At 61.0% G+C, this 56,349-nt stretch carries 56 protein-coding genes (2 of these 56 running past the window's edge); 33 read left to right on the plus strand and 23 right to left on the minus strand.

Going from position 1 to position 56,349, the window contains the following annotated elements:
• The 3 genes from BM062_RS02710 to BM062_RS02720 all read left to right on the plus strand — a co-directional run.
• On the plus strand, positions 1-765 hold the 3' portion of the coding sequence (locus BM062_RS02710) for an aliphatic amidase (RefSeq protein WP_092392833.1). The gene continues 258 nt to the left of window position 1, outside the view; the window shows 765 of its 1,023 coding nt (coding positions 259-1,023); its start codon lies off the left edge, out of view; the stop codon is at positions 763-765.
• Positions 766-800: 35 nt separating this feature from the next.
• A complete protein-coding gene (fmdA, locus tag BM062_RS02715; RefSeq protein WP_041742133.1) occupies positions 801-1,979 on the plus strand; it encodes a formamidase in 1,179 nt (392 codons plus the stop codon).
• Between the two features lie 62 nt (positions 1,980-2,041).
• Positions 2,042-2,338 carry an FmdB family zinc ribbon protein gene (locus BM062_RS02720; RefSeq protein WP_092393536.1) on the plus strand — a complete coding sequence of 99 codons (297 nt, stop codon included), beginning with the start codon at positions 2,042-2,044 and terminating at the stop codon, positions 2,336-2,338.
• Positions 2,339-2,349: 11 nt separating this feature from the next.
• Here the strand turns inward: BM062_RS02720 and BM062_RS02725 are convergent, their stop codons facing one another.
• The 5 genes from BM062_RS02725 to wrbA all read right to left on the minus strand — a co-directional run bounded on the left by BM062_RS02725 (position 2,350) and on the right by wrbA (position 8,006).
• Positions 2,350-3,702, minus strand: a complete 1,353-nt coding sequence (locus BM062_RS02725) for a DUF1501 domain-containing protein (protein WP_092392835.1) — start codon at positions 3,700-3,702, stop codon at positions 2,350-2,352.
• 17 nt (positions 3,703-3,719) lie between these two features.
• Entirely contained in the window at positions 3,720-5,273 is a 1,554-nt protein-coding gene (locus BM062_RS02730; RefSeq protein ID WP_092392837.1) for a DUF1800 domain-containing protein, read from the minus strand.
• A 123-nt stretch (positions 5,274-5,396) separates the two neighbouring features.
• On the minus strand, positions 5,397-6,809 hold the full coding sequence (locus BM062_RS02735; RefSeq protein ID WP_092392839.1) for an FAD-binding oxidoreductase: 1,413 nt from the start codon (positions 6,807-6,809) through the stop codon (positions 5,397-5,399).
• 118 nt (positions 6,810-6,927) lie between these two features.
• Positions 6,928-7,371 carry a DUF2069 domain-containing protein gene (locus BM062_RS02740; protein ID WP_254784880.1) on the minus strand — a complete coding sequence of 148 codons (444 nt, stop codon included), beginning with the start codon at positions 7,369-7,371 and terminating at the stop codon, positions 6,928-6,930.
• Positions 7,368-8,006, minus strand: coding sequence for an NAD(P)H:quinone oxidoreductase (gene wrbA, locus BM062_RS02745; RefSeq protein ID WP_092392841.1), 639 nt, complete (start codon positions 8,004-8,006; stop codon positions 7,368-7,370). The genes BM062_RS02740 and wrbA overlap by 4 nt, the downstream gene beginning before the upstream one ends.
• A gap of 87 nt (positions 8,007-8,093) precedes the next feature.
• Between wrbA and BM062_RS02750 the strand changes: the two genes are divergently transcribed.
• The gene (locus tag BM062_RS02750; RefSeq protein ID WP_092392843.1) at positions 8,094-9,398 is read left to right on the plus strand and encodes a YihY family inner membrane protein; all 1,305 of its coding nucleotides are present in this window, start codon (positions 8,094-8,096) and stop codon (positions 9,396-9,398) included.
• Here BM062_RS02750 and BM062_RS02755 read toward each other — a convergent pair.
• From BM062_RS02755 to BM062_RS02770, 4 genes are all read right to left on the minus strand, one after another.
• Positions 9,360-9,557, minus strand: a complete 198-nt coding sequence (locus tag BM062_RS02755) for a hypothetical protein (protein ID WP_092392845.1) — start codon at positions 9,555-9,557, stop codon at positions 9,360-9,362. The genes BM062_RS02750 and BM062_RS02755 overlap by 39 nt on opposite strands.
• A gap of 110 nt (positions 9,558-9,667) precedes the next feature.
• Positions 9,668-9,985: an Mpo1-like protein gene (locus BM062_RS02760; protein WP_092392847.1), complete on the minus strand. Its 318-nt coding sequence runs from the start codon at positions 9,983-9,985 to the stop codon at positions 9,668-9,670.
• A 31-nt stretch (positions 9,986-10,016) separates the two neighbouring features.
• Positions 10,017-10,883, minus strand: a complete 867-nt coding sequence (locus tag BM062_RS02765) for an alpha/beta fold hydrolase (protein WP_092392849.1) — start codon at positions 10,881-10,883, stop codon at positions 10,017-10,019.
• 1 nt (position 10,884) lies between these two features.
• The gene (locus BM062_RS02770; RefSeq protein ID WP_092392851.1) at positions 10,885-12,207 is read right to left on the minus strand and encodes an O-acetylhomoserine aminocarboxypropyltransferase; all 1,323 of its coding nucleotides are present in this window, start codon (positions 12,205-12,207) and stop codon (positions 10,885-10,887) included.
• Positions 12,208-12,369: 162 nt separating this feature from the next.
• Here BM062_RS02770 and BM062_RS02775 point away from each other — a divergent pair, with 162 nt between their 5' ends.
• The 8 genes from BM062_RS02775 (at position 12,370) to rmuC (ending at position 22,701) form a co-directional block, all read left to right on the plus strand.
• Positions 12,370-12,816, plus strand: a complete 447-nt coding sequence (locus BM062_RS02775; protein ID WP_092392853.1) for a CBS domain-containing protein — start codon at positions 12,370-12,372, stop codon at positions 12,814-12,816.
• Between the two features lie 133 nt (positions 12,817-12,949).
• Positions 12,950-14,836 carry an MFS transporter gene (locus tag BM062_RS02780; RefSeq protein WP_092392855.1) on the plus strand — a complete coding sequence of 629 codons (1,887 nt, stop codon included), beginning with the start codon at positions 12,950-12,952 and terminating at the stop codon, positions 14,834-14,836.
• 56 nt (positions 14,837-14,892) lie between these two features.
• On the plus strand, positions 14,893-15,963 hold the full coding sequence (locus BM062_RS02785; protein WP_092392857.1) for a nucleoside hydrolase: 1,071 nt from the start codon (positions 14,893-14,895) through the stop codon (positions 15,961-15,963).
• Between the two features lie 101 nt (positions 15,964-16,064).
• The gene (aroC, locus tag BM062_RS02790; protein ID WP_092392859.1) at positions 16,065-17,156 is read left to right on the plus strand and encodes a chorismate synthase; all 1,092 of its coding nucleotides are present in this window, start codon (positions 16,065-16,067) and stop codon (positions 17,154-17,156) included.
• A 194-nt stretch (positions 17,157-17,350) separates the two neighbouring features.
• A complete protein-coding gene (locus BM062_RS02795) occupies positions 17,351-17,935 on the plus strand; it encodes a DUF4126 domain-containing protein (RefSeq protein ID WP_092392861.1) in 585 nt (194 codons plus the stop codon).
• Between the two features lie 237 nt (positions 17,936-18,172).
• Positions 18,173-20,674, plus strand: a complete 2,502-nt coding sequence (locus BM062_RS02800) for an ABC transporter permease (protein ID WP_092393542.1) — start codon at positions 18,173-18,175, stop codon at positions 20,672-20,674.
• A gap of 139 nt (positions 20,675-20,813) precedes the next feature.
• Positions 20,814-21,197: a group II truncated hemoglobin gene (locus BM062_RS02805; RefSeq protein WP_371326543.1), complete on the plus strand. Its 384-nt coding sequence runs from the start codon at positions 20,814-20,816 to the stop codon at positions 21,195-21,197.
• Between the two features lie 37 nt (positions 21,198-21,234).
• Positions 21,235-22,701 (plus strand): DNA recombination protein RmuC, encoded by a 1,467-nt coding sequence (gene rmuC, locus BM062_RS02810; RefSeq protein ID WP_092392865.1) that lies wholly within the window; start codon positions 21,235-21,237, stop codon positions 22,699-22,701.
• 48 nt (positions 22,702-22,749) lie between these two features.
• Here rmuC and BM062_RS02815 read toward each other — a convergent pair whose 3' ends face one another.
• From BM062_RS02815 to BM062_RS02835, 5 genes are read right to left on the minus strand one after another with little or no spacing between them, the layout of a single operon-like run.
• Entirely contained in the window at positions 22,750-23,565 is an 816-nt protein-coding gene (locus BM062_RS02815) for a heme ABC transporter ATP-binding protein (protein ID WP_092392867.1), read from the minus strand.
• A 25-nt stretch (positions 23,566-23,590) separates the two neighbouring features.
• Positions 23,591-24,703: a FecCD family ABC transporter permease gene (locus BM062_RS02820; RefSeq protein ID WP_092393544.1), complete on the minus strand. Its 1,113-nt coding sequence runs from the start codon at positions 24,701-24,703 to the stop codon at positions 23,591-23,593.
• Between the two features lie 18 nt (positions 24,704-24,721).
• Positions 24,722-25,600 (minus strand): heme/hemin ABC transporter substrate-binding protein, encoded by an 879-nt coding sequence (locus BM062_RS02825; protein WP_092393547.1) that lies wholly within the window; start codon positions 25,598-25,600, stop codon positions 24,722-24,724.
• Between the two features lie 14 nt (positions 25,601-25,614).
• Entirely contained in the window at positions 25,615-26,721 is a 1,107-nt protein-coding gene (locus BM062_RS02830; RefSeq protein ID WP_092393550.1) for a hemin-degrading factor, read from the minus strand.
• 39 nt (positions 26,722-26,760) lie between these two features.
• Positions 26,761-29,010, minus strand: a complete 2,250-nt coding sequence (locus tag BM062_RS02835; RefSeq protein WP_371326535.1) for a TonB-dependent hemoglobin/transferrin/lactoferrin family receptor — start codon at positions 29,008-29,010, stop codon at positions 26,761-26,763.
• A gap of 364 nt (positions 29,011-29,374) precedes the next feature.
• Here BM062_RS02835 and BM062_RS02840 point away from each other — a divergent pair, with 364 nt between their 5' ends.
• Positions 29,375-29,638, plus strand: coding sequence for a hypothetical protein (locus BM062_RS02840; RefSeq protein ID WP_092392869.1), 264 nt, complete (start codon positions 29,375-29,377; stop codon positions 29,636-29,638).
• Positions 29,639-29,737: 99 nt separating this feature from the next.
• Here the strand turns inward: BM062_RS02840 and BM062_RS02845 are convergent, their stop codons facing one another.
• On the minus strand, positions 29,738-30,133 hold the full coding sequence (locus BM062_RS02845) for a VOC family protein (RefSeq protein WP_092392871.1): 396 nt from the start codon (positions 30,131-30,133) through the stop codon (positions 29,738-29,740).
• Positions 30,134-30,159: 26 nt separating this feature from the next.
• Between BM062_RS02845 and BM062_RS02850 the strand changes: the two genes are divergently transcribed.
• Complete coding sequence (locus BM062_RS02850) at positions 30,160-30,579, plus strand: DUF1810 domain-containing protein (RefSeq protein WP_092393556.1); 420 nt, start codon at positions 30,160-30,162, stop codon at positions 30,577-30,579.
• Here the strand turns inward: BM062_RS02850 and BM062_RS02855 are convergent.
• The 6 genes from BM062_RS02855 to BM062_RS02880 all read right to left on the minus strand — a co-directional run bounded on the left by BM062_RS02855 (position 30,555) and on the right by BM062_RS02880 (position 37,981).
• Positions 30,555-31,136, minus strand: a complete 582-nt coding sequence (locus BM062_RS02855) for a nucleotidyltransferase family protein (protein WP_092392873.1) — start codon at positions 31,134-31,136, stop codon at positions 30,555-30,557. The genes BM062_RS02850 and BM062_RS02855 overlap by 25 nt on opposite strands.
• Positions 31,133-31,600, minus strand: a complete 468-nt coding sequence (locus tag BM062_RS02860) for a GNAT family N-acetyltransferase (RefSeq protein ID WP_092392875.1) — start codon at positions 31,598-31,600, stop codon at positions 31,133-31,135. Before BM062_RS02860 ends, BM062_RS02855 begins: the two co-directional genes overlap by 4 nt.
• Before the next feature lie 11 nt (positions 31,601-31,611).
• The gene (gene glp, locus BM062_RS02865) at positions 31,612-32,919 is read right to left on the minus strand and encodes a molybdopterin molybdotransferase MoeA (protein WP_092392876.1); all 1,308 of its coding nucleotides are present in this window, start codon (positions 32,917-32,919) and stop codon (positions 31,612-31,614) included.
• Positions 32,920-32,929: 10 nt separating this feature from the next.
• Complete coding sequence (mobA, locus tag BM062_RS02870) at positions 32,930-33,538, minus strand: molybdenum cofactor guanylyltransferase MobA (RefSeq protein WP_092392878.1); 609 nt, start codon at positions 33,536-33,538, stop codon at positions 32,930-32,932.
• 12 nt (positions 33,539-33,550) lie between these two features.
• Positions 33,551-34,663 (minus strand): GTP 3',8-cyclase MoaA, encoded by a 1,113-nt coding sequence (gene moaA, locus BM062_RS02875; RefSeq protein WP_092392880.1) that lies wholly within the window; start codon positions 34,661-34,663, stop codon positions 33,551-33,553.
• Positions 34,664-34,891: 228 nt separating this feature from the next.
• Positions 34,892-37,981, minus strand: a complete 3,090-nt coding sequence (locus tag BM062_RS02880) for an Rne/Rng family ribonuclease (RefSeq protein WP_092392882.1) — start codon at positions 37,979-37,981, stop codon at positions 34,892-34,894.
• A gap of 713 nt (positions 37,982-38,694) precedes the next feature.
• Between BM062_RS02880 and rluC the strand changes: the two genes are divergently transcribed.
• The 4 genes from rluC to BM062_RS02900 all read left to right on the plus strand — a co-directional run bounded on the left by rluC (position 38,695) and on the right by BM062_RS02900 (position 41,986).
• Positions 38,695-39,798 carry a 23S rRNA pseudouridine(955/2504/2580) synthase RluC gene (gene rluC / locus BM062_RS02885; RefSeq protein WP_092393559.1) on the plus strand — a complete coding sequence of 368 codons (1,104 nt, stop codon included), beginning with the start codon at positions 38,695-38,697 and terminating at the stop codon, positions 39,796-39,798.
• Between the two features lie 96 nt (positions 39,799-39,894).
• Positions 39,895-40,554, plus strand: a complete 660-nt coding sequence (locus BM062_RS02890; protein WP_092392884.1) for an HAD-IIIA family hydrolase — start codon at positions 39,895-39,897, stop codon at positions 40,552-40,554.
• Between the two features lie 25 nt (positions 40,555-40,579).
• Positions 40,580-40,951, plus strand: a complete 372-nt coding sequence (locus BM062_RS02895; RefSeq protein WP_092392886.1) for a Rieske (2Fe-2S) protein — start codon at positions 40,580-40,582, stop codon at positions 40,949-40,951.
• A 51-nt stretch (positions 40,952-41,002) separates the two neighbouring features.
• A complete protein-coding gene (locus BM062_RS02900) occupies positions 41,003-41,986 on the plus strand; it encodes a S49 family peptidase (RefSeq protein ID WP_092392888.1) in 984 nt (327 codons plus the stop codon).
• Between the two features lie 373 nt (positions 41,987-42,359).
• Here BM062_RS02900 and BM062_RS02905 read toward each other — a convergent pair whose 3' ends face one another.
• Both BM062_RS02905 and BM062_RS02910 read right to left on the minus strand, forming a co-directional pair.
• Entirely contained in the window at positions 42,360-43,115 is a 756-nt protein-coding gene (locus tag BM062_RS02905) for an SAM-dependent methyltransferase (protein WP_092392890.1), read from the minus strand.
• An 18-nt stretch (positions 43,116-43,133) separates the two neighbouring features.
• Positions 43,134-43,769, minus strand: a complete 636-nt coding sequence (locus tag BM062_RS02910) for a Maf-like protein (RefSeq protein WP_092392892.1) — start codon at positions 43,767-43,769, stop codon at positions 43,134-43,136.
• A 137-nt stretch (positions 43,770-43,906) separates the two neighbouring features.
• Between BM062_RS02910 and BM062_RS02915 the strand changes: the two genes are divergently transcribed.
• The 15 genes from BM062_RS02915 to lepA form a co-directional block, all read left to right on the plus strand.
• The gene (locus BM062_RS02915; RefSeq protein WP_092392894.1) at positions 43,907-44,407 is read left to right on the plus strand and encodes a YceD family protein; all 501 of its coding nucleotides are present in this window, start codon (positions 43,907-43,909) and stop codon (positions 44,405-44,407) included.
• Between the two features lie 192 nt (positions 44,408-44,599).
• Positions 44,600-44,782: a 50S ribosomal protein L32 gene (rpmF, locus tag BM062_RS02920; RefSeq protein WP_014006864.1), complete on the plus strand. Its 183-nt coding sequence runs from the start codon at positions 44,600-44,602 to the stop codon at positions 44,780-44,782.
• Positions 44,783-44,943: 161 nt separating this feature from the next.
• On the plus strand, positions 44,944-46,047 hold the full coding sequence (plsX, locus tag BM062_RS02925) for a phosphate acyltransferase PlsX (protein WP_092392896.1): 1,104 nt from the start codon (positions 44,944-44,946) through the stop codon (positions 46,045-46,047).
• Positions 46,044-47,030 (plus strand): beta-ketoacyl-ACP synthase III, encoded by a 987-nt coding sequence (locus BM062_RS02930; RefSeq protein ID WP_092392899.1) that lies wholly within the window; start codon positions 46,044-46,046, stop codon positions 47,028-47,030. The genes plsX and BM062_RS02930 overlap by 4 nt, the downstream gene beginning before the upstream one ends.
• An 89-nt stretch (positions 47,031-47,119) precedes the next feature.
• Positions 47,120-48,052 carry an ACP S-malonyltransferase gene (fabD, locus tag BM062_RS02935; protein ID WP_092392902.1) on the plus strand — a complete coding sequence of 311 codons (933 nt, stop codon included), beginning with the start codon at positions 47,120-47,122 and terminating at the stop codon, positions 48,050-48,052.
• Positions 48,049-48,819, plus strand: coding sequence for a 3-oxoacyl-ACP reductase FabG (fabG, locus tag BM062_RS02940; RefSeq protein WP_092392905.1), 771 nt, complete (start codon positions 48,049-48,051; stop codon positions 48,817-48,819). Before fabD ends, fabG begins: the two co-directional genes overlap by 4 nt.
• A 168-nt stretch (positions 48,820-48,987) precedes the next feature.
• Entirely contained in the window at positions 48,988-49,227 is a 240-nt protein-coding gene (gene acpP / locus BM062_RS02945) for an acyl carrier protein (RefSeq protein WP_014006859.1), read from the plus strand.
• Between the two features lie 30 nt (positions 49,228-49,257).
• Entirely contained in the window at positions 49,258-50,499 is a 1,242-nt protein-coding gene (gene fabF / locus BM062_RS02950) for a beta-ketoacyl-ACP synthase II (protein WP_092392908.1), read from the plus strand.
• A 65-nt stretch (positions 50,500-50,564) separates the two neighbouring features.
• Complete coding sequence (locus BM062_RS24920; RefSeq protein ID WP_139219976.1) at positions 50,565-51,059, plus strand: protein YgfX; 495 nt, start codon at positions 50,565-50,567, stop codon at positions 51,057-51,059.
• 81 nt (positions 51,060-51,140) lie between these two features.
• The gene (gene rpoE, locus BM062_RS02955; protein WP_014006857.1) at positions 51,141-51,743 is read left to right on the plus strand and encodes an RNA polymerase sigma factor RpoE; all 603 of its coding nucleotides are present in this window, start codon (positions 51,141-51,143) and stop codon (positions 51,741-51,743) included.
• Positions 51,744-51,797: 54 nt separating this feature from the next.
• Positions 51,798-52,412 (plus strand): sigma-E factor negative regulatory protein, encoded by a 615-nt coding sequence (locus tag BM062_RS02960; protein WP_092392911.1) that lies wholly within the window; start codon positions 51,798-51,800, stop codon positions 52,410-52,412.
• A complete protein-coding gene (locus tag BM062_RS02965; protein ID WP_254784881.1) occupies positions 52,399-53,430 on the plus strand; it encodes a MucB/RseB C-terminal domain-containing protein in 1,032 nt (343 codons plus the stop codon). Before BM062_RS02960 ends, BM062_RS02965 begins: the two co-directional genes overlap by 14 nt.
• Before the next feature lie 18 nt (positions 53,431-53,448).
• Entirely contained in the window at positions 53,449-54,936 is a 1,488-nt protein-coding gene (locus tag BM062_RS02970) for a DegQ family serine endoprotease (RefSeq protein ID WP_254784882.1), read from the plus strand.
• Positions 54,937-55,037: 101 nt separating this feature from the next.
• A complete protein-coding gene (locus BM062_RS02975; RefSeq protein WP_092392920.1) occupies positions 55,038-55,316 on the plus strand; it encodes a glutaredoxin family protein in 279 nt (92 codons plus the stop codon).
• Positions 55,317-55,676: 360 nt separating this feature from the next.
• Positions 55,677-56,349, plus strand: the 5' portion of a protein-coding gene (lepA, locus tag BM062_RS02980; protein ID WP_092392923.1) for a translation elongation factor 4. The gene runs 1,121 nt beyond the window's last position; only the first 673 of its 1,794 coding nucleotides appear in the window; it begins with the start codon at positions 55,677-55,679; its stop codon lies beyond the right edge, outside the window.

The following is a 56,349-nucleotide window of genomic DNA, read 5'->3' on the forward strand; positions in this document are numbered from 1 at the left end:
TTCGCCGAGGCCTGCCGCCAGGCCAATGTCTGGGGCGTGTTCTCGTTGACCGGCGAGCGGCATGAAGAGCATCCGCACAAGGTGCCTTACAACACGCTGATCCTGATGGACAACCAAGGCGAGATCGTCCAGAAATACCGCAAGATCATGCCGTGGACGCCGATCGAAGGCTGGTATCCGGGCGACGCCACCTATGTCTCGGACGGCCCGAAAGGCTTGAAGATCAGCCTGATCATCTGCGACGACGGCAACTACCCGGAAATCTGGCGCGACTGCGCGATGAAAGGCGCCGAGCTGATCGTGCGCTGCCAGGGTTACATGTACCCGGCCAAGGAGCAGCAGGTGCTGGTATCGAAGGCGATGGCGTGGATGAACAATGTCTACGTGGCGGTGGCCAACGCCAGCGGCTTCGACGGCGTGTATTCCTATTTCGGCCACTCGGCCATCGTCGGCTTCGACGGCCGCACCCTGGGCGAATGCGGAACCGAGGAAATGGGTATCCAGTATGCCGAGCTGTCGCTTGGCATGATCCGCGACGCGCGCCGCAACTGGCAATCGCAGAACCATCTCTACAAGCTGCTGCACCGCGGGTATACCGGCAAGATCAATTCCGGCGAGAGTGCCGCCGGCGTCGCCGACTGCCCCTTCGATTTTTACAAGACCTGGGTCAACGATCCGCAGCAGGCGCGGCGCCAGGTCGAGGCGCTGACGCGCAGCACGGCCGGCGCCCCGGAATGTCCGATGCCCGGTATTCCTTCTGAATGAACCACCCTGATTGAGCCACCCAAGAGGAGAGTCGCATGCAACATTTCAAGATCAAGCCCGGCGTGCCGCTGGCGCAGCAAGCCGAGCTGGGACATAACCGCTGGCATCCGGACCTGCCGTTCCTGTCGTCGGTCAAGCCGGGCGAGGCGATCCTGATCGAATCGCTGGATTTCCTGGATGCGCAGATCCAGGACAACGATGACGTTTCCGATGTCAGGAACGTCGACCTGACCCGCGCCCATCCGCTGACCGGGCCGTTCCATGTGGAAGGCGCGGAGCCGGGCGACCTGCTGGTGATCGACCTGCTTGATATCAAGCCGGTGACGCCGGTCGGTTTTTCCGGCGTGTTTTCGAAGGAGAACGGCGGCGGTTTCCTGGCCGATACGTTTCCCGACGCCGACAAGGCGATCTGGGACTTGAAAGGCTTGTACGCTACCTCGCGCCATATTCCCGGCGTGCGCATCGCCGGCCTGACCCATCCGGGCCTGATGGGCTGCCTGCCGTCGCACGATTTGCTGGCGGAATGGAACCGGCGCGAGGCGCCGCTGGCGGCCAAAGGGCTGGCCAAGCCGCCCGACCCGAGCACGGCAGTGCTGCGCGGCCTGAGCGGCGCCAAGTTCGACAGCATGGCGAAGGAAGCGGCGCGCACCGTGCCGCCGCGCGAACACGGCGGCAACACTGATATCAAGGATTTGTCTGCCGGCACCCGGATTTTTTTCCCGGTGTATGTGAAGGGCGCCGGTTTCTCCATGGGCGACCTGCATTTTTCCCAGGGCGACGGCGAAATCGGCTTTTGCGGCGCCATCGAAATGGACGGCGTCAGCCACGTCGGTTTCGACCTGATCAAGGGCGGCATGGCGAAATACAACATCAGTTCGCCGATCTTCATGCCCAGCATCGTCAAGCCGCATTACGAGCAGTGGCTGACCTTTGAAGGCATCAGCGTCGAGAACGGCGTCAACTATTACCTGGACGCTACCGTGGCCTATCGCCAGGCCTGCCTGAAAGCCATCGATTACCTGACCCATTTCGGGTATACCGGCAGCCAGGCCTACATGCTGCTGACCGCGGCGCCGGTGGAAGGGCGCATCGGCGGCATTGTCGATATTCCGAACTGCGCGTGCACGGTGTCCTTGCCGACCTCGATTTTCGACCAGGACATCACGCCCAAGGGGATGCTGAACGATAACGCGTACTGGGGCAGGAAACCTTAGTTCCGGCGGCGGCAGGGCTTGGCCCTGCCTGTTCCCCGTCCAATTCAACCAAAGGATAAATGATGCCGCTGTACGACATCCGCTGCAGCCATTGCGATGGCATTTTCGAAAAGCTGTTGCCGCTGCAAGCACTGGAAAAGCCGCTTGCCTGTCCCTACTGCGCCGAGGCGACCCTTGCCGTTCCTTTATTTACCGGCGGCCACGTCAAGCTGCGCGTGGCGGAACGCTGGCGGGCGCGCAATGGCGCCGAACAGCTGGCCGGCCGCGGCGCCGCCGGGCCGGGCACGCAAGCGCGCGCCGGCAGGAGCAGCGTGCTGCACAATTGCAAAGGGCATAGCTGCAGTATCTGCGATACCTGAGCCTGGTCCGGTTATACCAGCAGATTCAGGGCGCCCGGGTGGCCGGCGCCATATTGCGGAAACAGCTTCTGCATGGCCGGATCGCCGATCCGCATGTGTTTTTCCGCCAGCGTCGCCAGCACCGAGCGGAAATCGGTGGTGATGGCCAGGTCGCGCCCTTCGTTGAGCGACTTGTCGTCGATGCCCGGCCATGAACCGTGGATGGTGCGGCCGCGGACGTTGCCGCCCATCAGCCACATGACGTTGCCGTGGCCGTGGTCGGTGCCGCCGTTGCCGTTTTCGCGGAAGGTGCGGCCGAATTCCGACATCACCACAATCACCGTATCGTTGAACGCCGGTCCCAGCTCGCGCGCCAGCGTGGTCAAGCCGTCGGCCAGCGGCCGCAGGCGGTTGGCCAGCTGGCCGTTGCCGTTACCCTGGTTGGTATGGGTGTCCCAGCCGCCGACGGCGACGAAACCGAGCCGGATGTCGGGATTGCTGCGCATCAGCCGTCCCAGGCGGGCGGTGTCGATCGACAGGCCGTTCGGCAGCGGCGCGCCGTTGTTCGCCATCTTTTGTTCGGAGCTGCTGGCGTCGGCCATCAGTTCCTTGCGCGCCGAAATGCCGTCGCGGTAGCTTTTGCCAAGCACGGCGTCTTGCGCATAAAGCTCGGCGTAAGCCTGGCTGACATCGGCGCGGTCGATCAGGGTCGGCCTGGTTGCGTCGCGCCCGGTCGGCATGTTGGCGACTACCGCCCGTCCGGTCAGGATGCGCGGCACCGATTCGCCCAAGGTCAGGGCTTGCATCGGCGACGGCGATGCGGGCATGAAGCCAGGCATAAGCGCCAGCATGCGGTTCATCCAGCCGTCGCGGGTGTTGTGCTGGCCCGGCGTGCCGGTCTCCATGTAATCCTGCGCTTCGAAGTGCGAACGCGACATGTCCGGCGAGCCTGAGGCGTGCACGAAGGCCAGCCGGCCGTCGTCCCAGTACGGCTGCAGCGCTTGCAGCGCCGGATGCAGGCCGAAGTAGCCGGTCAGGTCGATCGCGCCGTTCTGGGTGCCGGGGCGCGATACCGCTATGCCTGGCCGCGCCTTGTAGTAATTGTGGTCGCCATGCGGCACCACGACATTCAAGCCGTCCACCGCGCCGCGCAGGAATACCACGATCATGCGCGGCGTGCCGTCGCCTGCGGCATGCGGACGCTGCAAGGGATTGCCGTACGACAGCGGGCTGTCGACCATGGCGACAGGGGCGGCCGGGACAGGTTTTGCCTTGGCCTGCGGCTTGCTGGCGGGCGCCACCACGCAGCCGGACAGGCCGACCGGGATCAGGATGGCGCCGCCGGCGGTCAGGCCCAGCTGGCGGATGAAATCACGACGCTTCATGACATGGCTCCCGTGGATTATCTTTTCATGAAATCAGGACTGCCGAGTATCAGGCCGACCTGCAGGTTGGCAGGCGCGGCGCCGATCGTGCCGAGGCTGTGCGGCGTCAGCGCCGGCGCCAGGGTTTGCAGCAGTTGTTGCGGATCAATGGGGACGGCGGTATTCGGTGCTGCGGCTACCGGCGGCGATCCGGGCGCTGATCCTGGCACAAGCGGCGGCGGATCGCTGCGGGCGATCGGCGATTTGCCGTTGCTGAGGCCGTTGACGAAATTGATGCGGCGGAGCAGGGCGTCAGGGTTGAGCCAGGCTTCTTCCGAAAACTTGTAGCCCTCCGGCGTCAGCCAGCCATACAGCGGCTGGCCCAGCTGGTTAAGCACGCCGTCGATCGGCCTGACATTGAGCACCGGCGTCGCGGTTGCGCGCAACGACGACACCACGTATTGATAGGGTGTCTTGAACTGGGCCTGGTAATTGCCGCGGTCCCAGAATTCGGGGCTCTCGAACAAGGTGTGGAGCACCGCCTTGATGTCGCCGTTGCTGCTCAGGAAGCGGCGCGCCAGCTTTTCCGTCAGTGCCGGTTCAGGTTTGTCGGAAACGAAATACTGGACCAGCTTGGCGGCCACGAAGTGGGCGGTGGCCGGATGGCGCGCCAGGATATCGAGCGCCTGTTCGCCTTCCTGGTAGCCGCTGCCCTTGATGGCCTGGCCGAGGAAAACCTTGTCGCCGGCATCGTGGCGGCGCGGGTTGAAGCTGAAAGCCGGCTGGCCATCCTTCATGCCTTTTTCATCGATGGTCCAGCCGCTGAGGATGCGCGCCAGGGAAATCACGTCGGCCTGGGTGTAGCCGCTGTCGACGCCCATGGTGTGCAGCTCCAGCAGCTCGCGGCCGTAATTTTCGTTGAGTCCCTTGAAGCGGCCTTTGGCCTCCGGCGTGCCGGCGCCGCTGCTAAGCCAGTTGTCGAGGTAATACAGCATTGCCGGATGATGGGCCACCGCGCCCAGCAGCTGGCGGAAATTGCCGAGCGCGTTGGGCCGCAGCACGTCTTTTTCATATTCGCCGTTCCAGTAGCGCACCCATTCCTTGCCCTCGAAGACGTTGAAATGGTTGAACCAGAATTCGGTCATCACTTCCTGCAGCTGGCGCGGGCTTTCGGTGGCCAGCCACAGCCGGGAAAAATGGGTCTGCGGCGTGATGTCCTTGTTGGCGCGCTGGCGCGCCATGTTCTTTTCTTCGGGAGTGGCGGTATTGGGAGGGAAGGAGGGCGGGCCGTACTGCTGGTAGAGCTGGGTTGCGCTTAGTTGATAAGTCGTCAAGGAGGACAGCTTACCTGCCAGCTCGGGCGGCAGCGGCAGGCTGTCGGGATTGAGCTGCTGCTCGATGTAGCGCTTGACGCCGAGGCGCCTGACGGCGTCGACGTCGCCTGGGCGCGGACCGTAGGCCAGCCGGTTCAGCACATGCAGCGCTTTTTCCGAATCGTTCAGGGGCGGCTGGGCGGTCTGGGCATTGGCATCGAGCGCGGCCAGCGAACCCAGCAGCAATGCGGTCGACAGGTAACGAGGAAGGGTCGGCATGTTCCACCTTATGCAGTTTTTCGGCTTACACCCCCGATTAACGCGCCGCCAGCGGCATGCGCATACAAGGCCGGTGTAACAGATTGTAAGGCGGCAACATTGGCCGGGAATCCGCTTCCGGCGTTAGACGACTTTGCCTGGATTCATCAGGTTCAGGGGATCCAGCGCCTGTTTGATGGTTTTCATCAGCGCAATTTCCACCGGGGATTTATAGCGCAGGATTTCCTCGCGCTTGAGGGTGCCCAGCCCGTGCTCGGCCGAGATCGAGCCCTGCATGCGGTCGACGCTGTCGTGCACGACGCGGTTGATGTCGGCCTGCCGTTCTATGAACTGTTCGGCAGAGGAGCCGGCCGGCGGCGAGACGTTGTAGTGCAGGTTGCCGTCGCCCAGGTGGCCGAAGGTGACATTGCGGCAACCGGGAAAATGCTGTTGCAGCAAGGCGTCGGTGACGGTGATGAATTCGGCGATGCGGGAAATCGGCAGCGAGATGTCGTGCTTGATGTTCTTGCCTTCCATGGCTTGCGCCGAGGAGATGCTTTCGCGCAGCTGCCACAGGGCGCGCGACTGGGCGCTTGAGCTGGCCAGCACCGCATCCTGGCAGATGTCCTGTTCCAGCGCATCGCCGATGACGGCTTCCAGCAAAACGCTGGCATGGTCCGCGGATTCGCTGTCGGACAGTTCCAGCAGCACATAGTGGGGATGGCGCTGGCTGAAAGGGAACTGCAGTTGCGGGAAGTGCTTGGCGACCAGCTGCAGGCACAGGTCGGACATCAGTTCGAAGCCGGTCAGGGTGGCGCCGCAGCGGCCTTGCGCCATGCTCAGCAGGCGCAGCGCGGCGGCCGGCGTCTGCACTGCCGCCAGCGCGGTGAGCTGGGCTTTGGGTTGCGGGAATAGCTTCAGCACGGCGGCGGTAATGATGCCCAGCGTACCTTCAGCGCCGATGAACAGGTCGCGCAAATCGTAGCCGGTATTGTCTTTGCGCAGGCCGCGTAGCCCGTGCAGGATGTCGCCCTGGGCGGTCACGACTTCCAGCCCGAGGCAGAGTTCGCGCGTGTTGCCGTAGCGGAGCACCGCGGTGCCGCCGGCGTTGGTCGACAGGTTGCCGCCGATGGTGCAGCTGCCTTCGGCCGCCAGCGACAGCGGAAACAGGCTTTGCTCGGCGGCGGCGGCTTCCTGGATGTGCTGCAGGATGCAGCCGGCTTCGACGGTGATGGTGTGGTTGACGGCATCGACCGCGCGGATGCGGTTCAGGCGCTTGAGCGACAGCACGATGGCCTGACCGCTCTGGTCGGGCACGCTGCCCAACACCAGGCCGGTGTTGCCGCCCTGAGGCACGATGGGAACCTGGAATTGCGCGCAGAGTTTCACGATGGCCGCCACTTCCGCGGTGTCAGCCGGTTTGACAACAGCCACTGCCGCGCCGGTAAAACGTTGGCGCTGGTCGGTCAGGTAACCGGCTTTATCGGCTTCATCGGTAAGCACATGGGCAGCGCCGATAGCGCTGCGGCAAGCATCAAGGAATTCAGTATTTTTCATGTCCAGGTTTCGACAAAAATAGTTAAATGGGGTCAGAGTTTTTTTTCGCGTCCTTTGCGAAAATTACTCTGACCCCATTTAACGGCCCACGGAGTACATACCGTCGCATTGTCGGATGCTACTGCGACGCCTTCTTGATAGCCTGCTTAGCCACTTCCTTGGCCGCCTTTTTATAAGGCCGCAGATAAAGGATGGTGCAAAAGAAAAAGATGACGCTGAGCGCGACTTCGACCCAGCCCAGCCTGCTGGACAGGAAACTGCTGTCGCTGGTGGCGCGCACGATGCCTTCCGTGAAATAGAGCAGGATCAGCATGGACGCCCACTGCATCGTATACACGTCGCGCTTGAGCACGCCGCGCAACGGGAACAGCAGCGGCAGCACCTTCAGCACCATCCAGGAGCCGCCCGGGCGCAGCGGCGCCAGCGCCAGTTCCCAGGCCAGGCCCAGCGCGATCAGGCCGAGCAGGCTGCCGACCGCGCCGAAATAGAAGAAGCGCGGCTGGCGCGCCGCATGCGGCAGCGGATGGGTCGATACGCCCGGTTTCAGTTTGGTGGTCATCATGTCCCCGCGATGTCGAGTCTTGTTTTCAACTTCAAGGCGGTTTCCGCCAGCCGCCGGCCCTGGGCGATCGCCAAGGTGCGGCTCTCGGCCGAAATCGGATGCGTGCCGTTCATGCCGGACCAGTGGCTGGCGCCATACGGCGTGCCGCCGCTGGCGGTTGTCATCAGTTCCGGCAGCGTGTAGGGTAAGCCCATCACCAGCATGCCATGGTGTAATAAAGGCGTCATCATCGACATCAGGGTCGATTCCTGGCCGCCGTGCAAGCTGCCGGTAGACGTGAATACGCAAGCCGGCTTGCCAGCCAGGGTGCCGGCCAGCCAGTCGGTGCTGGTGCCGTCCCAGAAATATTTCATGGCTGCGGCCATGTTGCCGAAGCGGGTCGGCGATCCCAGCGCCAGGCCGGAGCATTCCTGCAGGTCGGCCAGTTCGACGTAAGGCGCCCCTTCGGCCGGGATATCCGGCGCGCTGGCTTCGGTCACGGTCGATACCGCCGGCACCGTGCGCAAGCGCGCTTCGCAGCCGGCGACGGAGTCGATGCCCTGGCCGATCAGTTCGGCCAGCTTGCGCGTCGAACCATGGCGCGAGTAGTACAGGACCAGGAGTGGTGTGTTAACAGTAATATTGGATGAGCTCATTTTGGTATTATAGGGCGCTTTAGCGTGGGTTCATGGTGCAAAACGCGCCTTTAATCGCCCGCTCCGGAAGGCAAAATCAGGGAAAGCATGAAGTCATTGAAATTTTCCAGGCTGCGCGGCCTGTCCTGGCCGCAATTGCGCGATCTGTTTCGTTTTGCGGCGCGCCGCCTGGATGAAGAACGCTTGCCGCAAGTGGCCGGCAGCCTGACCTTCACCACCATCCTGGCGCTGGTGCCGATGCTGACCATCGCCTTGGCGATTTTCACCGTATTCCCGCTGTTCAGCACCTTCCGCGCTTCGCTGGAACACTACTTTGTGCAAAACCTGATGCCCAGGGGCGTCGCCAACGTCATCCTCGATTACCTCAACCAGTTCGCCACCAAGTCGGCGCGCCTGTCGGCGGTCGGCGGGGTGGCGCTGATCGTCACTTCGGTGCTGACGATGTCGACGGTGGACCATGTGTTCAACCGCATCTGGCGCGTCAAGAAGCAGCGGCCGTGGATCCACCGGGTGCTGGTGTACTGGGCCATCATTACGCTGGGACCTTTGCTGATCGGCATCTCGATCACCGTCACTTCTTATTTGTCGGACGCAGCTAACGGCCTGGTGGTGAGCTGGGCCGGCAGATGGTTCTATACGCTGCTGTCGGTTGCGCTGACTACCGGCGCCTTCACCCTGCTGTACGTGGCGGTGCCGAACCAGCGGGTGGATTGGCGCGACGCCGTCTGGGGCGGCCTGCTGGCGGGCATCGTGTTTGAAATCGCCAAACGCTTTTTTGCCGCCTACGTGATCAAGTTCCCGACCTACACCATGGTCTACGGCGCGCTGGCGGCCTTGCCGATTTTCCTGCTGTGGATCTACATGCTGTGGATGATCACACTGGTAGGCGCCTTGCTGGTGGCGGCGTTGCCGGTGGTGAAATACGAGCGCTGGTGGCATGTGCCGGCTCCGGGCAGCGCTTTTGTCGATGCGATGGCGGTGTTGGGTGTGCTGCACCAGGCCAGGACCGGGGCCAGTTCGGCCGCGGTGGATGCGGACCAGATACGGCGCGCAACCAGGCTCGGTTTTGACGAATCGGAAAGCTTGTTGCAACAAATGCAGGAGATCGGCTGGGTCGGTTCGGTGCAGGCCGACAAGCTGGTCAGGACACAGTGGGGGCGCAAAGCGCGCATCAGCGTCGACGGCTGGATTTTGCTGGCGAATCCGGAACGGCTGAAACTGAGCGATATCTATCGCCTGTTCGTGTGCAACCTGGTGGCGGGCAAGGTGGCCGACGAGGCGCTGGCGTGGCAGGTGGAAGCGGCTATCGAACGCGGCCTGGAACAGACGCTGGCAGCGTATTTTGCCGAAGGACTAGTACATCCGGAACTTGAGGTCGCCGCCGCGCAATAATCCCGGCGTCCAGAAATAGCTGACCTGCACCGTGCCGTTGTAGGTCGGCCTTGTATAGTTCATCAGGAACAATGGCCGTTTTGCCGCGGCGGCGGGTGCGTCCTGCCCCGCGGCCTGGCCCGGTTCCTTCTGCGTCAGCGCGGCATCCCTTGTGTGCATGAATTTCCCGTTTCCTGACTGGCAGTTGCCATCATGTCTAAATGTAAAGTAGACGTTATTCTAAGGGACAAGCGGTTCACATTGCCGTGAACCGTTTTTTACATAGTTGATTAAAAAGAAACCTGGCCGGTCAGCATCTGCCAGTACATGACCCAGTCGCCGAGCAGGGAATAAAGCGGCTGCCTGAAGGTGGCGGGGCGGTTTTTCTCGAACGCGAAATGGCCGATCCAGGCAAAACCGTAGCCGCACACCAGCGCCACCGGCAGCCAGTACAGGGAACCGGTCAGCACCAGCGCGACCAGCGCCAGCAAGGCCAGGGTCGAGCCGACGAAGTGCAGTTGGCGGCAGGTGCGGTTGCTGTGCTGGCTCAGGTAGCTCGGATAGAACTCGGCGAAGGTCTCGTATTTCTTTTCAAGCACAGTAGGCATGGCGTCTCCTTGCTGTTTCTGTCCTTTAAGCTTAATCCCCGATAGCGGCAGGCGCAACCGCCGTGGAGCGCAGCGCTTCAGTTGCAAACTTGTACAAATGGTCCAGCACCGCATCCGGCTGCTCCGCCATCAAGGCATGGCCGCTGGCTTCCACCTGCACTACCTTGGCGTGCCTGATCGCGGCAACCAGGCCGGCGGCAGCCTTGGCCGGCGTCATGATGTCGCGCTGGCCGAGCAGGAACAGGGTCGGGCAAGCCACCGCCTGCGCCGCCTGTTCGCCGTTTGCATAGCTGTTGCAGGCGGCGAAGTCGGTATAGAACACGGTCGGCTTGCTGTCCGACTGCCGCGCGATGCGCTGCATCAGGCGCTGGCTGGCGCCTTGCACGTAGAAGCCCGGGCCCGGCGCCGAAGGTTTGGGCGAGATGGTCGAATGCGACCAGATGTTCACCATGTCGATCGCGCTCTGCTGTGCATTGTTGGCGGCATCGAGCAGCGCATCCGCGACTTTCATCGGATAGGCGGTGCCGACCAGCGCAATGCCGGCGATACGCGTCGAACCGGCGGCGCGGCCGGCGTTCTCCAGCGCGACCAGCGAACCCATGCTATGGCCGATCAGGATGGCTTTGGTGACGCCGGCGGCATCCAGCAAACTATCCAGCCAGTCCGACAATTCCTCGATGCTGGCCAGGGCAGGCCCCTGGCTGCGGCCGTGTCCCGGCAAGTCCGGCGCCAGCACGCCGAAACCGTGGTGGGCGAAGTAGCGGGTTTGCAGGATCCAGACCGAGTGGTCGTTCTGGCCGCCGTGGATGAATACCGCGGTCGGCAGTTCCGGGTTGAAGGTTTTGCCGCCGGTATAACAATAGCTGTCGTAATTGGCGCCCTGTGTTTTCAGCAGCATCTCATTTCCCCTTGCGCTCGGCGCGCTGCGACATCTTGAGGCCGTAAGCCAGGTCTTCGATCAGGTCTTCCACGTTCTCCAGGCCGACTGACAGCCGCAGCGTGCCTTCGGTGATGCCGGAGGCGGCCAGCTGTTCGCTCGGCACCCGGAAATGGGTAGTCGAGGCCGGATGGATGACCAGCGACTTGGCGTCGCCGACATTGGCCAGGTGGGAAAATATCTTGAGCGATTCCACCATGCGCTGGCCGGCGGCGCGGTCGCCCTTGAGGTTGAACGAGAATACGGCGCCGCAGCCTTTGGGCAGCAGCGTCTTGCTCAATGCGTGGCCCGGATGCGAAGGCAATTCAGGATATGCCACCGATTCGACCGCGGCATGCGCCGCCAGGAATTCGACCACCTTGCGAGTATTGGCGACATGTTTTTCCATGCGCAGCGCCAGCGTCTCTATCCCTTGCAGGATGGCGAAGGCATTGTGCGGACTCATCACCGCGCCGAAATCGCGCAATCCTTCGCGCCGCGCGCGCAAGGAAAACGGCGCCACCGTCGATTCTTCGGAAAACACCATGCCGTGGAAACCCTCGTACGGTTCGCACAATTCGCCGAAGCGGCCGGTTTTGTCATATGCCTGCTGCCAGTCGAACGTGCCGCCGTCCACCAGCAGGCCGCCGACCGCGGTGCCGTGGCCGCACAGGAATTTGGTGGCGGAATGGAACACCAGGTCGGCGCCGTGCTCGAAAGGTTTCAGCAGGTACGGCGTGGTGAACGTGGCGTCGACCATCAGCGGCAGGTAGTGTTCGTGGGCCAGGGCCGAGATGCGCGGGATGTCCAGCACATCCAGCCCCGGATTGCCGAGGGTTTCGCCGAACAGGGCTTTGGTGTTGGGCCGGATTGCGGCGCGCCAGGCGTCGAGGTCGCTCGGGTCGACGAAGGTGGTTTCGATGCCGAAGCGCTTCATGGTGTACGACAGCAGGTTGTGCGAACCGCCGTACAGCGCGCGCGACGCCACGATATGCGAACCGGCGCCGGCGATGGTGGCCAGCCCCAGGTGCATGGCAGCCTGGCCGCTGGCGACGGCAATCCCGGCGACGCCGCCTTCCAGCGCGGCGATGCGTTCTTCCAGCACCGCGTTGGTGGGATTGGAAATGCGCGAATACACATGGCCGGCGCGCTCCATGTTGAACAGCGAGGCGGCGTGGTCGGAATCCTTGAAGACAAACGCGGAGGTCAGGTAAATCGGCGTGGCGCGTGCGCCGGTGGCGGGGTCGGGTACGCTGCCGGCATGCAGCGACAAGGTGTCGAAGCCGGGATAATGGGGAATGCTCATGGTGCTGGCTGTCTCCTTTGATTCTTGAAATATGAGAACTCACTCTATTCATGCTGCGCTGCGCGGTAGATTTTTGGCTCCGCTTAAGCTACATTCTGGATACAAGCGACGCAAGAGATGAGATATAGGCAAGCATAACCCAAGCAAAGGCAGGATGGCCCCATGAAAGTTTCTGAAATCCTCAAAGTCAAAGGCAATATTCTTTACACCGTGACGCCGGAAACGCCGTTGATCGAGGCTGTCAACACGATGGCGGAAAAAGATATCGGTTCGCTGGTGGTGATGGAGTTCGGGACGCTGGTGGGGATGCTGACCTTCCGCGAAGTGATGAATGCGATCCACCAGAACGGCGGCGCGGTCGGCAGCAACACGGTGCGCAAGCACATGGACGACAGCCCGATCACCGTCACGCCGGATACCGAAGTCAACGAGGTGCGCCGCATCATGCTGGAGCGCCACGCGCGTTACGTGCCGATCATGGATGCCCGCACCTTGCTGGGCGTGATGTCGTTCTACGACGTGGCGAAGGCGGTGCTGGACGCCCAGGGTTTTGAAAACAAGATGCTGAAAGCGTATATCCGCGACTGGCCTTCCACCACCGACGAATAGGCTTTGTTATTGTTTGTTAAGAACCGTTTGCGGCAAAATGATGCCGCAAACGGTTTTTTTTGTGTAAGCTGCCCGAAAAATATTAGAACAATAATCACTTGCCATAACACGGACCCATCTCGTTAGCTTACCTATGTCCAAATCCAGTCAATTCTCCCTGCTGCGCCAGCGCCGCTTCGCTCCTTTCTTCTGGACCCAGTTTTTCGGCGCGTTCAACGACAACGTGTTCAAGACCGCCTTGCTGACGATCCTGACCTACGAAGCGCTGAGCTGGACCAGCATGGACGTCAGCCTGCTCAACAACCTGATCCCGGGCCTGTTCATCCTGCCGTTCGTGGTGTTTTCGGCGACCGCCGGCCAGCTCGCCGACAAGTTCGAGAAATCGCGCCTGGCGCGCTACGTCAAGGTGCTGGAAATCATCATCATGGCGGTCGCCGCCGCCGGCTGGATGACGCATACCTTGTGGCTGCTGATCCTGGCGGTGGTCGGCATGGGCATCCATTCGACCATCTTCGGACCGGTCAAGTACGCCTACCTGCCGCAGCAGCTGCGCCAGGACGAACTGGTCGGCGGCAACGGCATCATCGAAATGGGAACCTTCGTCGGCATCCTGCTGGGCGAAGTGCTGGGCGCGGTGCTGGTGGTGCACAAGCCGTGGGGCATCGAACTGGTGGCGGGCGGCACGGTGGCGATCGCGGTTGTCGGCTGGCTGTTCAGCCGCGGCATCCCGCTGACGCCGGCCGCAGAGCCCGCGCTGAAGATCAACTGGAATCCGATCACCGAAACCGTGCGCAACCTGGGCTTTTCCCGCAAGAACCGGCCGGTGTTCCTGGCCATGCTGGCCAATTCCTGGTTCTGGTTCTACGGCGCCATCATGCTGGCGCAGTTTCCCCTGTACGCGAAAAACTACCTGCATGGCGACCATAGCGTTTTTGTGCTGCTGCTGACGGTGTTCTCGCTCGGCGTCGGCGCCGGTTCGCTGCTGTGCGAACGCTTGTCGGGCCACAAGGTGGAAATCGGCCTGGTGCCGTTTGGCGCGATCGGCCTGTCGGTGTTCGGCCTCGACCTGTTCCTGGCCAGCATCGGCTATGCCAACACCACGGCGGTCGACATGGCCGGTTTCGTGCAGCAGCACGGCAGCTGGCGCATCCTGTTCGATTGCGTGATGATCGGCCTGTTCGGCGGCCTGTACATCGTGCCGCTGTTCGCGGTGATCCAGACCCGCTGCGACCGCCGGCACCTGTCGCGCACCATTGCCGGCATGAATATCATGAACGCCTTGTTCATGGTGGTGGCGGCGCTGGTGGCGATGGTGCTGCTGCAATCCGGCTTCACCATCCCGCAGATTTTCCTGGTGACGGCGATCCTGAATGCGCTGGTGGCGCTGTACATCTTCACCGTGGTGCCGGAATACCTGGTGCGTTTCGCGGCCTGGATACTGATCCACACCATCCACCGCGTGCATACCGTCAACCGCGACCGCATCCCGGACGAGGGCGCCGCGGTGCTGGTCTGCAACCACGTCAGCTACGTCGATGCGATCGTGATCATGGCCGCCAGCCCGCGGCCAATCCGCTTCGTCATGGATCACCGGATTTTCAAGATCCCGCTGCTGGCCTGGCTGTTCAAGACCGCCAAGGCGATCCCGATTGCGCCGGCCAAGGAGAATCCGCAGCTGATGGAGCGCGCCTTCGACCAGATCGCAGCGGCGCTGGAAGACGGCGACCTGGTCTGCATTTTCCCCGAGGGCAAGCTGACCAGCACCGGCGAAATGAACGAATTCCGCGGCGGCATCAGTAAAATTGTCGAACGCACGCCGGTGCCGGTCATCCCGATGGCCTTGAGCGGCTTGTGGGGCAGCATGTGGACCCGCAGCGCGGGCAATCCTTTCCAGCGCTCATTCAAGCGCGGTCCGCTGTCCGCCTTGCAGCTGGCGGTCGGCGATGTGGTCGCGCCGGAGCAGGCCACCCCGGAATATTTGCAGCAGCAGGTCCAGACTCTGCGCGGCGCCTGGCTGTAAGTCCGGCCGCTGCGGCTGCGGACCCCGGTCACAGACGCTTGATGAAAGGACAGAGAATGACAAGACACTCACTGGAGGATGCCACCATGGCTCGCCGTAATTTCCTGGCCCAGGGCAGCAGGCTGCTGACCGGCGGCCTGCTGCTCAGCGCCATGCCGATGGGTTCAGCCCTGGCGGCGACGGCTGGCTCCGTGCCGCTGATCATCGACACCGACCCTGGCGCCGACGACGTGATCGCCTTGCTGCTGGCCTTGTCGGCCCGCGACAAGCTGGACGTGCGGGCGCTGACCACGGTCGCCGGCAACGTGCAGCTGAACACCACCTCGCGCAATGCGCGCATGGTGCGCGAATGGGCCAGCCGGCCGGATGTGCCGGTGTATGCCGGCTGCGACCGCCCGATGCTGAGGACGCCGATCTATGCCGCCGAAGTGCATGGCGCGGAAGGCGTCACCGGCGTCAAGGTGTTCGAGCCGAAACAGCCGCTGGCCAAAGGCAATGCGGTGCAATACCTGATCGATACGCTGCTGGCTGCGAAACCGCAAAGCATGACGATCGTGACGCTCGGGCCGCAAACCAACCTGGCCATGGCGCTGATCGAAAATCCCGGGATCAGGCAGGGCGTCAAGGAAATCGTGATGATGGGCGGCGCCCATTTCAACGGCGGCAATATCACGCCGGCCGCGGAATTCAACGTGTTCGCCGATCCGCACGCCAGCGACGCGGTGTTCAAGAGCGGCTTGCCGATCACCGTGATCCCGCTGGACGTGACGCACAAGATGCTGACCAGCCCGGAGCGCATAGACCGCCTGCGCAAGATCGGCAACCAGGCCGGCAAGATCGCCGCCGACATCCTCGACGCCTATGTCGAGCACGATATCAAGCAGTACGGTTTGCCGGGCGGCCCGGTGCATGACGCCACCACCATCGGCTACCTGCTGCGGCCGGAGCTGTTCAAGGGCCGAATGGCCAATGTCGAGGTCGATACCCGGGAAGGGCTGACGTTCGGCGCCACCGTGGTCGACTACTACCGTTCGACCAAGCGCCCCGAGAACGCACGCTGGATCACGGAAGGCGACACCCAGGGCTTTTTCGACCTGCTGACGCTGCAGCTGGCGAAACTGCCCTGACCAGGGGATGCTGAAAAGGCAATGATTTTGCCAGCCAGGTAGCCCCTGAGGGGCGGCGCTGGTAAAATCATGTCTTTCAGCCTCCTTTTATCTGGATCATCATGCCCGGCAATACCTTCGGCAGTCTGTTTAGCGTCACCAATTTCGGCGAATCCCACGGCCCGGCCATCGGCTGCGTGGTGGATGGCTGCCCGCCTGGCCTGGAACTGTCCGAAGCCGATATCCAGCCTGACCTGGACCGCCGCAAGCCCGGCACTTCGCGCCACGTGACGCAGCGCCAGGAGCCGGACACGGTAGAGATCCTGTCCGGCGTCTACGAAGGCAAGACCACCGGCACTCCGATCATGCTGCTGATCCGCAACCAGGACCAGCGCAGCAAGGATTACGGCAATATCGTCGATACCTTCCGTCCCGGCCACGCCGACTTCACCTACTGGCAGAAATACGGCATCCGCGATCCGCGCGGCGGCGGCCGGTCGTCGGCGCGCCTGACGGCGCCCATGGTCGGCGCCGCGGCCATCGCCAAAAAATGGCTGCTGCAGCAGTATGGGACTACCTTCAAGGGCTGCATGAGCCAGCTGGGTGAAATCCCGGTCGCTTTTGAGTCCTGGGACCATGTCCCCAACAACCCGTTTTTTGCCGCCAACGTCAGCCAGATCGCCGAACTTGAGGCGTACATGGACGCCTTGCGCAAGGATGGCGATTCCTGCGGCGCGCGCATCGATATCGTCGCTTCCAAGGTGCCGGTCGGCCTGGGCGAGCCTTTGTACGACAAGCTGGACGCCGAAATCGGCTACGCCATGATGGGCATCAACGCCGTCAAGGGCGTGGAAATCGGCGCCGGCTTTGCCTCGGTGGCGCAACGGGGATCGCAGCACGGCGATGAAATCACCCGCCACGGCTTCCTGACCAACAACGCCGGCGGCATCCTGGGCGGCATTTCCAGCGGCCAGGACATCACCGTGTCGATCGCCATCAAGCCGACCTCCAGCATCCGCACCCCGCGCCAGTCGATCGACAAGCAGGGCAATCCGGCCACGGTCGAAACCTTCGGCCGCCACGATCCTTGCGTCGGCATCCGCGCCACGCCCATCGCCGAGGCGATGCTGGCCCTGGTGCTGATGGACCATGCCTTGCGCCACCGCGCCCAGTGCGGCGACGTACAGGTTGCGCCGCTGGTCGATTCCAGGTAATCCGGCAGCGCGCCGCCGTGTTGCGGCGGCGGCTTTTCTTCCCTCTTTTTCTGTAATCCTGTGGCAGATTTTGCCGGCGGGATGGCTATTCTTGCGCGGCTGGCGTAGATTTAAGTTACGCTAACAACCTGTCGGACTTAGGATGATCGGCGCTAGCGTGCCAAAACGGAACCAGACCGCGGAGAGGGGACATCATGATCGATACACTATCTAGCGCTGCGCTTGCCGGCGGCTTGTCCTGGGCCAGCGGCCTCCGCCTGTACATGGCGCTGTTCATCGCCGGCTGGTTCGGCCGCATGGGCTGGATCGACCTGCCGCAGGCGCTGCAAGTACTGGAATCGCCATGGGTGATCGGCGTGACCGGCCTGCTGGGCGCCATCGAGTTCCTGGTCGACAAGATTCCCGGCCTCGATTCGGTCTGGGACGCGGTCCACACCTTCATCCGGATTCCGGCCGGCGCCATCCTGGCGGTGGCCGCCATGGGCCACATGGACCCGGCCTGGACCACGATAGCGGCGCTGATCGGCGGCACGTTTGCACTGGGCGCCCATGCCACCAAGGCCGGCAGCCGGGCCATGATCAACACCACGCCGGAACCGCTGAGCAACTGGACCGCCTCGTTTGCCGAAGACGCGACCGTGATGGGCGGCCTGTGGGCAGCGTTTTTCCATCCCTGGCTGCTGTTTGCCTTCCTGTTCCTGTTTTTCCTGTTTGCGATCTGGCTGCTGCCTAAATTGTGGCGCGGCCTGCGTTGGGTTTTCCAAAGGCTTGCTACATAATCCTGGATCCGGTAGTTGACCGCTCACTGATATCTGACAAGTTTTACGTATTGTGACTTTCTTTTTTTTAATGACGCTCATTTTTTTGTGAGAGCGCTACGGGTGCGATTGCACACTTTTCCGGCTCTCTGCCGTCGTTGCTCCTCCTAGTGGAATGGAGTACACGTCGTCGTCGCGCCTAGCCAGAGAGCCGGAAAAATGCACACTCGCACCCGTTCAACTACCGGATCCAGGATGATATTTTTGCAGTCCCTACGCATGACCCGCCGCGACTGGCGCGCGGGTGAATTACGTTTCTTGCTGATAGCACTGATCGTGGCCGTCGCCTCCTTGTCGGCAGTCGGCTTTTTTGTAGACAGGATGCGCGCCGGCCTGAGCCGCGATGCGCACCAGCTGCTGGGCGCCGACCTGCTGATATCCGGTGACCAGCGCATCAGCCCCGGCTGGCGCAGCGAGGCGCAACGGCGCCGGCTGACCCTGGCCGACACGGTGGTATTTCCCAGCATGGCCATTGCCGACGAGGGCGACAGCGCCCGGTCGCAGCTGGCTTCGCTCAAAGCCGTCAGCGCCGGCTACCCGCTGCGCGGCAGCCTGGTGGTCGCCGACAAGCTGGGCGGGACCGATACAGTTACCCGGCAGGTTCCCGCCGCAGGCACGGTATGGCTGGACGCCAACATGCTGAGCGCGCTCAACCTGGCGGTGGGCGATCCGCTCAAGCTGGGCGACCGTACATTCAAGATAGCCAAGGTGCTGGTGGTCGAACCCGACCGCGGCAGCGGCTTCATCAATTTTGCGCCGCGCGTGATGCTGTCCATGGCCGACCTGGCTTCCACCAACCTGGTGCAGGACGGTTCGCGCGTGACCTACCGCCTGCTGCTGGCCGGCGCGCCGCAGCAGGTGCAGGATTTCCAGCAATGGGTGGAAAGCGACATCAGCCGCGAAAACCTCAAGGGCGTGCGTATCGAGGGCCTGGAAAACGGCCGTCCTGAAATGCGCGCGACGCTCGATCGCGGCCAGCAGTTCCTGTCGCTGGTCGGTTTGCTGTCGGCCCTGCTGGCGGCGGTAGCGGTGGCGATGGCGGCGCGCCGCTTCATGCTGCGCCACCTGGACGCCTGCGCTATGCTGCGTTGCCTGGGTTTGACGCAGAACCAGGTAACGCAGCTGTATTTGCTGGAATTCCTGCTGGTCGGGCTGGCCGGCAGCCTGGTCGGCGTCGCGCTGGGTTTCGGCGCGCATTTCATGCTGCTGGATTTGCTGGGCACGTTTGTCGCCAGCGACTTGCCGCCCGCCAGCGTGTTGCCTGCGGCACAGGGCCTGGTCACCGGCTTGCTGCTGCTGGTCGGGTTTGCCTTGCCGCCTATCCTGCAACTGCGCAACGTGCCGCACAACCGCGTGATCCGGCGCGAGCAGGATGCGCCGCAAGCGCTGGTGCTGGCGACTTACCTGCTCGGCACGCTGACATTTGTCGGCTTGCTGCTGTGGCAGGCCGGCGATATCAAGCTGGGCCTGCTGACGGCGCTCGGATTCTTGGGCGGCTTCGGCTTGTTCGCCTTGCTCGGCTGGCTGGCGTTGAAAGGTTCGCGCCATGTGCGCGGCCTGTCGCGTCATCCGAGCTGGCGTTTTGCGCTGACCGCGCTGCAGCGGCGGCCGGTGGCCACCGTGGTCCAGATTGTCGCCTTGTCGCTGGGGCTGATGGCCTTGCTGCTGCTGACGGTGATCCGCGGCGACCTGGTCGGCGCCTGGCGCCAGGCCACGCCGGCGGACGCGCCCAACCGCTTTGTGATCAATATCCAGGACGACCAGCGCGCCGATATCACGCAACGCCTGCAAGCGGCCGGCATCGCCCAGCCGCAGCTGTTCCCGATGATCCGCGGCCGCCTGACCCAGGTCAACGGCAAGCCGATCACCGCTGACACCTATCCCGACGACCGCGCCAAGCGGCTGGTCGACCGTGAGTTCAACCTGTCCACCATGAACCAGGTGCCGGCGCAGAACACGGTGACCGCCGGCCGCTGGTTCGACGATAGCCGGCCCGAGGCATCGGTTGAGGAGGGCCTGGCCAAGACCTTGAACCTGAAGCTGGGCGACAAGCTGCAATTCGACATCGCCGGCCAGCTGGTGACCGCGCCGGTTACCAGCCTGCGCAAGCTGGAATGGGGCTCGATGCGCGTGAACTTCTTTGTCATCCTCAACCCCAAGCTGATGACCGAGATGCCGCAAACCTGGATCACCGCTTTCAATCTGCCGGATGCGCATATCAATTTCGGCAACCAGCTGACGCGCGATTTTCCCAACCTGACGGTGGTCGATATCGGCAGCGTGATCAAGCAGATCCAGGGCGTGATCGACCAGGTGGTGGCGGCGGTCGAGTTCCTTTTCCTGTTTACCCTGCTGTCTGGCGCGCTGGTGCTGTACGCGGCCCTGGTCGGCTCGCAAGACGAGCGCACCCGCGAAGCCGGCCTGCTGCGTGCGCTGGGCGCAACCCGCAAGCAGCTGTCGCAATCGCAATGGATCGAGTTTGCCCTGATCGGCAGCCTGGCCGGCTTCCTGGCGGCCAGCGGCGCCGCGGCAACCGGCTGGGCGCTGGCGCATTACGTATTCAGCTTTACCTGGACCTTCAGCCCGCTGGTGTGGCTGGCGGGGATGGCGATCGGCGCCGCCTGCACGTTTGCCGGCGGCTGGGTCGGCCTGCGCCATGTATTGAACCAGCCGCCCCTGCAAACCCTGCGCGAAGCCTGACGCCCCGCGCGGCGGGGGCACTGAGTTACGTCAATTAGAGGATAATGCCAGCTTACGCTAACACTATCTCCCCATGACTACAGAACACACTACTTCCGCCAGCGAGCCGGGGGACCAGGAACAAGCCAGTCTCTACGACATGATAGGCGGCGCCGGCAAGCTGCGCGAGTTGGTCGACCGCTTCTACGACTTGATGGACCTGGAGCCGCAGTTCGCCGTGATCCGGGCCTTGCATCCGACCACGCTCGACGGTTCGCGCGACAAGTTCTACTGGTTCCTGAGCGGCTGGAGCGGTGGCCCCGACCTGTACATAGAACGCTTCGGCCATCCGCGCCTGCGCGCGCGCCACCTGCCGTATGCGATCGCGACGCCGGAACGCGACCAGTGGCTGCGCTGCATGGCGCTGGCGATGCAGGATGTCGGCATGGAGGAAAGGCTGCAGGAGCATTTGCTGACGTCCTTCTTCCAGACTGCCGACTGGATGCGCAACAAGGCAGATAATCAAGCCGAGAGTCAGCCGTGATTTCAACGCAATCCATTTTTAGCCTATTGAAGAATACATGACATCAACCGAACTGCTCATCCTGCTCGCCGTCGCCGCCGTTCTCATCGTGCTGCAGATTATTGCCATCGTCCGCGGCTCGCGCGGCGCCGATCCGGCGCAGCAGCTGGCGCAGCTGCAAAACGACCTGCAGCGCCACCAACAAGATATCGGCGAACGCCAGCAGCGCGAACTGCGCAGCGAGGTGCAGACCAGCGCCCAGGGCATGCGGCAGGAACTGGGCAGCAATTTCGGCCAGCTGCAGCAGACGCTGGCAGCGCAGATGACCAGCGTCGCCACCTTGCAAAACAACCAGATCGATGCCTTCGCCCAGCAACTGGTCAAGCTCAACGAAACCAACGCCCAGCAGCTCGACAGCATGCGGCTGGCGATGAACCAGCAGGCGCAGACCAATCGCGAGGAACAGGCGCAGTCGCTGAAACGTTTCGGCGATACGCTGAACCAGACGCTGGCGGCGCTGACCGAATCGAATGCGCAGCGCATGGCGGAAGTGCGCGCCACGCTGGAGGCCAAGATCAAGGATCTGCAAAACGACAATGGCTTGCGGCTGGAAGAAATGCGCAAGACCGTCGATGAAAAACTGCACGCAACGCTGGAGCAGCGCCTGGGCGAATCGTTCAAGATCGTGTCCGACCGCCTGGAAAAAGTCCATCAGGGCCTGGGCGAGATGCAGCAGCTGGCGATCGGCGTCGGCGACCTCAAGCGGGTGCTGACCAACGTCAAGACGCGCGGCACCTGGGGTGAAGTGCAGCTGGAAATGCTGTTGGAACAGGTGCTGACGCCGGAGCAATACGCAAAGAACGTGGAAACCGTTCCCGGCAGCGGCGAACGGGTCGAGTTCGCCATCAAGCTGCCCGGCAACGACGATGGCGGCACGCCGGTGTGGATGCCGATCGACGCCAAGTTCCCGAAGGAACAATACGAGCGCCTGGCCGACGCTGCCGACCGCGCCGATGCCGAAGGCGTGGCGCAAGCCTCGCGCGAGCTGGAGCGGGCGGTGCGCGGCGAAGCCAAGACCATCGCCGAGAAATACCTGTCGCCGCCGCTGACCACCGATTTCGCCATCCTGTTCCTGCCGACCGAAGGCTTGTACGCCGAGGTCATGCGTCGTCCCGGCCTGGCCGACGAATTGCAGCGCGTGCACCGGATCAGCATCGCCGGCCCGTCAACCTTGTCGGCATTGCTGAACAGCTTGCAGATGGGATTCAGGACGCTGGCGCTGGAGAAACGCTCGTCGGAAGTATGGCAAGTGCTGGGGGCGGTCAAGACCGAATTCGGCAAGTTCGGCGACGTCCTGGCGGCCACCAAGCTGACCCTGGAACGGGCTGCCAAGAATATCGACCAGGCTGAAGTACGCAGCCGCCAGATGGCGCGCAAGCTGAAATCGGTGGAAGCCTTGCCGAGCGACGCCGCGCAGCTGCTGCTGGGCAAGGACCCGGAACTGGCGCCGGACGAGGAAAGCTGAAACAACATCGCCGGCGTCGATCTGTTGCCGGCCCGGTTGCGGGTGACGTCAAGCCGGCATCGCAAACGGCGGTTTGCCGCTTTGCCGGATCACCTCGACATCAATCCCCAGGCAAGCCTTGACCACATGCGGCGTCATGGTCAGCGCCGGCGTGTCTTGCACCAGCAAGGCGCCGTCCGCCAGCCAGGCCAGCTGGTCGGCATAACGCGCAGCCAGGTTGGGATCATGCATGATCGCCAGCACGCCGAGATTCCATTCTTTCGCCAATTGCCGCAGGGTGCCAAGCAAATGGTGCTGGTGCGCCAGGTCCAGCGCTGCGGTCGGTTCGTCCAGCAACAGGTAGCGCGGGCTGGGCGGCATACCTTCGTCGCCATGTTGCGGCCGCAACTGCGCCAGCACCCGGGCGAACTGTACCCGCGCCAGTTCGCCGCCGGAGAGCGTGGTGACGTCGCGCTCCGCCAGCGCCGCGGCGCCGGCCAAAGCCAGTGCTTCCATCGCGATCAGACGATCGCCGAGGCTGTTGCCGTCGCCATGCGGATAGCGGCCCAGCAGGGCGATTTCCATGGCCGTGAACGGAAACGAAAACTGCACGCTTTGCGGCAGCACTGCGCGGGCAGTCGCCAGTTGCTGCGGCGTCATGCGCGCCAGCGGCACGCCGTCGAGCGCGATATCACCGGTCAGCAGGGCGTCGTTGTTTTGCAGCTTGCCGTGGAATTCGCCCGACATGGCTTTCAGCAAAGTGCTTTTGCCGGCGCCGTTACGGCCCAGCAGGGCGACGATTTCGCCCGGCCGGATATGCAGGCTGAGGTTGCGCAGGATGGTTTTGCTGCCGCGTCGCAGGGACAGGTCGCTGGCGATTAACATGATCGGATTCCAGGCAGGTTGGTTGTCATAAGCCGAGTTGTCCGCGCCGGCGCCATAGCAGCACCATGAAGAACGGCCCGCCCAGCAATGCGGTAAGGATTCCCAGCGGCATTTCGGCCGGCGCCGCTACGGTGCGTGCGATCAGGTCGGCAACCAGGGTCAGGATGGCGCCGAACAGCAAGGCACCAGGCAGCACTACGCGCTGGTCGGGGCCGCAAACCAGGCGGATGCAGTGCGGCGCTACCAGGCCGATGAAGCCGATGGCGCCGGTGCAGGCCACCAGTGCGCCGACGCACAAGGCGCTGGCGATCAGCACCTGGCGCTTGATGGCTTGCACCGGCACGCCGAGGTGCATGGCTTCGGCTTCCCCCAGCAGCATGGCGTTGAGCGCCGCCGAATGGCGCGCCAGGGCGGCGATGCTGAACACGACTACCGGCGTCGCCACAGCCAGCAAGGACCACTGCGCGCCGGCCAGGCTGCCCAGGTTCCAGAAGGTGAGCGTGCGCAGCTGGTCGTCGCTGGCGACGTAGATCAGCAAGCCGATGGCGGCGCCGACGATGGCGTTGACGGCGATCCCTGCCAGCAGCAGCAAGGGCAGCGCCAGGCGGCCGCGGGCAGCTGCGATGCGATACACCAGCATGGCCACCGCCAGGGCGCCGATGAAGGCCGCCAGCATGGGGGCATAGATGCCGACCATGCGCAATGCGTTGGGCCACAGCGTGGCGCCCAATACGATGGTCAGCGCAGCGCCGAGCGCGGCGCCGCTGGAAACGCCGATCAGGCCTGGATCGGCCAGCGGATTGCGGAACAAGGCTTGCATGGCGCTGCCGGCGGCGCCGAAACCGCAGCCGACCAGGATCGCCAGCAGCACCCGCGGCAGGCGGATATCGAGCAGCACCGCGCGCGTTTGCGCATCGGCCATGCCCAGCTCTCCCGGCTGGAGGCCCTGCCACAGCAGCAGCGGGATGCGCCATGGATCGATCTGGTAAGCGCCGAGCGCCGCGCATAGCAGTGTAGTCACGGCCAGCAGCAGCGACAAGCCGGCCAGCACCGTGCGCTGCCGGCCTTTGCGCGGCAATTCAGGCACGCGGACAACCGGGGCGGAGCCCGGCAAGGCAGGGGGAAAGGAAGTTGACATCGCGGCAGTGATCAAGGTTCAGGCATGCAGCTGGGCTGTCAACCGGGTCAGCGCTTGCGGCAGGCGCGGGCCGAAGCCCAGCAGCAACAGCGAATCCATGTCGGCCACCACGCGCCGGTTTTTCGCGGCCGACGTCAGCGACAGGCCCGGGCTGGCAAGCAGGCGCTCGATGCCGCCTATCGCCACCAGGCTTTCGCTGGCAATCATCAGGATGTCGGGAGCGCTGCTGACCGCACTTTCCGCGGTCAACGGCTTGTAGCCTTTGAAGCCGTTGCCATCCGAAGTGGCGTTGATCGCGCCGGCATAGCGGATCATGGCGTCGGCGGCGGTATCCCGGCCGGCCACCATGGCTTGGGTGCCGCTATTGCTGAGGATGAACAGCACACGCGGCGCCTTGGTTTGCTTTTGGACCGATGCCAGCGCGGTCTCCCATTCACTGTCGAAACGCTGCAGCAGCGCCTTGCCGCGCGCTGGCAGGTTCAGCGCGGACGCCACTCCTGTGATTTTTTCGCGCACGGTATTTACGTCGTGCCGTTCGCCCAGGCGGATCACGCGCACGCCGGCAGCGGCAATCTGCTGCAGCGTAGCCGGCGGGCCGGCGTCGGCCGAGGCCAGCAGCAGGTCGGGATGCAGCGACAGCACGCCTTCGGCCGACAGCGCACGTTGGTAACCCATCTTGGGCAGCGCCTGCGCCGCGGCGGGATAGGTGCTGGTGGTGTCGGCGCCGATCAGCACTGCGCCGGCATCCAGTGCATACACCACTTCGGTCAGCGCGCCGCCGGCCACCGCCACCCGGCGCGGCTGCCTGGCGGATTCCGCCTGGGCTGCCGCCAGGCCGGGCAGAGCGCTCAGCAGCAAGCCGGCTGCGCCGCTGCCCAGCAGCAGGCGCCGTTGCATATCGATAAGCGGCTTCACGCGTGAGCCTCCGCCATGCTTGCCGCCAGCGGCAGGGACAGGGCTGCGCTGCGCCAGGCAGCCAGTTCCGGCTGGCCCGGCTTGCGTACGCCGAACAGCATGGCGATGGTGTTGCCTTCATGGTCGAACAGTTCGAGCGAGGTGACTTCGCCGTCGCTGGTCGGTTTGCTGACCACCCAGCTGGAGACGATCAGGTCTTCCCGCAAATGCAGGTTGAAGCCGGGATCGAGAATATTCAGCCAGGACCCCATGACCTTAACATTGCTGACTGCCCCGGAATGGATCCGGATCATGCCGCGGTTGCCGACAAAAACCATGATGGGCAAGGCGCCGGCGGCCGCCTGTTCCAGGATGGCGCGGGTGGCGCTGTTGTCAACCTGGCGCACGAATTGCGGCGGCGCCAGCCGCAACGCCTGGGTCCGGCTGAGGCCGAAATCGCGCAGCAGGCCGAAGAACTGGTGGGTGTCGGTCATGCCTTTCCAGGCCGCGCGGAAGCCGTCGCCATCGATCTCGGCATCGGGTTTGTCGATGGCGGCGGGCGGCACCGGTTCGACTGCCATGCCAGGCAGCTGTTCGGGATCGGACCAGCGCGCCACCAGGGCGTCGAAGGCATCGTGATTGCTGTGTTCACGCAAGAACACCTTGTGCACCGCTTCGCCATGCAGGTCGTAGAACTGCAGGCTTTTTTGCCAGGTCTTTTCGGCGCCGCGCGCTACTTCTTCAATCACGGCGCAGGCGAAGCGCCATTGCTTGTAGAAAATCCGCAAGTCGATGGCTTCGCCCAGAGCCAGGCCGACTTGCCCGTTGTGGCTCATCTTTTCGTAGACGCCGTCTTTTTCGTGCACAGCGCTGTCGTTGCGGGTCAGCGCCATGACCGGCCCCAGCAGCGGCACTTCTTCAAGCAGCTCGATAAACTGAGGCCGCAGCCGGATGGCTTCGGCGCCGACGCAGGCGGCGATGGCTTCGCCTTCGGAGACGCCGATCGCTGCGGCTGCATCGCGATTACGCAATTTTTTTTCGCGTTTGGCGTTCAAGAAATCCGTGCGCAATTGCTGCGGGTCGTGTTGCGGGTCATATTGCTGATGATGGCTGGTGGCAGACATGGTTTTCTCCTGGTCCGGGAAATGGAATGGATGGCGCAATCAATACTGGAATTTGAGGCCGACGTTGAAGTTGCGGCCTGGCGCGGTATAAGCGTCGGCGACGGTCGTGTTGCCCGCCAGTCCGCGCACGTCCGACCAGTTCCAGTACTGGCGGTTGAACAGGTTGTGGATGCCGGCGAACAGCGCGACGTTCTTGCTGATGTTGTAGCCGCCGCGCAGGTCGACCACGAACGCGGAAGGCGGCGCAAAATCGCTTTGCTTGCTCATGTCGCTGCGGCGTTTGGCGCTTTGATAGATGAAATCGGTCTGGCCATACCAGAGTTCGCTGGGTTCGTAGCGCAAGCCGAATACCGCCATGAAAGGATTGACGGTGTCTAGCGGTGTGCTGCTGCCGTCGGCGCCTTCGGTATGGCCTTTGGTATACGCCATGCCGGCCTTGATCCCCAGGCCGTTGGCCAGCTGCCAGTCGATCCTTGCTTCGGCGCCGCTGATGCGGGCGCGGGCTCGGTTGACGTACTGGTAGATGAAAGGATCGACGAACGGCCGGCCGCTGCCCTTCACGATTTCCTGTGAGATGAAGTTGCTGTAGCGGCCGGTGAACGCGGCCACGCTATAGCGCAGGGTGTCGTCGCCGCCGCCGAGCTTGCCGCGCAGGCCGATTTCAAAGGTGTTGCTGGTCTCTGGTTTCAGGTCCGGGTTGCCGATGGTGGCGTAACCGTAGACCGGGTTGCCGAAGCTGTTGTTGACCTGGTCCGGCGTCGGCGTGCGGAAGCCGCGTGCGTACTGGATGTAGGGCAGCAGCGCCGGGCTGATCTCGTACATCAGCGCCAGCCGCGGCGAGACCGCATTGCCGCTCGACTTGGTGGCTTGGCCGGTGTAGGACGGATCGTTCTCGTCCGGGGTCAGGCGATAGCCGTCGAAACGCAGCCCGGGCATGATGCTGAGCGGACTGGTTTGCGACAGGCGGATTTCATCCTGGATGAAGGCGCCGAACAGTGAGTAATCGGTATTCGGGAATGCCTTGTTGGGAAACGGCGATTCGCCGACGCCGGGAATGGTGCCGTCGCGCAGTCCGCTGATGCGCGCCGTGCTGAGGTCGAAGCCGTAGATCAGCTTGTGCTGCAGGCCGCCCGTGGCGAAGCCGCTTTCCGCCTGGACCGAACCGCCGTAGGTGCTTTCCCGGTAAGTATTGTCGCGGGTGCGGTCGACTGCCGGGAATCGGTCTTCATAGGAGAACTGGTGGTTCTTCGCATCCTGGTAGTAGATCTGCGCGTGGGCGTTCTGGAAGTAAGGATTGCCGCCATCCTTGAAATCGTAGGCCAGACTGTAGCGATTGCGCTCCAGCTTGTCGTTGGCGCGCAGCGCCAGGGTGCTGGCGGCGACCGCCGACAGCACGATGGAGTCGGTTTTCTGTTCCTGGTGATTGATGGCTGCAGTGAAAGTGGCCTGGGCGCTGGCCTTGAACACCAGTTTTCCGAGCAGCGCGTTGCCGTTGCGGTTTTGCGGATTGGCAGTGTCGCGGTTGGGGCCGCTGATGTCGCGCCTGCCTTTGGTGTCGACCTCATGGCCGGTACGTTTGTTGGCGATCAGCAAACCTTCGAAGCGTTCGCCGCCGAAAGCAGCGACGGCGGTGGTTGAGGTGCTGCCGTCGATGGAATCGTAAACCGGCTTGATCGAGAAATAGGTCTGCTTGTTGAAAATCTTCAGGAAATCGGAAGGATCCTTGGTGATGAAGTTGACCGCGCCGGTCAGGCCGTCGCTGCCGTACATCGCCGATGCCGGGCCGCGCAGGATTTCCACCCGTTTATACATGTCCATCTGCATGTAGTCGCCGCGCCCCGCCTCCAGCGGGCCGAAAGAAAACGAGCTGGGCAGGCGTATGCCGTCTTCCATCAGCAGGATGCGGTTGCCTTCCAGGCCCCGGATATTGATGCCTTCGTTGCCGCCGCGGCCGCCGGCGGTAGCCGCCGACGACGGCCGGTAAGGGCCGCGCCTGACGGTGACGCCGGGTTCATAGCGCAGCAGGTCCTTGACGTCCCTTGGCTGCTGTTCTTCGATAGTGTCGGCGTTGATCACCGAGATGCTGCTAGGCGTGCGCGCCACGGCGGTTTCGCTGCGGGTGGCGGTGACCGATATTTCATCGAGCGTGTGACCGGGGGCATAGCTGCCGGCCAGCAGTTGCGGCGCGCTCTGCGCAAAAACCGGCAGCGAAGTTGCGATCGTGGCGAACACGGCAAAATTGGCGGCCGCAGGCAATCCCGGCAGGCGGGTTGGGTATAAAGTGGGCAAAGCGTCGTACTCCAAAACAATCAAACTTGTTGAGTGGCTGGCGACGCTGGTGATGCGGCTGGCTGAAAAAGAGAGGTGGGGATGGGCAAGCTATAAAGCTTGTATAGATCCAATTATAAATGAGAATTATTATTATTTGTGAGATTCACTAAACAGCAGCAGATTTTTATCGCCGGGGACCAGCATAGTTACATCTGGTAGCAACTATGCATGATTGGAAATAGTGGAGCAATAAGCGCTGGCCTATACTGTGGGCATAGCAGATGCTGGAGGGATGGAATATCTCCACATTTGTCCGCAATAAATAGAAAAACCGGAGTTCACCGCAGTTTACTGAACAGAACCGAAAGAAAAGGAGTTCACCATGCGTACGCTCATAATTTTGGCCGCAGTCGCCATGCTGGCCGGTTGCGCCACGGATGCCGAACGCGCCGCCCAGGCGCAGCGCGATGTCGACCAGATGATGCGCGTTTATGGTCCGGCTTGCGAACGGCTTGGATATAAAGGCAATACCAACGAATGGCGCAGTTGCGTGCTGCGGCTCGACACAAAAGACAATACCGAACGTTATCCGACGACTACAACCTGTTTTGGCCACCCCGGTTTATTCCAGTGCAATACGTTCTGACGGCAGCAGTTTGATGTAAGTCAAGGCAGTGTTTTCAGCAGGCCATCAATCCCCCGATTGATGGCCTGCTTTGACGTGGCGGCCGCGCAATCCCGGCCCTTAAGCCACGGCATCGTGGCAGCACACGCAGAGCTTGTTGCCGTCGGCGTCGCGGAAGTAGGCGCCGTAATAGTCGGGATGGTATTCCAGGCGTAACCCGGGAGCGCCTTCGCACGATCCGCCGTTTTCCAGGGCCGCGGCATAAGCGCCGTCGACCGCGGCCCGGGTCGGCGTCAGCAGGGCGGTCATCTGGCCGTTGCCGGCAGAGGCAATGTTGCCGTCGTACGGCGCGCCTATGATGAACAGAGGCCGGGCCTTGCCGCTAGCCATCCAGGCCGCCCACGGCTTGCCGGCATCGCAGAATTTGAGCCGCAGATCCAGTTTTTCCATGACAGCAGAATAGAAACCGTATGCGTGCTGAAAATCGGTGACGCCGATAAAAACGTGAGAGATCATGGGCTTTCCTTTTGGTAGAAAATGACGTGGACGATCAATACAACCTGCAGCGTTTCGTGGCGGCCCAGCAGCCGGTCTTCGATATCGTACGCGAAGAACTGGGCCGGGGCAGCAAACGAAGCCATTGGATGTGGTTCATTTTTCCCCAAATTGAAGGACTGGGGCGCAGCCCCACGGCGCTCAGGTATGCGATCTCCTCGCTGGAGGAAGCCAGGGCGTACCTGGAACATCCGCTGCTGGGGCCGCGCCTGCGGGAGTGCTGCCGGCTGGTTGCGGCTGTGGACGGGCGCTCGATAGAAGATATTTTCGGTTTTCCCGACTATATGAAATTTCAATCTTCAATGACCTTGTTCGCCGAAGCAACGCTCGACAATCAACTTTTCAACGAGTGCCTGCAAAAATATTTTGGCGGGGAGCGTGATCAGGCCACGCTTGCGCGGCTATGAACATCGGTTTCGATTCTTAGCGCGGGCCAGCGAGACAGCCATTTCTTGCGCTGCAGACGGTCATCAAACTGCGCGCGTTTTTCAGCGGCGAAGCGTGGCGTCGGACGGACGATGGCTGCGTACAGGTCTTCCAGACCGAATGGCGCGGCGATTTCCAGGTCGCCGTTATCGGTGCATCTGACTGCCACCGCCGTGGCGGTTTCCGGCCAAAAGCGCATGGCGTCGAAGGCCGATTGATAAGGTGTATCGCCGTTGCGCACATGCATGCGTCCCTGATTTTTTACCGACCACTCGATAGATGCGTCTAACGCGTTCAGTCGACTTTCTATTCGCAGGTCGGCGTCTGCATTTTGTTGTGAGGGATCAAACCAGATCACGTCGATATCACCCGATGGGGATGACGGTGCTCGTCCGTGTAAGGAGTCCCAGAGGGCATTTCGAACAAAGCCCGCGGCGATCCAGCAATCGGGCAGGTGCAAGGAATGCACCAACGCGATGATGCGCAGACGCTCCGGATCCGCCCGCAGCAAGGCCATGAGATCGCCGGCGTGTTTCATTGCTCCGGTACCAGAGACAAACGCATCGGCACAAAGCATATGCCATGCATTTCAACTTGCGGGCCGGTTTTGACGAAGCCGAAGCGCTCGTAGACAGGCTGTGCGAAAGGCGAGGAATTGACTGTAAATGCGTCGATGGTTCCGAGCGCGGCGGTTGTTGTTTTCGCCGTCTGCCAAAGCTGCGTAGCTAAACCGCGGCGCTGGAATTCCTGGGCGACAAACAGATGGAACACATGGCTGCGATCGCGGACGGCAATAAAGCCGGCGAGTACGTCATCTTCGAAAGCGAGGCGGTATTGATAGCGTGGATTGGCAATATATTCGCTCTCGGCAGCGACTGAGACAGATTCGAAAAAAAGTTCAGCGCCCTGGCCATCAGGCGTGGCCAGGAATTCGTGGGTAAAACATTGGATCAACGCACAAATGGCGTCGGCGTCTTCGATTTTGGCGGCGCGGAATTCCATGCACGCGCTCTTTAGATCAAACCATCGAACAGGATCACCTCGACCGCATCGCCGCCGGCGACGTCGCCCTGTTCATGCGCCAGCACGATCATGCAATTGGCTTCGGCCATCGAACGCAAGATGCCCGAACCCTGGGCGGCGGTAGGACGCACGCTCCATTGTCCGTCGCTCAAGCTGAGGATGCCGCGCTGGTATTCGGTGCGTCCCGGGCGCTTGCGGATGGCGACGGCCGCGGTGGCGCGCATCAGCGGCAACGGCGTCACTTGCGCACCCATCATCTGCAGCAAGGCTTCGCGCGCAAAAAAATAAAACGACACCATGACCGCCACCGGATTGCCCGGCAGGCCGAAGAACAAGGCTTGCCTGCCGCCTGACGTGATGCTGCCGAACGCCAGCGGGCGGCCTGGGCGCATGCCGATTTTCCAGAAGGCGACGTCGCCCAGCTGCGCCATCATCTGCTTGGTGTGGTCGGCGTCGCCGACCGAGACGCCGCCGGAGGTGATGATCGCGTCGGCGTTTTCGCAGGCACTGCGGAAAGCGCTTTCCAGCGCCTGCGGATCGTCGCCGACCACGCCCATGTCGATGATGTCGCAGCCTAGCCGCTGCAGCATGCCGTACAGGGTGTAGCGGTTGGAATCGTAGACGCAGCCGGGATCCAGCACTTCGCCCACCGAGCGCAACTCATCGCCGGTCGAAAAAAACGCCACGCGCAGGCGGCGCCTTACCGGTATTTCGGCGATCCCCAGCGAGGCCAGCAAGCCGAGGTCGGCGGGGCGCAGGATGCGGCCCTGGACGATGGCGGCGCTGCCGGCTTTCAGGTCTTCGCCGGCCAGGCGGCGATTGGCGCCTGGCTTGACGGCGCCTGCCGGGACGGTGACGAAACCGGCTGCACTGTGGGGGCCGACGAATTCTTGCGGGATGACCGTGTCGAGTCCGTCCGGCATCAGGGCGCCGGTCATGATCCGTACCGCCTGGCCGCTGGCCAGCGTTCCCTGGTAGGCGCGGCCGGCGTGGGCGGTGCCGGCTATCGCCAGCACGGTATCGGCGTCGGCGCGCAGGTCGGCCGAATTGAAGGCGTAGCCGTCCATGGCCGAGTTGTCATGCGCCGGGACGTCGATCGGTGAAATGATGTCGCTTGCCAGCACGCGGTCGAGGGCGCTGCGCAGCGCTACCTTTTCAATGGCGGTGACCGGCGTGATGCAATCGCGGATGATGGCCTGCGCCTGCCTGACCGGCATGGCGTGCGGATCGTAGTCCGACATGCAGCTGGTCAGATCGGACAAGGATGGCTTGGCAGGACGGGTATTCAGGTTCTTCATTGCGTTTGCATTATCGCTGTAGTAACTGTTCTCGGGTATTGATGTTACGGAAAGCGTCGGCATCGGTAAACAGCGTTTCGCAATAGCTGAGGCGGCGGTACCATGTTTCCATCTTACGTCCGCCACCCTGCAGGTAGTCATTGAGGTCGGTCAATAAACCGGTTTTCAGCAGCATGAATACCGGCTGCGGCCAGATGGCCTGGTCACCGGCGTCCCGTGTGCAGGCTACCGCCAGGTCGGCGTCGGCGGCGGCCAGGGTTTGCGCCAGGCGTTGCACCAGGTCATGCGGCAAGTAGGGCGAGTCGCAGGGAGCGGTCGCCAGGTAGGGCGTGCCGCAGTGGCGCAGGCCAGCCTGCAGGCCCGCTAGCGGGCCTGCAAAGTCGGACTGCTCGTCGGGCCAGACCGGCGCGCCGAACGCCGCGTAGCTGTCCTGGTTGCGGTTGGCGTTGATGATCAGGCTGCCGACCTGGGGCGCCAGGCGCGCGATGACATACGCCACCATCGGTTTGCCGTCGAGCAGGGCCAGGCCTTTGTCGACGCCGCCCATGCGGGCGCCGCGGCCGCCTGCCAGTATCAGGCCGGTGATGTCGGGTGCAGAGGGCGGAGGACAGGTTTCCATGGCGGGGCCGGGTCAGCCGCCTATGTATGACATTTCCACTTTCTTCGGGGCCGGCGCCAAGCCCTCGGTGCGTTGTGTGCGCAATTCGGAATAGCGGTCATCGCGGGCGCGCCACAGCTGGCCGATCACGCTGGAGATTTCGCCGTCGCTGCATTCGCTGCGGAGCAAGGCGCGCAGGTCGTGGCCGGCGCTGGCGAACAGGCAGGTATACAGCTTGCCTTCGGTCGACAGGCGGGCGCGCGAACAGTCGTGGCAGAACGCCTGGGTGACGCTGGAAATCAGGCCGACTTCGCCGATGCCGTCGTCGTAGCGCCAGCGCTGCGCGGTTTCGCCGACATAGTTGGCCGCCAGCGGCTGCATCGGCAGTTCGCCCTGGATCAGCCGGGCGACTTCGGCCGACGGCACTACTTCATCCATCTTCCAGCCGTTGGAGGCGCCCACATCCATGTATTCGATGAAGCGCAGGATGTAAGGCGTGTTCTTGAAGTGGCGTGCCATCGGCAGGATTTCCTGGTCGTTGACGCCGCGCTTGACCACCATGTTGACCTTGATCGGGCCCAGCCCGACCTGGTGCGCCACGTCCAGGCCGTGCAATACGTCGGCTACCGGGAAATCGGCGTCGTTCATGCGCTGGAAGATGTTTTCATCGAGCGCATCGAGCGATACGGTGACGCGGTTCAGGCCGGCGTCTTTCAGCGCCTGGGCTTTTTTCGCCAGCAGCGAGCCGTTGGTGGTCAGGGTCAGGTCGAGCGGCGTGCCATCCGGCGTCTTCAGGGCGCTCAGCATGCCGATCAGTTTTTCGATGTGCTTGCGCAGCAAGGGCTCGCCGCCGGTCAGGCGGATCTTGTGCACGCCGTGGGCCACGAACAGGCTTGCCAGGCGGGTGATTTCTTCAAACGACAGCAAGGCGGTGTGCGGCAGGAATGCGTAGTCCTTGTCGAACACCGCGCGCGGCATGCAGTAGACACAGCGGAAATTGCAGCGGTCGGTGACCGAGATGCGCAAGTCATGCAGCGGCCGCCCCAGCTCATCCGCGATCAGGCCGGTCGGCGTTTCAAGGATGGAGGGAAGGGAAGGCGGCAAGAAACTGCGGCTATCGATCAGCGGGATGACTTTTCTAGTCATGGTGTCGTGTGTCTGGAAAAATGTGCAATGGCTTGCATCTATATATGGGGTGGCAACTTCTACAAGATACCATGGACGTCGTTTTTTAGCTTCAGCGCTTGCCAAACAGCGGCAGGCCCGGCAATTCTCGCAATTTCAAACATATCGCCTGCGCCAGACGCGACAAAGGGAGTCTGGGACTCCCTTTGTTGTCTTACTGTCTAGCTTGCCGCCTGGTGGCGGAGCAGCTTACTGCGGGCGCTGGGTTTCGACCTGCACCAGCGGTTCGCTGGATTGCGCCGGCAACGGCTTGCGTTCGCGCGGCACGCGTGGCGCCGCGACGATGTTTGCCGTGGCTTCCTGTGCTGCACGCAGCTTGTTTGGATCGGTCGCTGCCAGGGTCAGGCCGGCTGCAGCCAGTACGCTCTGCAAGTCTTCCACCTTAGGCGATCCGCTCGAAACGGCTGTCTTGATAACCGCCGGCGCTTCTGCTGCCGGCGCTGCTGTTTCAGCAACCGCAGGAGCAGCCACCGGTGCAGCTGGAGCCAGCGGTGCAGGGGTTTCGATCAACGGTTCTGCTGCCGGCTGGCTGGCGACGATTGCCGGAGCGACTTCAGGTACCGCAGGCTCCGGCACGATTGCTACTGGAACGGCGACTGGCTCCGGTTCGGTAAGCGCAACCACCGGTGCTGCGACGACTGGCGCGGCAACTACAGGCTCCGGTGCCGGTTCTGCCACCGGCGCGGCTTCAGCGACGGTTTCCTCTTGCCGGGCGATTTGCTGTGGCACCAGCGGCGCTGCGATTGCGTTCGACAGTACGGTCGGCGCCGGCGCCGCCTCAACTGCCGGGGCTTCCGTCTCTTGCGCCGTCGGTTGCGTCATCGGAACCGAAGACGCCATCATCGGTACGCTGTCGCTGGCCGGAGCGGCTGCTTCGGCTTGCACCGGAACAATCGCCGCTGCAGGAGCAACTGCATCGTCGCCGGTTTCGGCCACGTCAGATGATGCCGTGGTTTCGCCTGCTTCGATGTCGTCGCTGCTGCCTTCGGTCGTGCCTTCAGCGCCGTCGCGGTCGCGACGATTGCGGTTACGGCCACCGCGGCGGCGGCGACGGCGTGGTTCTTCGTCTTCACCGGCCTTGGCTTCAACGCGTCCGCTATCGGTTTGCGCCGGTTCCGCGGTTTCGGTAATGCTGCTGACGGCAACGCCGGCAGCGGCGACTACGCCGCCCTTGAGCAAGGTTTCATCAACCTTGATTTCGCTCAGGTTTTCCTTGCGTTCTTCACGTGGCGCACGCGGTGGGCGTTCGCTGCGTTCGCGCCGGCCTTCGTTGCGCGTTTCCGCTTTGCTTTCGCTGGCTTCGCGCGGTTCTCTTTGCTCTTTAGGTTCGCGCGGAGGGCGTGGCGGACGTGCCTGCTGGGTTTTGGCTTCCAGCGCTTCCACCAGCGGCTTCTTGGCGTTGTCGTCGCGTGTTTCCTGCGCGCTGCCGTCGCGGTTGCGACCGCCACGGTTACGGCCGCGCTGGCCGCGGTTGTTGCGATCGCCGGCGCGGTCGCCGCGTTGTTGCGGGCCCTTGGCTTCTGCAGTAGCGGCAGGAGTTGCTACCGGCGCTGCCGGCTTGCTGAAGAAGAAGCCGAAGATCTTGCCGAGGAAACCTGTTTCCGCCGGGCTGGCAGCCGCGGCAACTGCCGTCGGACGTGCTTCGACCGGCTTGCGCTCGACGATAGGCGCCGGCTGGTCTGGCGTAATGCCCTTGACCACGGCTTCCTGGCGCGGTTTGCCTTCTTCTTTCTGGGTCTTGCTGTAGCCGATGTCGGTATCTGCCTGCTCCGCCATGGCATAGCTGGCCTGGGTTTCTTCCAGGCGCGGATCGTCGTGCTTCAGGCGTTCCAGCTTGTAATGCGGGGTTTCCAGGTGCTTGTTCGGAATCAGGATGATGCCGACCCGGTGACGGGTTTCGATCTTCAGGATCTCGCCGCGCTTTTCGTTCAGCAGGAAAGCCGCGACGTCGACCGGCGCCTGGACGTGGATCGCGGCCGAGTTTTCTTTCATCGCCTCTTCCTGGATGATGCGCAGGACTTGCAGGGCGGACGATTCGGTATCGCGGATATGGCCGGTGCCGTTGCAGCGCGGGCAAGTCACATGGCTGCCTTCCGACAGCGACGGACGCAGGCGCTGGCGCGACAGTTCCATCAGGCCGAAGCGCGAGATCTTGCCCATCTGGACGCGGGCGCGGTCGTAGCGCAAGGCGTCTTTCAGGCGGGTTTCGACTTCGCGCTGGTTCTTGGAGTTCTCCATGTCGATGAAGTCGATCACGATCAAACCGCCGAGGTCGCGCAGGCGCAATTGGCGCGCAACTTCTTCCGCTGCTTCGCAATTGGTGTTGAATGCGGTGGTTTCGATGTCGCCGCCGCGGGTGGCGCGGGCAGAGTTGACGTCGACCGACACCAGGGCTTCGGTATGGTCGATCACGATGGCGCCGCCGGATGGCAGCGGCACGGTGCGCGAGTACGCGGTTTCGATCTGGTGTTCGATCTGGAAGCGGGAGAACAGCGGCACGTCGTCGCGATAGCGTTTAACGCGGTGCACCATGTCGGGCATGACGTGGGCCATGAACTGCTGGGCCTGGTCGTGGATTTCGTCGGTGTCGATCAGGATTTCGCCGATGTCCGGCTGGAAATAATCGCGGATCGCGCGGATCACCAGCGACGATTCCTGGTAAATCAGGAAGGCGCCCTTGCCGGTCTGGCCGGCGCCTTCGATGGCGCGCCAGAGTTGCATCAGGTAATTCAAGTCCCATTGCAATTCGTCAACATTGCGGCCGATGCCGGCTGTGCGGGCAATCACCGACATGCCGCTTGGCAGGTCCAGCTGATCCATGGTTTCGCGCAGTTCCTGGCGATCTTCACCTTCGACCCGGCGCGATACGCCGCCGCCGCGCGGGTTGTTCGGCATCAGGACCAGGTAACGGCCAGCCAGTGACACGAAGGAGGTCAGGGCGGCGCCTTTATTGCCGCGCTCTTCCTTTTCGACCTGCACCATGATTTCCTGGCCTTCGCGCAGGGCATCCTTGATCGATGCGGTGCGGACGTCTACACCTTCCTTGAAGTAAGTGCGGGCAACTTCCTTGAACGGCAAAAAGCCATGACGCTCTTCACCGTAGTTGACGAAACAGGCTTCCAGCGACGGCTCGATACGGGTAATCACACCTTTGTAGATATTGGACTTGCGTTGTTCGCGTCCGGTGGTTTCGATATCGATGTCGATGAGCTTTTGCCCGTCAACAATAGCCACGCGCAGTTCTTCTTGCTGCGTGGCATTAAACAACATGCGTTTCATTTTTCGCTCCGTGACCCTTGGGTCAATGCAATGGCGCTTAAAGATTGCTGTTCTTCAGCATTTCTGTCAGCGACAAAAAGTACAAGGATGTACGCGAGAACGGAGTGTCAGGGGGGAGAGAATTGCCTTGGTGTGTATGCGCTATATGAGCGCAGTGCACAGGCGCGGATATAGTGCTGCCGGCAGAGGCATCTGCAAACCTGCTGCGCGTCTCGATCTCTGGCCTGCGATGCTCGCTGTGCTTTCGTACAGCTGCGCTTCTCTGCCAGACATCGAACCGCTCGCGACGGTTTTCAGGTGCCTCTTACTGAAAAACTACCAGCGCGGCCGGTACAGCATCTTGCGGTTCGCGGAACGCGAGCACGACGCTTGGCGGTGAGCAGCTTGATAGAGCCAAATAGAGCATTGGTTTCAGTAAGTATGCGACAAATTTAAAACACTACATCAACCGGCGAGCTCGTCGCGATCGTTTGGATCGCATCGGGCTCGCCGGACTTTATCCTAATCATCCAGACATTCTTGTTCAGCATCCGTGCGCGTTATCCGATGACAACAACGGTGCGACCTTGACTCGCGCAGGGGTGATGCGTACACATTTCCCATCAAATTTGCAAATTGGCGAGGCTGATGGGGACGCCCCTGTGTAGAATGGTCTTTTTATTCTTACACCAGCAACTGTTTTCTAACAATTGCGGAACAATTATATATTCAAAATGAAGGACTTAGCGAGATTTTCTGGAGGACGAGCTGAGACTCGTCCCAAGGCGCGGGCACAAGCCGCGCCCAAGCATAAGGCCGACCGCAATGTAGCCGTGGAGCAAGAGGTGCAGCCGTCGCCTGCGCCGCCGCCGCTTGCCGTGCAGCTGCTGACTATTGCGGAAGATGACGCAGGTCAGCGCATCGACAATTTTTTATTGCGTATTTGCAAAGGAGTGCCCAAGAGCCACATTTACCGCGTGCTGCGTTCCGGCGAGGTCAGGGTCAACAAGGGCCGCATCGACCAGACCTACCGCCTGGTCGAGGGGGACGTGATCCGGGTGCCGCCGATCCGGATTGCTGAAAAGCAAGCGCAGGCAGTGGCGCCGGGAGCGGAATTCAAGATATTGCTGGAAGACAATCATCTGCTGGTGATCGACAAGCCGGCAGGGGTTGCCGTGCACGGCGGCTCCGGCGTCAGCTACGGTGTCATCGAACAACTGCGTGCCGCCCGGCCGCAAGCCAAGTTCCTGGAGCTGGTGCATCGGCTGGATCGTGATACATCCGGTATCTTGTTGCTGGCAAAGAAACGTTCTGCCTTGACCAACCTGCACGAACAGATGCGCGACGGCGATACCGACAAGCGCTACCTGGTGCTGGTGCACGGCGACTGGCAAAACGAGCGGCAGCATGTCAAGCTGCCGTTGCACAAGTACACGGCGGCCGACGGCGAGCGCCGGGTGCGGGTGCAGGCCGACGGCCAGGCATCGCACACGATTTTCAACCTGATCCGGCGCTACGGGGATTATGCGTTGCTGGAGGCGGAGCTGAAGACCGGCCGCACCCATCAGATCCGGGTCCACCTGTCGTCCAGCGGCTTCGCCATCGCCGGCGACGACAAATACGGCGATTTTGCGTTGAACCGGACTTTGCAGAAGGCCGACGGCCAGCGTGTCGCGCTGAAACGGATGTTCTTGCACGCCTATCAGATTACCTTCGCCCATCCGGAAACGGGCAAGCCGGTCACCCTCAAGGCGCCGCTGCCGCCGGAATGCGAAAAATTCCTGAAAAGCCTGCCGAAAGATATTCCTGCCGCGATGCCGGCAGCAGAGGACGATTAGAATATCAATCAGTTAGTATTTTTATCGGTTTGCCGATTTTTTTTCCGACCGGCAGGCCAAACCTAATAACAGGAGCTGGCAAGGTTGCCAGGCAATATGGCGCGAAAGAAATTTGATTTAATAGTATTTGATTGGGATGGCACCTTGATGGACAGTACCGCCATCATCGTGAAATGCATCCAGGCTGCAGCCAGGGACCTGGGCCTGGCGGTTCCAGACAACAAGGCCGCCGCACACGTGATCGGGCTGGGCCTGGCGGAAGCCATGCAGGTAGCGATGCCGGGCCTCGAGCCAAGCCAGTATCCGCGGGTAGTGGAACGCTATCGTTATCACTACCTGGCGCAAGACCAGGACTTGACCTTGTTCGACGGCGTGCGCGAAATGCTGGCGGACCTGTCGCAGCAGGGATATTTCCTGGCGATCGCCACCGGCAAGAGCCGGGTCGGGCTGAACCGTGCCTTGCACGAGACCAAGCTGCTGTCGGCATTTGACGCTACCCGCTGCGCCGACGAGACCTTCTCCAAACCGCATCCGGCCATGCTGCAGGAACTGACGCGGGAACTGGGCCAGGATTTGAAGCGCACGGTGATGATCGGCGACACCACCCATGACCTGCAGATGGCGATCAATGCCGGCGCTGCGGGAATTGCGGTCCAGTATGGCGCGCATCCGGCGCATGAACTGGATGTGCTGAAGCCTTTGTTCAACGCGACCTCGACGGTGCAGCTGCACGCCTGGCTTAAAGACAACGCCTGACCCTGAACCCGACGAGACACATGCCGTGAATGTTATCCGTATCCCCTTGTGTGCTTCTTCTGCGCTGGCCGAGCGCGGCAAGGGCGTGCGCTTTGCGGTTACCGCCTGGGGCGACGATGCGGTTGCGTTCGCCATACGCCACCATAATATCGTCCATGCCTACCTGAACCGGTGCGCGCACATTTCGCTGGAACTGGACTGGAACGAGGGCGAATTTTTTGAATCCAGCGGTTTGTACCTGATGTGCGCCACGCATGGCGCGGTGTATGAACCGGAAACCGGCAACTGCGCCGGCGGCCCGTGCCGCGGCGGACGTTTGCACAAGATTCTGGTTGAAGAAAGCAATGATCAGGTGTTCTGGATCCCTGATGAATATGTGCGGCCTGTGATTGCCTGACAGGCCGGCCTGTTCAATAACGATTTCGGATAAACGAAGTGAGTGAACACCATGAGCACTAACGAATTTGACAATGTGGGAACTGCCATGCCGGAAAAAAAAGAAGGTTGGGAGCGTGATGTGCTGGAGAAGCTGGCGTTCGCGTCGTTGCGTGAACAGCGCGCGCGCCGCCGCTGGGGGATCTTTTTCAAGCTGGCCGTGATCGGCCTGATCATCTCCGCGGTTTGGCTCGGCATGAATTACGAAGGTTCTGATACCCAGACCGTCGGCGCGCATACCGCGCTGGTCAAGATCAACGGCGCGATCGAATCGGAAGGCAACGGCTCGGCCGGCGTGGTGGTGCCGGCGCTTGACAACGCTTTCGCCGCCGACGATTCGGTCGGCGTGATCTTGCGCATCAACAGCCCGGGCGGCAGCCCGGTGCAAGCCGGCATCATCAACGATGAAATCACGCGCCTGCGCAAGGAATATCCGAACAAGCCGCTGTATGTGGTGGTTGACGAAATGTGTGCTTCGGGCGGTTATTACATTGCCGCCGCAGCCGATAAAATTTATGTCAACAAGGCCAGCATCGTCGGCTCCATCGGCGTGCTGATGGACGGCTTCGGTTTCACCGGCCTGATGGACAAGGTCGGCGTTGAACGGCGCTTGCTGACTGCGGGCGAGAACAAAGGCTTCCTCGATCCGTTCAGCCCGATGAGCGCGACCCAGAAAGGCTATGCGCAAACCATGCTGGCGGAAATCCACCAGCAGTTCATCGACGTGGTGCGCAAAGGCCGCGGCGCGCGCCTGAAAGAAACGCCGGAAACTTTTTCAGGCCTGTTCTGGAGCGGCTCCAAGGCGGTCGAGATGGGCCTGGCCGATGGTTATGGAACGGTGGACAGCGTAGCGCGCGATGTCTTGAAGCAGGAGGATATTGTCGATTACACCAAGAGCGAAGGTTTGCCTGAGCGCGTGCTGAAAAAATTCGGCGTGGCGATGGGAGCGGGCGTGGTGCAATCGCTGATGAATAACGTCAAGCCAAGCTTGCGTTGAATTTCATGCAAGGCCTGCTGGCAAGCGGGTCTTGCGGCAATGTCAAAGTAGAAACCGGCATATGGTAATACCTTAATTCGCCTTGTATCTTCGCGATCCTGTCGTATATTAAAGGTACTCGACGATAGCGAACGGAGGGGGCCATTATAGGAATACCACAATCCATTACCATACAGATTGTTCCGGTAGCAAAAAGTCATTCCATCGCAATACAACCCCTTGTTTTGGAGTAGTGCAGTTACTACCGGATAAACCATCGCATCACGGATGCGACACCGAGAAGTTTTCGACTTCTCAACATAAATGTCTTTCGAGACAGGCAAGTACGGCGACGGCGCAATACCGTCGCCGTTTTGCGTTATGCGCGACGAAATTATTGCGCGAGGAATAAGAACACAGTTGGCTTTTTATGGGAGTCGGGATGTTTGCCCGCAGCCAAGGCAGCTTTCCATTTCGCGGCAGTCTGGGTCTTGATGTTTTCTGAAGGCAGCGTCAGGTCGGTGGCTACGCAAATCAGCGTGCCGGGCTGGCAGGCGCTGGCTAACGCTTCCAGGAAGGCGCTGTTGCGATACGGCGTTTCTATGAACAATTGCGTTTGCTGTTCCTGGCGCGAGCGCAATTCCAGCGCCTTGATGCGTTTGCCGCGCTGCTCGGCGTCGGTCGGCAGGTAGCCGTTGAATGCGAAGCTCTGGCCGTTCAAGCCGCTGCTCATGACAGCCAGCAGCAATGACGACGGGCCTACCAGCGGCCGCACTTGAATGCCGTGCGCATGGGCAAGCCGCACCAGGTTGGCGCCGGGATCGGCGACTGCCGGCACGCCGGCTTCGGAGATCAGGCCGGCGTCCTGGCCGGCAAGGATCGGCGCCAGCAAGGCCGGCAATGCGGCGCTGGCGGTATTGACGTTCAGCTCGGCGATCTGGATTTCCTGCAGCGGCTTGGCCAGCGGCTGGACCGCATCTATCAGCTTCAGGAATGCGCGCGTGGTCTTTGCATTTTCTGCAATGAAGTAATCCAGCCTGGCGGTGAGCGCCTGTACTTCCTGCGGGATGACGGATGCCAGCGCCGCAGCCGGTGTCACGGCTTCGCTTTGGCCTAATGTGTTGGGGATTAAATACAGGGTGCCTGGCATGTCGGTCTATGTGATGAACTATGTTGCGAAAAATGGGAAGGCGGCGCGGCGCAGCATACCGGTCAGCGCGATTAATGGCAAACCGGTCAGGGCGGTCGGATCGGTGCTTTCGATTTTTTCCAGGATGGCGATGCCCAGTCCTTCATTTTTTGCGCTGCCGGCGCAATCGTAGGGTTGTTCGATGCGCAAGTAGGCATCCAGCTCTGCATCGGGCAGGTCGCGGAAAGTAACGAAGGTCTGGATGTTTTCGATCTGGGCTGCGTGTTCGGCCTGGCTCTGCCTGCTGTCCCACAGGCACAGCGCCGTGTGGAAAATGACACGGCGGCCGCGCATTTTCTGCAATTGTGCCAAGGCATTTTCGTGATTGCCGGGTTTGCCTATCTGCTCGCCATCCAGCGTCGCCACCTGGTCGGAACCGATTACCAGCGCATTTGGCGCCGCCAGCGCCACCGAGCGTGCTTTTTCCAGGGCCAGGCGCAAGGCTGTGGCTTGCGGGCTCTCGCCGGGGCGGGGTGTTTCGTCGATGTCCGGTACGATCACTTCAAACGGGATTTGCAGCCGGGAAAGCAATTCCTTGCGATATTTTGAGCTCGAACCGAGGATCAGGCGCGGCAGGGCGCTTGCGGAATAGATGGTTTGTTGTAAGGAAGCCATGGTTTTTGTTGTTTGAGCGATTGCGGAACCGGCAAATGACGGGCAAAGTGCGGAAAACGCGCTAACACTTTGACGGATAAGGGAAAAGGCTGTTATTATCGCAGGTTTTCCGGGTTCGGCTGGGTTTAGGCTTTATTATGAGTGCTTTTGTCATCGACGCCTTTGAGTATGCCCGCCATAAAGAGCGCCGTGAAGGCGACACGCCGGTGGCTGGCCTGGATCGCCTCTCTGCTGAGACTGCGGATCGCTCCGGAACCCTGCATTGGGTCCTGGTCGGCGGCGCCGATCAGTTGGGGCATCCGCAACTGACGCTGACGGTCAGCGGTTCGACCAAGATCATGTGCCAGCGCTGCCTGACGCCGTTCGATTTCGATATCGATTCGGAATCCGTGCTGGTGTTGGCAAAAGACGAAGAAAGCGCCGACGCGATCGATGTGCTGCTTGATAATGACGAGATTGACGTCATCGTCGGCACTAAAACACTGAATATCATTGAGCTGGTTGAAGATGAGGCTCTGCTGGCCTTGCCCTTGTCGCCGAAACATCCGGTTTGCCCGGACCAGTCCGCGCTTGAAGGCTTGAAAAGCGCCAAGAAAGAATCGCCCTTTGCGATGCTGAAGAATCTGAAGCAGCAGTAAGACGGCAGTAAAGATACAAAGAATTGCGGTAAATTTGTCGCGCTGATTTTCACATGAATGTGATTCCGTGTGACTAAGGTGTGGCAATAGGTAGTAAAATCCGCGCACAAACGCGGCAGGAATATCCAGCCTTTCCCTGTTCTGAGGGTTGGATATGTTAAACTTTAAGATCTTAAGAAAGCAGGAGTTATCATGGCAGTTCAACAAAATAAGAAGACCCCATCCAAGCGCGGCATGCACCGTGCCCACGATTTTCTGGTTGCGCCTCCGCTGGCTATCGAGCCAACGACTGGTGAAACACATCTGCGCCACCACATCAGCCCTAACGGCTTTTACCGTGGCCGTAAAGTGTTGAAGACCAAGAACGACGAGTAATATCTACTTGTTCTTGCGATGCAGGTTGAAGGCGGCGCGATGAGTTTCTCAGTGCGCCGTTTTTGTATGCAGAATAGGTCAACACGCCCTCTATCGCGTCATTTTGAATCGCGCCCAATCTGCCTCATAATACGGCTTAGAGTAGGCACTGAATCAAAACAATGACAATCAAAATTTCTATCGACTGCATGGGTGGCGATCACGGCCCGTCGGTTACCGTTCCTGCTGCTGTTGCATTTGCCAATCGCGAGCCTGAGGCCGAATTGGTGCTGGTTGGCCTCGAAGAGGAAATCCGGGCGCAGCTGAAAAAGCACAAGGCAAGTTCCCATCCGCGCTTATCGGTGCACCATGCATCCGAAGTGGTGACGATGGATGACTCCATCGAAACTGCATTGCGCCGCAAAAAAGATTCCTCAATGCGTGTCGCCCTGCGCCTGGTCAAAGACCAGCAGGTGCAGGCATGCGTATCGGCGGGCAATACCGGCGCCCTGATGGCCGTTTCCCGCTATCTGCTGAAGACCTTGCACGGCGTTGACCGCCCGGCGATCTGCACCATTCTCCCCAACCAGAAAGACGGTCCGACCTACATGCTCGACCTGGGCGCCAACGTCGATTGCGAACCCTTGCACCTGCACCAGTTCGCCTTGATGGGGTCGGCCCTGGTGTCGGCCATGGAAGGCAAGCCGCGGCCGACGATCGGTTTGCTGAACGTCGGCGAAGAAGCGATCAAGGGCAATGAAGTGGTCAAGCAGACGGCGGAACTGCTGCGCGCCGATCACGAAAAAGGTATCCTGAATTTCTATGGCAATGTCGAAGGCAACGATATCTTCGAAGGCACTACGGATATCGTCGTCTGCGACGGTTTTGTCGGCAATGTCACGCTCAAGGCTTCCGAAGGCCTGGGCCGTTTCGTCAAGACCGTATTGACGACCGAATTCAAGAGCGGCATCTTGAACATGCTGGGCGCGGTGATCGCCCGCGGCGCGATCAAGGCCATCTCGCGCCGCCTGAATCCTTCGCGCTATAACGGCGCCAGCCTGCTGGGCTTGCGCGGGCTGGTTTTCAAGAGCCATGGCGGCGCTGACGCCTATGGCTACGAGTGGGCCATACAGCGTGCATTCGATGCAGCCAAATATGATGTATTGTCTCGTATTGCGACCACGATTGCGGAGCTGATGCCGCAAGCCGACAACGCTGCCGCAGCTGCGGACGGCGCGTCCGGCGATATCGTTAATACTGAATCAACCCAACAAAAGACAGCATGACTACATATAGCAAAATTGTCGGTACCGGCAGCTATTTGCCGCCGAAGCGGGTAAGCAATCAGGAACTCACTGCGCAGCTTGCCGAAAAGGGCATAGAGACATCGCATGAATGGATTTTTTCCCGCAGCGGCATTGCCGCGCGCCATTACGCTGAAGCCGATGTGCAATCCAGCGATCTCGCGGTAGCCGCGGCCAGGCAGGCGCTGGACATGGCGCGCATGCAGCCTGACGATATCGACCTGGTGATCGTCGCCACTTCGACCCCGGATCATTTCGGCGGCTTCCCCAGCACAGCCTGCGTAGTGCAGCAAAAACTCGGCATCGCCAATGGCGGCGCAGCGTTTGATGTGCAGGCGGTGTGCAGCGGGTTTGTGTATGCAGTGTCGATCGCGGACAGCTTCATCAAGTCCGGTGCGCACAAGAACGTGCTGGTGATCGGCACCGAGGTTTTTTCCCGGATCCTGAATTTTGAAGACCGCACCACTTGCGTGCTGTTTGGCGACGGCGCCGGCGCGGTGGTCATGACCGCCTCCGCCGAGCCGGGCATCCTTGCCACCAAGCTGCACGCCGATGGCCGCCATAAAGATATCCTGTGTGTGCCGGGCAAGGTAAGCTCCGGCGCGGTCGAGGGCAGCGCTTTCTTGTACATGGACGGCCAGGCGGTATTCAAGCTGGCGGTCTCGGTGCTGGAAAAAGTCGCCAACGAGACCTTGCAGATAGCCGGCATGTCGGCTTCCGAGATCGATTGGCTGATTCCCCACCAGGCCAATATCCGCATCATGCAAAGCACCGCCCGCAAGCTGGGCCTGGACAACGATCGCATGGTAGTGACGGTGGACCAGCATGGCAATACTTCGGCGGCATCGATTCCGCTGGCCTTGGACCAGGCCGTGCGCGACGGCCGCGTCAAGCCTGGCCATAATGTCATGATGGAAGGTGTCGGCGGCGGCTTTACCTGGGGCGCCATCCTGGCGCGGATGTAAGCGCTTCGAGTCCGGGCGGCAGGTTGCCGCCAGAGCGCTGCTATATGCCAGCGTGTGTTTGATAAATTTGATACCCAATTAGGTAAGGCATGAATAAATTCGCTTTTGTTTTTCCAGGCCAAGGTTCGCAAGCCGTTGGCATGCTGAACGGTTTTTCCGACAATCCGGTAGTAAAAGACACTGTCGCAGAAGCTTCTGAGGCGCTGCAATTCGATCTTGGCAAGCTGATTGCCGAAGGACCGAAAGAAGAGCTGGATCTGACCACCAATACGCAGCCGGTCATGCTGACTGCCGCAGTTGCCTGCTATCGGGCCTGGCTGGCCGCCGGCGGCAAGGCGCCGGCGCTGGTGGCCGGCCACAGCCTGGGCGAGTATTCGGCCCTGGTTGCCGCCGGCGTGATCGCATTCAAGGATGCCGTGCCGCTGGTGCGCTTTCGTGCGCAGGCGATGCAGCAAGCGGTGCCGGTCGGGCAGGGCGGCATGGCCGTTATCCTCGGTTTGTCAGATGAAGATGTGCGTGCAGTCTGCGCGGCTGCGGCCCAGGGCGAAATCGTCGAAGCGGTGAATTTCAATGCGCCGGCGCAGGTAGTCATCGCCGGCCATAAAGGTGCAATCGAGCGCGCTTGTATCGCGGCCAAAGAAAAAGGTGCGAAACGCGCCTTGCCATTGCCGGTATCGGCCCCATTTCATTCCTCGTTGCTGAAGCCGGCGTCGGATCGTTTGCGTGAATACATGCAAGGCCTGGTTTTCACCGCGCCGCAGATTGCGCTGATCAATAACGTCGATGTCGCCATCGTCAATGATCCGGAAGCCATCAAGGATGCGCTGGTGCGGCAAGCGGCCAGTCCGGTGCGCTGGGTGGAAACGGTGCAGAAAATTGCTGCCGTAGGCGTCACCCATGTGGTTGAATGCGGTCCGGGCAAGGTTCTTGCTGGCTTGACCAAGCGTATTAATGACAGCCTGATCAGCGACATGATTATCGACCAGGCGTCGCTGGATAAAATGTTGGAGACATTCAAGTGACTTTACCAATTACAGTTTCACAGGATTTGATCGGCCAGGTGGCTTTGGTTACGGGCGCATCCCGTGGCATCGGCCGGGCGATCGCATTGCAACTGCTCCAGCGCGGCGCCAAGGTGATCGGTACGGCAACCTCCGAGGCGGGTGCTGCGGCGATCACCGAATACCTGGAGGCTAGCCAGCCGGGCAACGGCCGCGGTATCGTGCTGAATGTGAATGACGCCGCCGGCTGCGCCGCGGCGGTCGAGCTGACGCAGAAAGAGTTTGGCAGTTTGTCGATTCTTGTCAATAATGCAGGCATTACCCAGGATCAGCTGGCGATGCGCATGAAGGACGAGGAATGGGATGCGGTCATCTCCACCAACCTGACCGCCGTGGCGCGTTTGTCGCGCGCCGTCTTGCGTGGCATGATGAAGGCCAAGCACGGCCGCATCATCAATATCACTTCGGTAGTCGGTTCGGCCGGCAATCCGGGGCAAATGAACTATGCGGCCGCCAAGGCCGGCGTATCCGGCATGAGCCGGGCGCTGGCGCGTGAGATCGGCAGCCGCAACATCACGGTCAATTGCGTCGCGCCGGGTTTTATCGACACCGACATGACCAAGGGCCTGGGCGAGCAGCAGCACGCTTCATTGCTGCAGCAGATCCCGCTGGGACGGCTGGGCGCAGCCGACGATGTGGCGGCAGCGGTGGTTTTCCTGGCGTCCCCGCAAGCCGGCTACATTACCGGCACCACTTTGCACGTGAACGGCGGCATGTACATGAACTGAAGCAAGCCTGCAGTTTCGGGCTTATTTCAGAGTTAAATGTAAGTAGTACCTATTTAGAAGCTTTTGGCATGGTTTTGTTAAATCTTAAAGACTAATGTCGAAAGTAAATTTTCAATGCGCAAACCTGCTAAAATGCGCGCACTTTCTGTAACCTAATGGAGGCATCACATGTCCGATATCGAACAACGCGTTAAAAAAATCGTCGCTGAGCAACTGGGCGTCGCAGAAGCTGACATCAAAACCGAGTCGTCGTTTGTCAACGACCTGGGTGCTGATTCGCTCGATACAGTTGAACTGGTGATGGCGCTGGAAGATGAGTTCGAAATGGAAATCCCTGACGAACAAGCTGAAAAGATCACTACAGTGCAACAGGCTATCGATTACGCTACGGCTCACGTTAAGGCCTAAGCAAGCTTTGAATGTATCCAGGAGAACCGCTTGAGCCGCACACGTGAACGTCGCGTTGTGATCACTGGCCTGGGTTGCATTTCACCGGTCGGCAATACGATTGCCGATGCGTGGAGTGCGATTATCTCAGGCAAGTCAGGGATCGCAGCCATCACTAAGTTTGATGCCACCGCTTTTTCCACGCGTTTTGCGGGAGAAGTGAAGGGCTTCAATATCGAAGATTACATTCCTGCCAAAGAAGCACGCCATATGGATACTTTTATCCACTACGGCATGGCGGCGGGGATGCAGGCGATGCAAGACAGTGGCCTGGAAGTAACTGAAACTAATGCTGAGCGGATAGGCGTCATCATCGGCTCCGGCATTGGCGGTCTGCCTTTGATCGAAGAAACGCATGCCGAACTGACCAGTCGCGGCCCGCGCCGGATCAGTCCGTTCTTCATCCCGGCATCGATCATCAACATGATTTCCGGCAACCTGTCGATCAAATACGGTCTGAAAGGACCGAATCTGGCGATCGTGACTGCCTGCACCACAGGCTTGCATTGCATCGGTGCAGCCGGTCGCATGATCCAGTACGGCGATGCCGACGTGATGATCGCCGGCGGTGCGGAATCAAGCGTGTCCCCGCTGGGGGTCGGCGGTTTTGCCTCGGCGCGTGCCTTGTCGGCGCGCAACGACGATCCTGCTACCGCCTCGCGTCCATGGGACAAGGATCGCGACGGTTTCGTATTGGGCGAGGGCGCCGGCGTGCTGGTGCTCGAAGAATACGAACACGCCAAGGCGCGCGGCGCCAAGATTTACGCAGAACTGCTCGGCTTCGGCATGAGCGGCGATGCTTACCACATGACTGCGCCTAGCCTGGATGGCCCGCGCCGTTGCGTGGGCAATGCCTTGCGCGATGCGGGCGTCAACGCTGACCAGGTCCAATACCTGAATGCACACGGCACTTCGACCCCGCTGGGCGACAAAAACGAAACCGAAGCAATCAAGGCGGCTTTCGGCGATCACGCTTACAAACTGGTGGTCAATTCGACCAAGTCGATGACCGGCCATTTGCTGGGTGGCGCTGGCGGCCTGGAGTCGGTGTTTACCGTGCTGGCCTTGCACAATCAGATATCGCCGCCGACTACCAATATTTTCAACCAGGATCCTGAGTGCGATCTTGATTACTGCGCCAATACCGCGCGGGACATGAAAATAGACATCGCAGTCAAAAACTCATTCGGCTTTGGCGGCACGAATGGCACCTTGGTTTTTGGCAAAATCTAAACTTTTGCAGCAGGCTTCGAACCGGTCTCCGCGGATACCGGTTCGAAATCCGTTTTAAGCTTGCCATGATGTCGATCGCCCAGTCAGTCGTGATCCAGCCCTCCAGGGTGCTGTCAGCGCTGGTTGGCCTGCAATGTCTGCTGGCCGCATCGACAGGCGCATTGATTGCCGCCGGTGCTGTCGGCGATTTAGCGTTACCCGAGCGCCTTGCTCTGGCCTTGCTGTGTTTAGCAGCGGCTATTTACGGAATAACGCGCTACTATCGTAGCAGGCAAGCTGTTCACATCGATATTTCCGGAAGCGGTCGCATCAGGATTGCCGATGTGGTAACCCCGTCTACCAAAAAACAGATGCCATCGCCAGCGAGATTGCTTGGTGGCACTACTCTCTGGTCACATTTACTGCTGCTGCACCTTCGATTGGATAGCGGCTCGGTCCGAACAATCGCTATACTGCCTGACTGTGTCTCTGACGATGCTTTCAGAAATTTATCCGTGGCATGCCGCTGGATTGCGGCGCGGACGAATAGAACGGGACTCGCTGGATTGGATAATGCATAAGCATGGTATTGAACTTTTGTCATTGCTTACTATCTATTTCCGCGCCCGTACGCAAGTCGCAACAAAACAAGGGAATGGGGATTGACGACAGAACGCGAAATTGATCAACTGCTTGTCGAGCGCGTACAGCGTGGCGATAAGAAGGCGTTCGAGCTCTTGGTAATTAAATACCAACGCAAGCTGATGCGTCTTGTTTCGCGGCTGGTGCGCGACCAGGCAGAAGCCGAGGATGTTGTGCAGGAAGCCTTTATCAAGGCGTACCGGGCGCTGCCTCAGTTTAGGGGCGACTCGGCCTTTTACACCTGGCTGTATCGGATTGGCATCAACACTGCGAAGAACTACCTGGTGACGCAAGGGCGCAGGGCGCCCACCTCAACCGAGGCAAATTCTGAGGAAGCAGAAACTTTTGACGATGGCGAGCAACTAAGGGATATAAACACTCCGGAATCCTTGCTGGCCACCAAGCAGATAGCACAAACCGTGAATACTGCGATGGAGGCACTGCCGGCAGAACTGCGTACGGCGATTACCTTGCGCGAGATTGAGGGATTGAGTTATGACGAAATTGCTGAAGCAATGGGATGTCCGATAGGAACGGTACGCAGTCGGATATTTAGAGCACGGGAAGCTATCGCAGATAAGTTGAGGCCATTGCTGGATACGGCCATCGACAAACGTTGGTAAAAAAGATAGCGGTTTTTCGGGAACGAAGGGGTTGGCCAGGTTTTAAGGTGACTTATGAATACCAAAGATATAACCCAAGAGCAGATCTCTGCCTTGGCTGACGGGGAATTGTCCGACGCCTATGTGGATATGGCGCTGGCGGCTTTGCGCCAAGCGGATGGCCGCGACGCGTGGGACGTCTATCATCAGATAGGCGACATCATGCGTTCGGACGATATGGCGTTGACCATGAGCGCGGATTTTTCCGCCCGCATGGCAGCGCGGCTGGATGCCGAGCCGGCTATCATTGCCGCGCCCTTGGCCGTCACTTCGCAGCCGTCCGAACAGATTGCTGTCGGTGGCGGCCAGCCTGTACGCGTCGGCGTGATAGGCGTCAGGCGCACCATCAAGCGCTTTGCCTTGCCTGGCATGGCGGCTGCTGCCGTAGCCGCGGCGGCGTTCATCATCACTCCGCAGACGGTGGTAGTCAGCGGTCCGGCGGCACAGCAGATGACGCTGGCGTCCGCATCCGCTGTCAGCGACGACCATGTCGTCACGCATGCCGGAGAAGTGCTGCGGGATTCGCGGATGGACGAATATCTGACAGCGCATCAACGTTTCTCTCCTTCTCTTTATAGCGCTGCGCAATACGCTCGGCCGGCTACATTTGCCCCTGATGCTAATAACTAATATGCGGCAGACGCGGGTCTTGCTGGGAGTCGTTCTGTCGCTGGTCATGGTGCTTTCCGCGCACGCGGAAAGCACCGATGCTGCAAACGCGGCTGACAAGCAGGAGGCGCAGGCGCTGTTGAAAAAAATCCAGTCGGCGGCGCAAAGGCTGAATTATTCCGGCACTTTCATTTATCAGCAGGCGAACCAGATACGCACCTCGCGTATCACGCATGTGCTGGAAGGCCGGAATGAAATAGAGAAACTGGAGATTCTCGACGGACAGCCGCGCGAATATATCCGGCGTAACGAAGATGTTACCTGCTATATGCCGGAGACGCGGACCAAGATTGTCGAGAAGCGCGTCACGCAAGACGGTTTTCCTGCCATCCTGGCAGCGCTGCCGGCCGACCTGACGGATTACTACAATGTCAAAATGGGCGAAACCGGGCGGGTAGCCGGGTTCGACTGCCAGGCAGTGCTGCTGGAGCCCAAGGACAACATGCGTTACGGCTACAAGCTGTGGGCGGAAAAAAATTCCGGCCTGCTGTTGCGGGCGCAAACGCTGAACGGCAAGAACGAGATCGTCGAGCAGATTTCGTTTACCCAGATCGGCATCGGCAACATCGATCACAGCCACCTGAAGCCGAGCTTTGGCAACACCAGTTCCTGGCACACGGAAAGCAGCGTGATCAATCCGACCAATCTGAACGAATGGACGGTTACCGGCATGCCTCCCGGTTTCAAGAAAGTACGCGAACTTAAGCGCTTGGTGGCCGATGCGCCGTCTTCGAAGAGCGCTGCCGGCACAGCGGCAATGCGGCGCGAAGTATCGCAGCTGATTTTTTCCGACGGGCTGGTGGCGATTTCGATCTTTATCGAACCGGGCAGCCAGAGCCGTACCGAAGGATCCTTGCAGCAGGGAGCATTGAATATCGTCGGCAAGCGGCAAGGGGATTATTGGCTGACGATTGTGGGCGATGTGCCGCCTGCGGCAATGAGGCAGGTGGCGAATTCGATTGAACTCAAAAACAAATAAAACTTTATGACTACGAAAATGCCTGTTCCGGTTCGTTCCGTTTTATCTGCCATGGTTGTCGCTGCGACAGCCACTTTTTTTGTTCCCGCCATGCTTGGCGCCGGCCCTCAGGCGATTGCCGCGCCGGTATCCGGATTGCCGGATTTTACCGACATCGTCGAAAAAACCGGCCCTGCGGTGGTCAATATCCGTACTACTGAAAAAGTCAAAAGCGGTTCCGGCCAGGGCGATTCGGGCGACCCTAGCGACGACGAAATGCAGGATTTTTTCCGCCGCTTTTTCGGCGTCCCGATTCCCAACATGCCGCGCCCGCAGGTTCCCGGCCAGCGCGGCCGCAAGGCTGATCCCAAGCAGCAGGAAGAGGTGCCGCGCGGAGTCGGCTCCGGCTTCGTGATTTCGACCGATGGTTATGTCATGACCAACGCCCATGTGATCGACGGCGCCAGCGAAGTGTATGTGACACTGACCGACAAACGCGAATTCAAAGCCAAGGTGATCGGTGCCGACACGCGCAGCGATGTCGCCTTGCTGAAAATCGACGGCGCCAACCTGCCGCGCCTGACGATGGGCGATTCCGACAAGATCAAGGCTGGCGAATGGGTGCTGGCGATCGGCTCGCCGTTCGGCCTCGAGAACACCGTGACCGCCGGCATCATTTCGGCGAAAGCGCGCGACACCGGCGACTACCTGCCTCTGATCCAGACTGACGTTGCGGTCAATCCAGGCAATTCCGGCGGGCCGTTGATCAACATGCGCGGCGAAGTGGTCGGCATCAACTCGCAGATCTACAGCCGTTCCGGCGGTTTCATGGGGATTTCGTTTGCGGTCCCGATCGACGAAGCCATGCGCGTGTCGGACCAGCTGAAAGCTTCGGGCAAGGTGACGCGCGGCCGGATCGGCGTGCAGATCGGCGAAGTGACCAAGGACGTGGCCGAATCGCTGGGCTTGCCCAAGGCTGAAGGCGCGCTGGTGGCGCGGGTCGAAGCTGACGGACCGGCAGCCAAGGCGGGCTTGCAGGCCGGCGACATCATCCTGAAATTCAACGGTGTGGCAATCGACAAGGCGAACGACCTGCCGCGCCTGGTCGGCAATACCAAGCCGGGTGCGCGCGGCACCATCAGCGTCTGGCGCAAGGGCAGCAGCCGCGACTTCCCGATCACGATCACCGAACTGGCGGCCGACAAGGTCGCCGCGGACGACGACGCCAAGCCGAAGAAGAAGGAGCAGGTTGCCAACGCACTGGGCCTGACAGTCAGTGACCTGAGCGAAGCCAAGAAGAAAGAATTGGGCGTCGACGGCGGAGTGATGATCGAGACGTCCGAAGGCAGTGCGGCGCGGGCCGGCTTGCGTGCCGGCGATGTGGTGCAGCGCTTGAACAATACCGATATCAAGGACGCCAAGCAGTTCAACGCCCTGGTTGCCAAACTGGAGCCGAAGAAAATGGCGGTGCTGCTGGTGCGCCGCGGCGAGTCGTCGCAATTCGTCCCGCTGCGCCCAGGCAGCTGACTGCGCTGATTGTCGTTATCCGGAGCTGCAGGCTGTCGAGGCCTGCAGCTTTTTGTTTTTGCCGGTGCGGCTTGCCGCCCCATGTGTTCCAGGGTCCAGGGATGTCAAGATTTCACTTCACGCTATATAGCCGGTCCTACTGCCATTTGTGCGAAGACATGCGCCAGGCGCTGCTGGCTTTGCAGGCGCCGGACGAAAGCGCGGCCGGCTGGTTTACTGTCGAGCTGGTCGATGTCGATGCCGATCCTGGGCTGGTGGCCAGATATGATGAGCTGGTCCCGGTGCTTGCCGGGAGCAAGGACGGCAAGCCGCCGGTGCAGCTTTGTCATTATTTTCTTGATGCCGAAGCAATAAAGAGATTTTTAGGCGACGGCATCTGAACGGCGGCCAGCCAGGCATTTTAATTGTTAAAAATATAATAAATCATTTCTGCCCGGAAAATTATCTTTCACATACTCCTGCCGGGAGATAAAAAAAGAGTCTCTTGCGGCCCTTGTTTTAAGGTGCTTTTAAGATACTTATAGGAGTATGTTGATAAAACGCTTTCCTTGTTATACTGGAAGGCAATATCTTCAGGCCTTTGATTTGTCGGTTTTCCCCTCTGAAATCCGGTAAAATGACGGCACTGAATAACCTGTCATAAAAGGCGCTCGCCTGGGACACATGTGCAGTGTTTCGTCAAATGCGAAACACCGCGCTGAGCCCGGCTCAGAGCGCTTTTTTTGTAATCGCGTCTGTCAATGAACAACATCCGTAATTTCTCCATCATCGCCCATATCGACCACGGTAAATCTACCCTGGCGGACCGTATCATCCAATCCTGCGGCGGCTTGTCTGATCGTGAAATGGAAGCTCAGGTGCTCGACTCGATGGATATCGAGCGCGAGCGCGGCATCACGATCAAGGCCCAGACCGCGGCGCTGTCCTACAAGGCGCTGGACGGGCAGGTCTACAACCTGAACCTGATCGATACCCCGGGCCACGTCGACTTCAGCTACGAAGTCAGCCGTTCGCTGTCCGCCTGCGAAGGCGCGCTGCTGGTGGTCGACGCCTCGCAAGGAGTGGAAGCCCAGACCGTGGCCAACTGCTATACCGCGCTTGACCTGGGTGTGGAAGTGGTGCCGGTATTGAACAAGATCGACCTGCCTTCCGCCGATCCCGACAACGCGATCGCCGAAATCGAAGACGTGATCGGGATCGATGCCCACGATGCCGTGCATTGCTCGGCCAAGACCGGGCTTGGCGTGCGCGAGGTGCTGGAGTCGCTGATCGTCAAGGTGCCGCCGCCGAAAGGCGATCCGGACGCCCCTTTGCAAGCCCTGATCGTCGATTCCTGGTTCGACAACTATGTCGGCGTCGTGATGCTGGTGCGTATCAAGAACGGTACGCTGCGTCCTAAAGACAAGATCCTGC

The organism is Collimonas sp. OK412, assembly GCF_900112135.1.
Classification (GTDB): domain Bacteria; phylum Pseudomonadota; class Gammaproteobacteria; order Burkholderiales; family Burkholderiaceae_D; genus Collimonas; species Collimonas rhizosphaerae.

Excerpts from the sequence above, each read along its gene's own strand:
- fmdA (WP_041742133.1), top strand. The coding sequence starts at position 801 with ATGCAACATTTCAAGATCAAGCCCGGCGTGCCGCTGGCGCAGCAAGCC.
- BM062_RS02720 (WP_092393536.1), top strand. The coding sequence starts at position 2,042 with ATGCCGCTGTACGACATCCGCTGCAGCCATTGCGATGGCATTTTCGAA.
- BM062_RS02725 (WP_092392835.1), bottom strand. The coding sequence starts at position 3,702 with ATGAAGCGTCGTGATTTCATCCGCCAGCTGGGCCTGACCGCCGGCGGC.
- BM062_RS02730 (WP_092392837.1), bottom strand. The coding sequence starts at position 5,273 with ATGCCGACCCTTCCTCGTTACCTGTCGACCGCATTGCTGCTGGGTTCG.
- BM062_RS02735 (WP_092392839.1), bottom strand. The coding sequence starts at position 6,809 with ATGAAAAATACTGAATTCCTTGATGCTTGCCGCAGCGCTATCGGCGCT.
- BM062_RS02740 (WP_254784880.1), bottom strand. The coding sequence starts at position 7,371 with ATGATGACCACCAAACTGAAACCGGGCGTATCGACCCATCCGCTGCCG.
- wrbA (WP_092392841.1), bottom strand. The coding sequence starts at position 8,006 with ATGAGCTCATCCAATATTACTGTTAACACACCACTCCTGGTCCTGTAC.
- BM062_RS02750 (WP_092392843.1), top strand. The coding sequence starts at position 8,094 with ATGAAGTCATTGAAATTTTCCAGGCTGCGCGGCCTGTCCTGGCCGCAA.
- BM062_RS02755 (WP_092392845.1), bottom strand. The coding sequence starts at position 9,557 with ATGCACACAAGGGATGCCGCGCTGACGCAGAAGGAACCGGGCCAGGCC.
- BM062_RS02760 (WP_092392847.1), bottom strand. The coding sequence starts at position 9,985 with ATGCCTACTGTGCTTGAAAAGAAATACGAGACCTTCGCCGAGTTCTAT.
- BM062_RS02765 (WP_092392849.1), bottom strand. The coding sequence starts at position 10,883 with ATGCTGCTGAAAACACAGGGCGCCAATTACGACAGCTATTGTTATACC.
- BM062_RS02770 (WP_092392851.1), bottom strand. The coding sequence starts at position 12,207 with ATGAGCATTCCCCATTATCCCGGCTTCGACACCTTGTCGCTGCATGCC.
- BM062_RS02775 (WP_092392853.1), top strand. The coding sequence starts at position 12,370 with ATGAAAGTTTCTGAAATCCTCAAAGTCAAAGGCAATATTCTTTACACC.
- BM062_RS02780 (WP_092392855.1), top strand. The coding sequence starts at position 12,950 with ATGTCCAAATCCAGTCAATTCTCCCTGCTGCGCCAGCGCCGCTTCGCT.
- BM062_RS02785 (WP_092392857.1), top strand. The coding sequence starts at position 14,893 with ATGACAAGACACTCACTGGAGGATGCCACCATGGCTCGCCGTAATTTC.
- aroC (WP_092392859.1), top strand. The coding sequence starts at position 16,065 with ATGCCCGGCAATACCTTCGGCAGTCTGTTTAGCGTCACCAATTTCGGC.
- BM062_RS02795 (WP_092392861.1), top strand. The coding sequence starts at position 17,351 with ATGATCGATACACTATCTAGCGCTGCGCTTGCCGGCGGCTTGTCCTGG.
- BM062_RS02805 (WP_371326543.1), top strand. The coding sequence starts at position 20,814 with ATGATAGGCGGCGCCGGCAAGCTGCGCGAGTTGGTCGACCGCTTCTAC.
- rmuC (WP_092392865.1), top strand. The coding sequence starts at position 21,235 with ATGACATCAACCGAACTGCTCATCCTGCTCGCCGTCGCCGCCGTTCTC.
- BM062_RS02815 (WP_092392867.1), bottom strand. The coding sequence starts at position 23,565 with ATGTTAATCGCCAGCGACCTGTCCCTGCGACGCGGCAGCAAAACCATC.
- BM062_RS02820 (WP_092393544.1), bottom strand. The coding sequence starts at position 24,703 with ATGTCAACTTCCTTTCCCCCTGCCTTGCCGGGCTCCGCCCCGGTTGTC.
- BM062_RS02825 (WP_092393547.1), bottom strand. The coding sequence starts at position 25,600 with ATGCAACGGCGCCTGCTGCTGGGCAGCGGCGCAGCCGGCTTGCTGCTG.
- BM062_RS02830 (WP_092393550.1), bottom strand. The coding sequence starts at position 26,721 with ATGTCTGCCACCAGCCATCATCAGCAATATGACCCGCAACACGACCCG.
- BM062_RS02840 (WP_092392869.1), top strand. The coding sequence starts at position 29,375 with ATGCGTACGCTCATAATTTTGGCCGCAGTCGCCATGCTGGCCGGTTGC.
- BM062_RS02845 (WP_092392871.1), bottom strand. The coding sequence starts at position 30,133 with ATGATCTCTCACGTTTTTATCGGCGTCACCGATTTTCAGCACGCATAC.
- BM062_RS02855 (WP_092392873.1), bottom strand. The coding sequence starts at position 31,136 with ATGAAACACGCCGGCGATCTCATGGCCTTGCTGCGGGCGGATCCGGAG.
- BM062_RS02860 (WP_092392875.1), bottom strand. The coding sequence starts at position 31,600 with ATGGAATTCCGCGCCGCCAAAATCGAAGACGCCGACGCCATTTGTGCG.
- glp (WP_092392876.1), bottom strand. The coding sequence starts at position 32,919 with ATGAAGAACCTGAATACCCGTCCTGCCAAGCCATCCTTGTCCGATCTG.
- mobA (WP_092392878.1), bottom strand. The coding sequence starts at position 33,538 with ATGGAAACCTGTCCTCCGCCCTCTGCACCCGACATCACCGGCCTGATA.
- moaA (WP_092392880.1), bottom strand. The coding sequence starts at position 34,663 with ATGACTAGAAAAGTCATCCCGCTGATCGATAGCCGCAGTTTCTTGCCG.
- BM062_RS02880 (WP_092392882.1), bottom strand. The coding sequence starts at position 37,981 with ATGAAACGCATGTTGTTTAATGCCACGCAGCAAGAAGAACTGCGCGTG.
- rluC (WP_092393559.1), top strand. The coding sequence starts at position 38,695 with ATGAAGGACTTAGCGAGATTTTCTGGAGGACGAGCTGAGACTCGTCCC.
- BM062_RS02890 (WP_092392884.1), top strand. The coding sequence starts at position 39,895 with ATGGCGCGAAAGAAATTTGATTTAATAGTATTTGATTGGGATGGCACC.
- BM062_RS02900 (WP_092392888.1), top strand. The coding sequence starts at position 41,003 with ATGAGCACTAACGAATTTGACAATGTGGGAACTGCCATGCCGGAAAAA.
- BM062_RS02905 (WP_092392890.1), bottom strand. The coding sequence starts at position 43,115 with ATGCCAGGCACCCTGTATTTAATCCCCAACACATTAGGCCAAAGCGAA.
- BM062_RS02910 (WP_092392892.1), bottom strand. The coding sequence starts at position 43,769 with ATGGCTTCCTTACAACAAACCATCTATTCCGCAAGCGCCCTGCCGCGC.
- BM062_RS02915 (WP_092392894.1), top strand. The coding sequence starts at position 43,907 with ATGAGTGCTTTTGTCATCGACGCCTTTGAGTATGCCCGCCATAAAGAG.
- rpmF (WP_014006864.1), top strand. The coding sequence starts at position 44,600 with ATGGCAGTTCAACAAAATAAGAAGACCCCATCCAAGCGCGGCATGCAC.
- plsX (WP_092392896.1), top strand. The coding sequence starts at position 44,944 with ATGACAATCAAAATTTCTATCGACTGCATGGGTGGCGATCACGGCCCG.
- BM062_RS02930 (WP_092392899.1), top strand. The coding sequence starts at position 46,044 with ATGACTACATATAGCAAAATTGTCGGTACCGGCAGCTATTTGCCGCCG.
- fabD (WP_092392902.1), top strand. The coding sequence starts at position 47,120 with ATGAATAAATTCGCTTTTGTTTTTCCAGGCCAAGGTTCGCAAGCCGTT.
- acpP (WP_014006859.1), top strand. The coding sequence starts at position 48,988 with ATGTCCGATATCGAACAACGCGTTAAAAAAATCGTCGCTGAGCAACTG.
- BM062_RS24920 (WP_139219976.1), top strand. The coding sequence starts at position 50,565 with ATGATGTCGATCGCCCAGTCAGTCGTGATCCAGCCCTCCAGGGTGCTG.
- BM062_RS02960 (WP_092392911.1), top strand. The coding sequence starts at position 51,798 with ATGAATACCAAAGATATAACCCAAGAGCAGATCTCTGCCTTGGCTGAC.
- BM062_RS02965 (WP_254784881.1), top strand. The coding sequence starts at position 52,399 with ATGCTAATAACTAATATGCGGCAGACGCGGGTCTTGCTGGGAGTCGTT.
- BM062_RS02970 (WP_254784882.1), top strand. The coding sequence starts at position 53,449 with ATGCCTGTTCCGGTTCGTTCCGTTTTATCTGCCATGGTTGTCGCTGCG.
- BM062_RS02975 (WP_092392920.1), top strand. The coding sequence starts at position 55,038 with ATGTCAAGATTTCACTTCACGCTATATAGCCGGTCCTACTGCCATTTG.